This is a genomic window from Citrobacter sp. Res13-Sevr-PEB04-36, from assembly GCF_015672735.1.
GTDB lineage: Bacteria > Pseudomonadota > Gammaproteobacteria > Enterobacterales > Enterobacteriaceae > Citrobacter.
On record NZ_JADABY010000009.1, the window covers coordinates 1 to 47,559 of the forward strand.

41 protein-coding genes are annotated in these 47,559 nt (G+C 52.7%); 26 read left to right on the forward strand and 15 right to left on the reverse strand.

The genetic code is table 11. The annotated features are described in order from the left end of the window. The first annotated feature begins 170 nt into the window (after positions 1 to 170). From IMQ48_RS02870 to opgB, 6 genes are all read left to right on the forward strand, one after another. Positions 171 to 947 carry a threonine/serine exporter ThrE family protein gene (locus IMQ48_RS02870; protein ID WP_196207833.1) on the forward strand — a complete coding sequence of 259 codons (777 nt, stop codon included), beginning with the start codon at positions 171 to 173 and terminating at the stop codon, positions 945 to 947. Then, positions 938 to 1,411, forward strand: coding sequence for a threonine/serine exporter (locus IMQ48_RS02875; RefSeq protein WP_196207834.1), 474 nt, complete (start codon positions 938 to 940; stop codon positions 1,409 to 1,411). The genes IMQ48_RS02870 and IMQ48_RS02875 overlap by 10 nt, the downstream gene beginning before the upstream one ends. A 123-nt stretch (positions 1,412 to 1,534) precedes the next feature. Beyond that, positions 1,535 to 2,074: a primosomal protein DnaT gene (gene dnaT, locus IMQ48_RS02880; RefSeq protein WP_196207835.1), complete on the forward strand. Its 540-nt coding sequence runs from the start codon at positions 1,535 to 1,537 to the stop codon at positions 2,072 to 2,074. A 2-nt stretch (positions 2,075 to 2,076) separates the two neighbouring features. Then, the gene (gene dnaC, locus IMQ48_RS02885) at positions 2,077 to 2,814 is read left to right on the forward strand and encodes a DNA replication protein DnaC (RefSeq protein ID WP_003019133.1); all 738 of its coding nucleotides are present in this window, start codon (positions 2,077 to 2,079) and stop codon (positions 2,812 to 2,814) included. Positions 2,815 to 2,882: 68 nt separating this feature from the next. Next, positions 2,883 to 3,371, forward strand: coding sequence for a DUF2501 domain-containing protein (locus IMQ48_RS02890; protein WP_196207836.1), 489 nt, complete (start codon positions 2,883 to 2,885; stop codon positions 3,369 to 3,371). A 236-nt stretch (positions 3,372 to 3,607) separates the two neighbouring features. Continuing rightward, the gene (gene opgB / locus IMQ48_RS02895; RefSeq protein ID WP_196207837.1) at positions 3,608 to 5,899 is read left to right on the forward strand and encodes a phosphatidylglycerol--membrane-oligosaccharide glycerophosphotransferase; all 2,292 of its coding nucleotides are present in this window, start codon (positions 3,608 to 3,610) and stop codon (positions 5,897 to 5,899) included. A gap of 46 nt (positions 5,900 to 5,945) precedes the next feature. Here opgB and IMQ48_RS02900 read toward each other — a convergent pair whose 3' ends face one another. Beyond that, positions 5,946 to 6,968, reverse strand: coding sequence for a zinc-binding alcohol dehydrogenase family protein (locus IMQ48_RS02900; RefSeq protein ID WP_196207838.1), 1,023 nt, complete (start codon positions 6,966 to 6,968; stop codon positions 5,946 to 5,948). A 138-nt stretch (positions 6,969 to 7,106) separates the two neighbouring features. Here IMQ48_RS02900 and IMQ48_RS02905 point away from each other — a divergent pair, with 138 nt between their 5' ends. Continuing rightward, entirely contained in the window at positions 7,107 to 8,030 is a 924-nt protein-coding gene (locus tag IMQ48_RS02905) for a GntR family transcriptional regulator (protein ID WP_196207839.1), read from the forward strand. A gap of 199 nt (positions 8,031 to 8,229) precedes the next feature. Continuing rightward, complete coding sequence (locus IMQ48_RS02910; RefSeq protein WP_196207840.1) at positions 8,230 to 9,591, forward strand: MFS transporter; 1,362 nt, start codon at positions 8,230 to 8,232, stop codon at positions 9,589 to 9,591. An 82-nt stretch (positions 9,592 to 9,673) separates the two neighbouring features. Here IMQ48_RS02910 and tsr read toward each other — a convergent pair whose 3' ends face one another. After that, positions 9,674 to 11,338 carry a methyl-accepting chemotaxis protein gene (gene tsr / locus IMQ48_RS02915; protein ID WP_196207841.1) on the reverse strand — a complete coding sequence of 555 codons (1,665 nt, stop codon included), beginning with the start codon at positions 11,336 to 11,338 and terminating at the stop codon, positions 9,674 to 9,676. A 189-nt stretch (positions 11,339 to 11,527) separates the two neighbouring features. Between tsr and IMQ48_RS02920 the strand changes: the two genes are divergently transcribed. From IMQ48_RS02920 to symE, 8 genes are all read left to right on the forward strand, one after another. Then, complete coding sequence (locus IMQ48_RS02920; protein ID WP_149281671.1) at positions 11,528 to 12,070, forward strand: hypothetical protein; 543 nt, start codon at positions 11,528 to 11,530, stop codon at positions 12,068 to 12,070. 279 nt (positions 12,071 to 12,349) lie between these two features. Continuing rightward, a complete protein-coding gene (btsT, locus tag IMQ48_RS02925) occupies positions 12,350 to 14,500 on the forward strand; it encodes a pyruvate/proton symporter BtsT (protein WP_117342367.1) in 2,151 nt (716 codons plus the stop codon). A 202-nt stretch (positions 14,501 to 14,702) separates the two neighbouring features. Then, complete coding sequence (locus IMQ48_RS02930; protein WP_003830038.1) at positions 14,703 to 14,897, forward strand: YbdD/YjiX family protein; 195 nt, start codon at positions 14,703 to 14,705, stop codon at positions 14,895 to 14,897. 12 nt (positions 14,898 to 14,909) lie between these two features. Then, positions 14,910 to 15,866 (forward strand): GTPase, encoded by a 957-nt coding sequence (yjiA, locus tag IMQ48_RS02935; protein ID WP_196207842.1) that lies wholly within the window; start codon positions 14,910 to 14,912, stop codon positions 15,864 to 15,866. A gap of 312 nt (positions 15,867 to 16,178) precedes the next feature. Further along, positions 16,179 to 19,700: a type I restriction-modification system endonuclease gene (hsdR, locus tag IMQ48_RS02940; RefSeq protein ID WP_196207843.1), complete on the forward strand. Its 3,522-nt coding sequence runs from the start codon at positions 16,179 to 16,181 to the stop codon at positions 19,698 to 19,700. 66 nt (positions 19,701 to 19,766) lie between these two features. After that, complete coding sequence (locus tag IMQ48_RS02945; RefSeq protein WP_196207844.1) at positions 19,767 to 21,386, forward strand: N-6 DNA methylase; 1,620 nt, start codon at positions 19,767 to 19,769, stop codon at positions 21,384 to 21,386. Beyond that, positions 21,383 to 22,798 (forward strand): restriction endonuclease subunit S, encoded by a 1,416-nt coding sequence (locus tag IMQ48_RS02950; protein WP_196207845.1) that lies wholly within the window; start codon positions 21,383 to 21,385, stop codon positions 22,796 to 22,798. Before IMQ48_RS02945 ends, IMQ48_RS02950 begins: the two co-directional genes overlap by 4 nt. 350 nt (positions 22,799 to 23,148) lie before the next feature. Continuing rightward, positions 23,149 to 23,493: an endoribonuclease SymE gene (symE, locus tag IMQ48_RS02955; protein ID WP_196207846.1), complete on the forward strand. Its 345-nt coding sequence runs from the start codon at positions 23,149 to 23,151 to the stop codon at positions 23,491 to 23,493. 117 nt (positions 23,494 to 23,610) lie between these two features. Here symE and IMQ48_RS02960 read toward each other — a convergent pair whose 3' ends face one another. Beyond that, the gene (locus tag IMQ48_RS02960) at positions 23,611 to 23,775 is read right to left on the reverse strand and encodes a DUF1127 domain-containing protein (RefSeq protein ID WP_196207847.1); all 165 of its coding nucleotides are present in this window, start codon (positions 23,773 to 23,775) and stop codon (positions 23,611 to 23,613) included. Between the two features lie 175 nt (positions 23,776 to 23,950). Between IMQ48_RS02960 and IMQ48_RS02965 the strand changes: the two genes are divergently transcribed. Beyond that, positions 23,951 to 25,363: a PLP-dependent aminotransferase family protein gene (locus IMQ48_RS02965; protein WP_196207848.1), complete on the forward strand. Its 1,413-nt coding sequence runs from the start codon at positions 23,951 to 23,953 to the stop codon at positions 25,361 to 25,363. A gap of 413 nt (positions 25,364 to 25,776) precedes the next feature. After that, positions 25,777 to 27,018, forward strand: a complete 1,242-nt coding sequence (mdtM, locus tag IMQ48_RS02970; protein WP_196207849.1) for a multidrug efflux MFS transporter MdtM — start codon at positions 25,777 to 25,779, stop codon at positions 27,016 to 27,018. 81 nt (positions 27,019 to 27,099) lie between these two features. Here the strand turns inward: mdtM and metC are convergent, their stop codons facing one another. After that, a complete protein-coding gene (gene metC / locus IMQ48_RS02975) occupies positions 27,100 to 28,290 on the reverse strand; it encodes a cystathionine beta-lyase (protein ID WP_196207850.1) in 1,191 nt (396 codons plus the stop codon). 32 nt (positions 28,291 to 28,322) lie between these two features. After that, positions 28,323 to 29,555 (reverse strand): dicarboxylate/amino acid:cation symporter, encoded by a 1,233-nt coding sequence (locus IMQ48_RS02980; RefSeq protein WP_115259547.1) that lies wholly within the window; start codon positions 29,553 to 29,555, stop codon positions 28,323 to 28,325. A 224-nt stretch (positions 29,556 to 29,779) separates the two neighbouring features. Here IMQ48_RS02980 and IMQ48_RS02985 point away from each other — a divergent pair, with 224 nt between their 5' ends. The 7 genes from IMQ48_RS02985 to IMQ48_RS03015 all read left to right on the forward strand — a co-directional run bounded on the left by IMQ48_RS02985 (position 29,780) and on the right by IMQ48_RS03015 (position 35,433). Next, on the forward strand, positions 29,780 to 30,706 hold the full coding sequence (locus IMQ48_RS02985; protein ID WP_115259548.1) for a LysR family transcriptional regulator: 927 nt from the start codon (positions 29,780 to 29,782) through the stop codon (positions 30,704 to 30,706). Between the two features lie 75 nt (positions 30,707 to 30,781). Further along, the gene (locus tag IMQ48_RS02990) at positions 30,782 to 32,062 is read left to right on the forward strand and encodes a DUF445 domain-containing protein (protein ID WP_196207851.1); all 1,281 of its coding nucleotides are present in this window, start codon (positions 30,782 to 30,784) and stop codon (positions 32,060 to 32,062) included. Between the two features lie 9 nt (positions 32,063 to 32,071). Then, complete coding sequence (locus tag IMQ48_RS02995; protein WP_196207852.1) at positions 32,072 to 32,311, forward strand: DUF2164 domain-containing protein; 240 nt, start codon at positions 32,072 to 32,074, stop codon at positions 32,309 to 32,311. A gap of 118 nt (positions 32,312 to 32,429) precedes the next feature. Then, on the forward strand, positions 32,430 to 33,581 hold the full coding sequence (locus IMQ48_RS03000) for a double-cubane-cluster-containing anaerobic reductase (RefSeq protein WP_196207853.1): 1,152 nt from the start codon (positions 32,430 to 32,432) through the stop codon (positions 33,579 to 33,581). Positions 33,582 to 33,590: 9 nt separating this feature from the next. Continuing rightward, positions 33,591 to 34,358, forward strand: a complete 768-nt coding sequence (gene yjiL / locus IMQ48_RS03005; protein ID WP_196207854.1) for a putative 2-hydroxyacyl-CoA dehydratase activator YjiL — start codon at positions 33,591 to 33,593, stop codon at positions 34,356 to 34,358. Further along, positions 34,355 to 34,606, forward strand: coding sequence for a DUF3343 domain-containing protein (locus IMQ48_RS03010; RefSeq protein ID WP_196207855.1), 252 nt, complete (start codon positions 34,355 to 34,357; stop codon positions 34,604 to 34,606). Before yjiL ends, IMQ48_RS03010 begins: the two co-directional genes overlap by 4 nt. Before the next feature lie 425 nt (positions 34,607 to 35,031). After that, complete coding sequence (locus tag IMQ48_RS03015; RefSeq protein ID WP_196207856.1) at positions 35,032 to 35,433, forward strand: hypothetical protein; 402 nt, start codon at positions 35,032 to 35,034, stop codon at positions 35,431 to 35,433. Positions 35,434 to 35,481: 48 nt separating this feature from the next. Here the strand turns inward: IMQ48_RS03015 and IMQ48_RS22965 are convergent, their stop codons facing one another. The 6 genes from IMQ48_RS22965 to uxuA form a co-directional block, all read right to left on the reverse strand. Continuing rightward, the gene (locus IMQ48_RS22965) at positions 35,482 to 35,700 is read right to left on the reverse strand and encodes a porin (protein ID WP_370551826.1); all 219 of its coding nucleotides are present in this window, start codon (positions 35,698 to 35,700) and stop codon (positions 35,482 to 35,484) included. Next, positions 35,652 to 36,287: a porin gene (locus IMQ48_RS22970; protein WP_370551827.1), complete on the reverse strand. Its 636-nt coding sequence runs from the start codon at positions 36,285 to 36,287 to the stop codon at positions 35,652 to 35,654. The genes IMQ48_RS22965 and IMQ48_RS22970 overlap by 49 nt, the downstream gene beginning before the upstream one ends. A 185-nt stretch (positions 36,288 to 36,472) precedes the next feature. Beyond that, positions 36,473 to 36,676, reverse strand: a complete 204-nt coding sequence (locus tag IMQ48_RS03025) for a hypothetical protein (protein WP_196207857.1) — start codon at positions 36,674 to 36,676, stop codon at positions 36,473 to 36,475. A gap of 646 nt (positions 36,677 to 37,322) precedes the next feature. Continuing rightward, complete coding sequence (gene uxuR / locus IMQ48_RS03030) at positions 37,323 to 38,096, reverse strand: Uxu operon transcriptional regulator (protein WP_196207858.1); 774 nt, start codon at positions 38,094 to 38,096, stop codon at positions 37,323 to 37,325. A 131-nt stretch (positions 38,097 to 38,227) separates the two neighbouring features. Next, entirely contained in the window at positions 38,228 to 39,703 is a 1,476-nt protein-coding gene (locus IMQ48_RS03035) for a fructuronate reductase (protein ID WP_196207859.1), read from the reverse strand. Positions 39,704 to 39,783: 80 nt separating this feature from the next. Then, a complete protein-coding gene (uxuA, locus tag IMQ48_RS03040) occupies positions 39,784 to 40,968 on the reverse strand; it encodes a mannonate dehydratase (RefSeq protein WP_196207860.1) in 1,185 nt (394 codons plus the stop codon). Between the two features lie 262 nt (positions 40,969 to 41,230). Here uxuA and gntP point away from each other — a divergent pair, with 262 nt between their 5' ends. Next, positions 41,231 to 42,574: a gluconate permease GntP gene (gntP, locus tag IMQ48_RS03045; RefSeq protein ID WP_196207861.1), complete on the forward strand. Its 1,344-nt coding sequence runs from the start codon at positions 41,231 to 41,233 to the stop codon at positions 42,572 to 42,574. A gap of 59 nt (positions 42,575 to 42,633) precedes the next feature. On the opposite strand, the gene IMQ48_RS03050 is transcribed toward gntP, so the two are convergent. The 4 genes from IMQ48_RS03050 to dld all read right to left on the reverse strand — a co-directional run bounded on the left by IMQ48_RS03050 (position 42,634) and on the right by dld (position 47,308). Further along, complete coding sequence (locus IMQ48_RS03050) at positions 42,634 to 43,329, reverse strand: lactate utilization protein C (protein WP_196207862.1); 696 nt, start codon at positions 43,327 to 43,329, stop codon at positions 42,634 to 42,636. Next, positions 43,322 to 44,749 carry a LutB/LldF family L-lactate oxidation iron-sulfur protein gene (locus tag IMQ48_RS03055; protein ID WP_196207863.1) on the reverse strand — a complete coding sequence of 476 codons (1,428 nt, stop codon included), beginning with the start codon at positions 44,747 to 44,749 and terminating at the stop codon, positions 43,322 to 43,324. Before IMQ48_RS03055 ends, IMQ48_RS03050 begins: the two co-directional genes overlap by 8 nt. Positions 44,750 to 44,759: 10 nt before the next feature. Next, positions 44,760 to 45,479, reverse strand: a complete 720-nt coding sequence (locus tag IMQ48_RS03060; RefSeq protein WP_196207864.1) for a (Fe-S)-binding protein — start codon at positions 45,477 to 45,479, stop codon at positions 44,760 to 44,762. 131 nt (positions 45,480 to 45,610) lie between these two features. Beyond that, complete coding sequence (gene dld, locus IMQ48_RS03065; RefSeq protein WP_196207865.1) at positions 45,611 to 47,308, reverse strand: D-lactate dehydrogenase; 1,698 nt, start codon at positions 47,306 to 47,308, stop codon at positions 45,611 to 45,613. Positions 47,309 to 47,559: the final 251 nt, after the last annotated feature.

The following is a 47,559-nucleotide window of genomic DNA, read 5'->3' on the forward strand; positions in this document are numbered from 1 at the left end:
AAGTTGTTACCCTCTTAACGTAGAAAACGAGCCGTACATCGGAAAAACTCGCCGCTCTGTCTTTTTTTTCAACACAAAGATTGATCTTAGCCAGCGCCAGCGGGATCATGCTTCATGATAAAAAGAGAACAGTCGTCATTCAGATAGCATCTTTTCAGTCAGAGCGAGCCATGCAAACAGAGCAGTCGTCACAGCGAACGGTTACACGGTTATGTATACAATGCGGACTTTTTTTACTGCAACACGGGGCGGAAAGCGCGCTGGTTGACGAACTCTCCACCCGCCTCGGCCTGGCTCTTGGCATGGACAGTGTAGAAAGCGCCATCTCCTCAAATGCTATCGTCCTGACCACCATTAAAGATGGACAATGCCTGACGTCAACTCGAAAAAACCAGGATCGCGGCATCAATATGCACGTCGTGACCGAAGTGCAGCATATCGTTATTTTGGCCGAACATAAGCTGCTGGATGATAAGGGCGTGGAGAAACGTTTTAGCCAGATTAAACCACTGCGCTACCCTCGATGGCTGGTGGCGTTGATGGTCGGCCTGTCCTGCGCCTGTTTTTGTAAGCTAAATAATGGCGGATGGGATGGGGCTGTTATCACCTTTTTTGCCAGCATGGTCGCCATGTATATTCGCCAGATTCTGGCCTCCCGGCATTTGCATCCGCAAATCAACTTTTGTGTCACCGCCTTTGTCGCCACCACCATTTCCGGCCTGCTGCTGACGCTACCTACGTTTAATCACACGCCGACCATCGCCATGGCAGCCAGCGTGCTGCTGCTGGTTCCGGGTTTTCCATTGATTAATGCTGTCGCGGATATGTTTAAGGGGCACATTAATACGGGGCTGGCGCGCTGGGCCATTGCCAGTTTGCTCACGCTGGCGACCTGCATTGGCGTGGTCATGTCGATGACCCTATGGGGGCTGCGCGGATGGGTATGATCGATTTCATTTTTGCCCTACTACAGGACATGATCCTGTCGGCAATCCCGGCAGTCGGGTTTGCGATGGTCTTTAACGTACCACATCGGGCACTCCCCTGGTGTGCCCTGCTCGGCGCGCTCGGGCACGGTTCACGCATGGTGATGATGACCGCGGGGCTCAACATCGAATGGTCAACCTTTATGGCGTCATTGCTGGTTGGCTGCATCGGGATTCAATGGTCACGCTGGTATCTGGCACACCCGAAAGTCTTTACCGTCGCGGCAGTGATCCCCATGTTCCCCGGCATTTCTGCGTACACTGCGATGATCTCGGCGGTAAAAATCGGCCATTTCGGTTACAGCGAAGAGCTGATGATTACCCTGCTGACCAACTTCCTGAAAGCCTCATCTATCGTGGGTGCCCTGTCTATCGGCCTATCCGTACCGGGATTATGGCTGTATCGCAAACGCCCGCGCGTGTAACGGTTCACCGGTTTAATACCATAGCGGATGGGGGAATCTTCCTCATCCTGCTGCTCTCCTTCTTCTCTGTGTTACTATAAAAGCAGTCCCCTTCTCGGTTGTTGTTCAGTATTGAGAAACATTATGCCCTGCAAAATTTTGACTCCGGACGTCATCGGTATTGACGTCTTATTACACGATCACCAGGCAGTACTGGCAAAGTCAGCGGGTGGTGCGGTGGCCGTTTTCGCCAATAATGCGCCCGCATTTTATGCCGTGACGCCTGCGCGCCTGGCTGAGCTACTGGCGCTCGAAGAAAAACTGTCACGCCCGGGAAGCGATGTAACGTTGGATGCGCAATTTTACGAAGAGCCGCAAGCGGTACCCGTTGCCGTACCGATGGGGAAATTTCCAATGTACGCTGAGTGGCAGCCCGATACCGACTTTCAGCGCCAGGCCGCCTTATGGGGCGTCGCGCTCAGAGAGCCCGTCACCCCCGAAGAGCTGGCCTCGTTTGTGGCCTACTGGCAGGCAGAAGGCAAAATCTTTCACCATGTGCAGTGGCAACAAAAACTCGCACGTAGCGTACAAATTGGCCGGGCCAGCAATGGCGGGATGCCAAAGCGTGATGTTAACAGTGTCAGCGAACCTGACAGTCATATTCCACCGGGTTTTAGAGGATAACGATGAAAAACGTTGGCGACCTGATGAAACGTCTGCAAAAAATGATGCCGCCCAATGTCGAGCCCGCATTCAAAACGGGCGAGGAACTGCTGGCGTGGCAAAAAGAACAAGGTGAAATTCGTGCTGCAGCGCTGGCACGTGAGAACCGGGCAATGAAAATGCAGCGCACGTTCAACCGCTCCGGTATCCGTCCACTACACCAGAACTGCTCGTTTGAGAACTATCGGGTCGAGTGCGAAGGACAAATGAACGCCCTGAGCAAAGCCCGTCAATACGTCGAAGAGTTTGATGGCAACATCGCCAGCTTTATCTTTTCCGGCAAGCCCGGCACCGGAAAAAACCATCTGGCCGCCGCCATTTGCAACGAACTGCTGCTGCGCGGCAAGTCGGTGCTGATCATTACCGTGGCTGACATTATGTCGGCAATGAAAGAGACGTTCAGCAATCGTGAAACCAGCGAAGAACAGCTGCTCAACGACCTAAGCAACGTGGATCTGCTGGTGATCGACGAGATCGGTATGCAGACAGAATCCCGCTATGAAAAAGTGATCATCAACCAGATCGTCGATCGTCGTTCTTCCTCCAAGCGTCCGACCGGCATGCTGACAAACAGCAATATGGATGAAATGAACAAACTGCTGGGTGAGCGCGTGATGGATCGTATGCGACTCGGCAATAGCCTGTGGGTGATTTTTAACTGGGAAAGTTATCGCAGCCGGGTGACTGGCAAAGAGTATTGAGACCATTCCTAACATCAGCGGCGCTATACTGCGCTGAAAAGGCATAATACGAGTTACCTGGAATAATAATGATGAAAGCAACAAAACGTTTTCTGTGCTGTGCGGTTGCCGCCAGCACGCTGATCGCCACCAGCGTTTTCGCCGCCTCCTGGCAGGATTCACTCTCCAGCGCAGCTGGCGAACTGAGTAAGCAAACCTCGGGTTCACAGGGCAGCACCTCACTTTCCTCCCTGACCAGCCTGCTAAGCAGTAATCAGTCGCTCACCTCAAACAGCATGAACAACGCGGCCGGGATTCTGGAATATTGTGCGAAACAGAAGCTGGCTTCAGTCACCGATACTGAAAACGTCAAAAACCAGGTGCTGGATAAACTCGGCCTGGGCGCCACGGAGCAGAAAAAAGACACCAACTATCTGGACGGCATTCAGGGCCTGCTCAATGCCAAAGATGGTCAACAGCTTAACCTGGACACGATTGGTAACAGCTCGCTGGCAAAGCAAGTTAAAACCAAGGCCTGCGATCTGGTGTTAAAACAGGGTATGAACTTCATTTCCTGATGTGACAAATGCCGCGCGCGGTTTTCACTACCTGCGCGGTATCAATATCTTTCGCATATACATTCCTCAAAATAATCAGAAATGCCCTTCAACACCCCCGCATATCTAAACCAATTCTGAATAACAACGTAATTAAATGTCACTACAATTGCAGCAGTATAACAACGCTATTACATTGTACTGTCCAGAAATGATTAGCCAGCCAGGCATTTGCCCGGTTTACTGAGGATCGACCGTTGTCAGAATTAATCTCCATCACTCTGTTTCTCGCGTCGGTGCTGATTTACGCCTGGAAAGCGGGTCGCAACACCTGGTGGTTTGCCGCCACGTTAACGGTGCTGGGGATTTTTATTGTCCTAAATATTACCCTGTATGCCAGCGACTATTTCACCGGTGATGGCATCAACGATGCGGTGCTATACACCCTGACCAACAGCCTGACCGGCGCAGGCCTTGGCAAATATATTCTGCCAGGCGTCGGGATTGCACTGGCGCTGGCTGCTGTCTTTGGCGCACTGGGTTGGGTACTTCGTCGTCGTCGCCACCACCCTCATCACGTTGGCTACAGCCTGCTGGCACTGCTCCTGGCACTGGCTTCGGTGGATGCCAGCCCGGCATTTCACCAGATAACCGAACTGGTGAAATCCCAGTCACGCGATGGCGATCCGGACTTCGCGGCATATTACAAAGAGCCGTCAAAAACCATTCCCAACCCGAAGCTAAACCTGGTGTATATCTACGGAGAAAGCCTGGAGCGCACCTATTTTAACAATGATGCGTTCCCGGATCTGACCCCAGAACTCGGGGAATTAAAAAGCGAAGGGATGGATTTCAGCAATACTATGCAGTTACCGGGCACGGATTACACCATCGCTGGTATGGTCGCCTCGCAGTGCGGTATTCCACTGTTTGCCCCGTTTGAAGGCAATGCCTCGGCATCGGTCTCCAGCTTCTTTCCACAAAATATCTGCCTCGGCGATATTCTGAAAAACTCCGGCTATCAAAACTACTTTGTGCAGGGCGCAAATCTGCGCTTTGCCGGGAAAGACGTGTTCCTGAAATCTCACGGTTTTGATCATCTGTACGGCGCAGAAGAGTTAAAAAGTGTCGTGGCAGACCCGGCATATCGTAACGATTGGGGCTTTTATGACGACACCGTCCTTGATGAAGCGTGGAAAAAATTCGAGGAACTTTCGCGTACTGGCCAACGTTTTTCACTGTTTACCCTGACGGTAGACACCCATCATCCGGATGGATTTATCTCGCGCAGCTGTAACCGCAAACGTTATGACGTCGATGGCAAAGCCAACCAGTCGTTTAGCGCCGTCAGCTGCAGCCAGGAAAACATTGCGGCGTTTATTAATAAGATCAAAGCGTCACCGTGGTTTAAAGATACCGTTATCGTGGTGTCTTCCGATCATCTGGCGATGAACAACACCGCCTGGAAGTACCTGAACAAGCAGGATCGCAACAACCTGTTCTTCGTTCTGCGCGGTGACCAGCCGCAACAGGATACGCTGGCAGTGAAACGCAACACCATGGATAACGGCGCGACCGTCCTGGACATTCTCGGCGGCGATAACTTTATCGGTCTCGGACGCAGTAGCTTGTCGAGCGAGTCTGTGTCAGAAGTATTCCTGAACATCAAAGAAAAAACGCTGGCCTGGAAGCCCGATATTATTCGCCTGTGGAATTTCCCCAAAGAGATGAAAGCGTTCACCGTCGACAGGGACAAAAACATGATCGCGTTCTCCGGCAGCCATTTCCGCCTGCCGCTGCTGCTACGTGTGTCGGATAAACGCGTTGAACCGCTGCCGGAAAGTGAATACTCTGCCCCGCTGCGCTTCCAGCTGGCTGATTTCGCCCCGCGCGATAACTTTGTCTGGATAGACCGCTGTTACAAAATGGCCCAACTGTGGGCGCCAGAGTTGGCGCTCTCCACCGACTGGTGCGTATCTCAGGGGCAACTGGGCGGGCAGCAAATTGTACAACACGTCGATAAAGCCAAATGGCAAGGTAAAACCGCGTTTAAAGACACGGTGATCGACATGGAGCGTTACAAAGGTAACGTTAATACGCTGAAAATTGTTGATAACGATATTCGCTACAAGGCCGACAGCTTCGTCTTTAACGTAGCCGGTGCACCGGAAGAGGTAAAACAGTTTAGCGGGATTTCACGCCCCGAATCCTGGGGTCGCTGGTCTAATGCGCAACTGAGTGACGAGGTAAAGATCGAATACAACGCACCATTGCCGAAGAAATTTGATCTGGTGATCACCGCCAAAGCGTTCGGTGACAACGCCAATCGCCCCATCCCGGTACGCGTTGGCAACGAGGAACAGACGCTGGTGTTAAGCCATGACGTCAGCACCACCACGCTGCATTTTGATAACCCGACAGACGCCGACACGCTGGTCATTATTCCACCCGATCCCGTCGCTACCAACGAGGGCAACATTCTGGGCCATTCGCCGCGTAAGCTGGGGATCGGCATGGTTGAAATCAAAATCGTGAACCTGCAAGGGTAAAAAAAACAGCGCCCAACACATCTCCGGGCGCTGCATGGCAACTTTATCAGAACGTGATCACGCCTTTAATCAGTTCTCGGTTGTTAATCACATCCCGCTCGTAGATTTCTGCAAGCGTGGCAAACGCGTAACGGTGGGTCAGCATCATGTCCGCCGTCAGCTTGCCTTCCGACATCAGGCGACCGACTTTGGCGAAGTCTTCCGGGGTAGCATTGCGACTGCCCATCATGGTGGTTTCTTTCTTGTGGAACTCGGGGTCAGAGAACTGCAAATCACCTTTAAACAGCCCAACAAACACAATGCTGCCGCCGTGACGAATCAAATTCACCGTGTTGTTCATCGCATGCTGATTCCCCGTAGCATCAATCACTTTTTGCGCCAGCGAGCCGTCAAACTGCGCGCGTAGCTGCGCGTCAAAATCTTCAGCGGAAGGATCGATAACCGGCAGTCCCAGGCGGGAGGCTACATGTTCCCGCCTGGCAGGACTGGTATCCGCCACCACCACCTGCGCACCATCAGCTTTGGCAATCGCCGCCGCACCAAGACCAATCGGCCCAGCTCCCACCACCAGCACCTGCTCACCAGGCGCCACGGCTGCCCGACGCACCGCATGTGCGCTGATGGCATACGGTTCAATCAGCGCCGCCGCCTGCGGGTCAATACCCTGCGCATCCAGCAGATTAGTCTCCGGCACAGAGAGATATTCACTGAAGCCGCCATCCTGATGCACGCCAATCACCGAGATCTTCTCACAGCAGTTGGTGCGTCCACTCTGACACGCCGGGCACTGCTGGCATGCGACGTAAGGAATAACCGCAACCTGCTGACCCATTTTCAGATGTTGTATATTATTCCCCAGCCCAACAATTTCTCCGCATATTTCATGACCTAATACACGTGGATAGCTGAAAAACGGTTGATTGCCACCCCAGGCATGAATATCGGTCCCACAAATCCCGACAGACTTAATTTTTATTAATGCTTCGCCTTCACCCGCAATAGGTATATCGCGTTCTTTCCAGACTAATTTCTTGGGTTCCTGGCAAATTAGCGTATTCATCGTAGACATGATTCTGCACTCCCGTTTTCGTCGTTGCCCCAGATATCGATGAAAATACAAATACCGGAGTAAGCCGAAACATAATCTGTGAAATTCAACGCATAAAAATGTTTTAAATCGGGTTTTAATAGGTAAAAAGGAGACACCATGAGCCGTTCACAGAACCTACGTCACAATGTCATTAACCAGATAATTGATGATATGGAGCGGGGCCATATCCCTTCCCCACTGCCGTCACAAAGCGCGCTGGCAGAGATGTATAACATCAGTCGCACCACCGTGCGTCATATGCTGGGCCATTTAGGCGAATGCGGTGTGCTGACGCAGGTGGGTAGCCACTACGTTATCGTGCGCAAACCGGATCATAACGACGGTTTTGATTGCACCACGGCCTCCATGGCTGAACAAAGTCGCATTTTTGAGCAGGCCTTTTTCACCATGATTAACCAGCGCCAGCTGCGCGCAGGCGAAACGTTCTCTGAGCTACAGCTTGCCAGAGCTGCTGGCGTCAGCCCGGTTGTTGTGCGGGAATACCTTTTAAAATTCGAACGTTACAATCTGATTAAAAACGAAAAACGCGGTCAGTGGGGCATGAAGCAGTTCGATCAAGCCTACGCCGAACAACTGTTCGAGCTACGAGAAATGCTGGAAACACATGCTCTGCAGCATTTCCTGAATCTGCCTGACGGCGACCCGCGCTGGCTGCAGGCCAAAATGCTGCTCGAGCGACATCGGACGCTACGCGACAGCATTGGCAGTAGCTTTCGTATGTTCTCGCAGTTAGACCGCGAGTTCCACGCCCTGCTACTTTCTGCTGCTGATAATATCTTTTTTAATCAGTCTCTTGAGATTATTTCGGTTATCTTCCACTTCCACTATCAGTGGGACGAAAGCGACCTCAAGCAACGCAACATCATTGCCATTGATGAGCATATGACTATTCTCAGCGCGCTGATCTGCCGCAGCGACCTGGATGCCACCCTGGCACTCTGTAACCATTTGAATTCAGCTAAACAATCGATGATTCGCTCCATTCACCAAACCAGTGACAGCCCCATTAAGAACAGATAAAAAACAGCAAACCACTACCGGGAGCACGGTTTTATACAAATAAAAACGCCAGAAAAAACCTCTTGCCTATGCTCACGCTAAGTCGACTGCATTAAAACTTTGTGAGCGGTGATGAATAACGTGATTTATCACTGGTATTTTTAATACAGCACGGACTGGTACCGTGTAAAAATAAATTATTGAGGTTCAGGAGTCTGGCGTGGAAAAAAATAATATTACCCTCGACCCGAGTTCTTCGTTTGGCACTTCGTCATCTGCGGATATAAATATCCCGCCAGACGGCATGGTACAACGCAGCAGTCGAATAAAACGAATTCAGACCACAGCAATGATTTTATTATTTTTTGCTGCGGTTATTAATTATCTCGACCGCAGTTCACTGTCGGTAGCGAACTTAACGATTCGTGAAGAACTGGGGCTCAGTGCCACTCAAATCGGCATCCTGCTGTCCGTATTTTCTCTCGCTTACGGTATTGCGCAGTTGCCCTGCGGCCCGCTGCTGGATCGTAAAGGTCCGCGTATTATGCTGGGACTGGGTATGTTCTTCTGGTCGCTGTTTCAGGCAATGTCCGGCATGGTACACACCTTCACTCAATTTGTGCTGGTGCGTATCGGGATGGGGATTGGTGAAGCGCCAATGAACCCGTGTGGCGTGAAGGTGATCAACGACTGGTTTAACATCAAAGAACGTGGCCGTCCGATGGGGTTATTCAACGCTGCTTCGACCATCGGTGTTGCCATTAGCCCACCGATTCTGGCCGCGATGATGCTGGTGATGGGCTGGCGTTGGATGTTTATTACCATTGGTGTGCTGGGTATTTTCCTCGCCATCGGCTGGTACATGCTGTATCGCAACCGCGAGCAGATTGAACTGAGCGCCACCGAACAGGCGTATCTGAATGCCGGTAGCGTCAATGCCCGCCGCGATCCGCTGAGCTTTGCCGAATGGCGTAGTCTTTTTCGCAACCGTACCATGTGGGGCATGATGCTGGGCTTTAGCGGCATTAACTATACGGCATGGCTGTATCTGGCCTGGCTGCCGGGTTACCTGCAAACCTCCTACAACCTGGATTTAAAGAGCACCGGACTCATGGCCGCGATCCCGTTCCTTTTTGGTGCTGCCGGGATGTTGATTAACGGTTTTGTCACCGACTGGCTGGTGAAAGGCGGCATGGCACCGATTAAGAGTCGTAAGATTTGTATCATTGCCGGGATGTTCTGCTCTGCTGCATTCACCTTCGTGGTACCGCAGGCGACAACGTCGATGGCCGCCGTGTTACTGATTGGGATGGCGCTGTTCTGCATCCATTTTGCCGGAACGTCCTGCTGGGGCCTGATCCACGTCGCAGTGGCTTCACGTATGACCGCCTCCGTAGGCAGCATCCAGAACTTTGCCAGCTTTATCTGTGCGTCGTTCGCGCCGATCGTCACCGGATTTATTGTGGATACCACCAACTCTTTCCGTCTGGCGTTGCTTATCTGTGGCTGCGTGACGATGGTAGGGGCGTTTGCTTACATCTTCCTGGTTCGCCAGCCAATCAGCGACCCGCGTCAGGAGTAATTACGTGTAGACCGACGGTATCGGGCTACACATATCTTCCCGGTAAGCCGGATGAGCAACAGCACCATCCGGCATCACAGGCTTAGAACGTTTCCCAGTTTTCACCGGCATCCGTCGCCACGGCTTTACGCGGTTGGGTGGTTGTCGATACCGGTTTTGCGGCAGCAACATCACGCGCGCGTTTTTGCTCGTGCTGAATACGGAACACGGCAACGGCCTGGGTCAGACGGCTGGCCTGTTCTTCCAGCGCCGCCGCGGCAGCAGCAGACTCTTCCACCAGCGAGGCGTTCTGCTGGGTTACACGATCCATCTCAGCAACGGCCAGACCGACCTGATCAATACCCCGACTTTGTTCGTCGGATGCTGAGGCGATCTCCCCCATGATATCGGTCACGCGGGTCACCGCATTCACGATCTCATCCATGGTTTCACCAGCGCTTTCAACCAGCGTTGAACCTACATCCACACGGCTGACCGAGTCTTCAATCAGGCTCTTGATCTCGCGCGCAGCCTGGGCACTGCGCTGGGCCAGGTTACGCACTTCACCGGCGACAACCGCAAATCCACGGCCCTGCTCACCCGCACGTGCTGCTTCTACTGCGGCGTTCAACGCCAGAATGTTGGTCTGGAAGGCAATGCCGTCGATCACGCTGATAATGTCGGCAATTTTCTGCGAACTGGAGGCGATGTCACGCATGGTTTGCACCACGTTATCCACCACTTTGCCACCTTTCTGCGCCGTTTCAGAGGCACTCAGTGCCAGATGGCTAGCCTGACGGGCGTTTTCGGCGTTCTGTTTCACGGTTGCCGTCAACTGTTCCATGCTGGCCGCAGTTTCTTCCAGCGAAGCTGCCTGCTGCTCGGTACGTGAAGAGAGATCGTTGTTGCCCATCGCGATCTCGCTGGCACCGCTGTAAATGGCGTTAGCACCGTTACGCACATCGCCCACGGTGCTCATCAGCTCACCCTGCATGTGGCGCAGGCTCTCGGCCAGTTGCCCAATCTCGTTGGAGCCTTCCACGTCGATGCGCTTCACCAGGTCGCCGCTGGCAATATGACGAATGCTGTCAATCAGGCGGTTCATCGGGGCGATCAGCGAAAACTTAATGCCAAACCAAACGGCGATAATGGCCGCCAATACGGTAATCAGCACGCAGACCAACACCCACATCGCCTGGCTGTAAGAACTGTTGTTATCTTCAACCGCAATGTCATACAGACGATCGTTCTGCTGCATGTAGTTCATATACTGCTTCTCAAAGCCATCCTGATAGCTTTGCGTCGGTTGATCGAAGAACGCATTGATCTTTCCGTCACCCAGTAGCTGGATCAGTTCCGCCAGCGCGCCATGGTAGATGTCATAGGTGCGGCTGATCTCCTGAAATGCGGCTTCGCTTTGACGTGGATCGCGTGGCAGCGATTCATAAGTCGCCCAGTTTTTCTCGGTCATTTTCAGCGCGGAGCTCGCCACCTGCATCAGTTCCGCCACGGTTGCACCGCTGCCGATATTGCTCTGATCCATCATGTAGCGAATACCCGCCCGGTTCAGGGTATTTCGCGTTTGCAGCAGTTCAACCCAGGTCGCATTCAGCGCAGACTGCTGCTGGCGAATGGTTTGCAGAACGGTAAAGTTCTCTTTGTCATTCTTCAGTGAATTAAAGAACAACCCGCCCGAGGCCAGCTGTAAAAGACCAAACAGCGCCAATACCAGCAGTAAGCTGGTAACAATTTTCATTCTTTTTAACATGGTTTCTCTTTCCGCTAGACAGATACTCTGGTTGTCGGCCTGAAAAGAGAAAACTTTATGGTATAGGCAGTTACCACAGAATTATCGTTTACGCATTCCACGACACCTCCCATGAGAAACCCCATAAAAAACCGTCATTAAATGATGCCAGAGGTGTACGATTCAGGCTTTTAGAGAAAGGATGCTTCGATGCTAAACCGCGATTTTGATCACTTGTCGACTCTGACACACCTCTTTTTTGAACGAGAAGATATTCGTCAAAAGCTCAACATTATCGACCAGTACAATATCTCGGGTTGGGAGATCTGGATGCAGATAGAATTTGCCAATCTGTTGGCTTCGACGGGCCATGAATGGTGGCGCGAACAAACCCTTGCTTGCGATCTGCGGAAAAATCCGCAGCGGTCATCAGTACGTGCGGATTTCTTGCTGCGTAAAAAAGGTTGGACACAATATAGTTACATTGCGCTTGAGCTAAAACAGAACCAGGACCCAACAAGCTGCGTCCGAAATATGATTGCTGATTTGGTGAAAAGCGCAAAAATCAAACGCTCAGAATTAGATCTGCGCAGCTACTGGACGCTTGGGGTTACTCCCAAGATAGATAAAGAACGCCTTGATGCGCTGATTGATTACTATCTGGATGAAAAGTACTACCTGACGAAATCTCGTCAAAAACATGTGTTACTCAAAGATATCGAACAGACGCCTTACTGTTACATCGTGATTTGAGTATCTCAGAGAGAGGCTGTGGCATCTGAACAACACGGCATACAGAAGCGTGATCGCTATTATGCCGTGATCTCAATCACATAAACCCACCCACTAAGCCACGCTATTTACCGCTCACTGACACTTGGGACCGCTTAGGCTGACATATAACCACTCACTTATTTACCTTACTTTACGCGCGTAATTCTCTGGCAAGATCCTCCCAACATAGCAGTCAACTTATCTCCTCAAACACACGATCAACCTCCCAGCGGCTTCGGCCAATTATTAGGTTTTACTATGGATACGAAAAAGATATTCAAGCACATACCTTGGGTGATTCTCGGAATCATCGGTGCATTCTGCCTCTCGGTAGTAGCATTACGTCGGGGTGAACACATCAGCGCCCTGTGGATCGTGGTCGCCTCTGTCTCTGTTTATCTGGTGGCCTATCGTTACTACAGTTTGTACATCGCCCAGAAAGTGATGAAACTTGACCCGACGCGTGCCACGCCTGCGGTCATCAACAACGACGGTCTGAACTACGTCCCAACCAACCGTAACGTCCTGTTTGGTCACCACTTTGCCGCTATCGCTGGGGCAGGTCCGCTGGTTGGACCGGTACTGGCCGCGCAGATGGGCTACCTGCCCGGTACGCTGTGGCTGCTGGCAGGCGTAGTGCTGGCCGGTGCAGTGCAGGACTTCATGGTGCTGTTTATCTCTTCTCGTCGTAACGGCGCGTCTCTCGGTGAGATGATCAAAGAAGAGATGGGCCCGGTACCGGGAACCATCGCGCTGTTTGGCTGCTTCTTAATCATGATCATCATCCTGGCAGTGCTGGCGCTGATCGTGGTGAAAGCGCTGGCTGAAAGCCCGTGGGGTGTGTTCACCGTCTGCTCAACCGTACCGATCGCGCTGTTCATGGGGATCTACATGCGCTTCCTGCGCCCGGGACGTGTGGGCGAAGTGTCGGTGATTGGTATTGTGTTGTTGGTTGCCTCCATTTACTTCGGCGGCGTGATTGCTCACGACCCGTACTGGGGCCCGGCACTGACCTTTAAAGACACCACCATTACCTTCACGCTTATTGGCTACGCGTTTATCTCTGCGCTGCTGCCAGTATGGCTGATCCTCGCCCCGCGCGACTATCTGGCCACCTTCCTGAAAATCGGCGTTATCGTTGGTCTGGCTGTCGGTATCGTTATCCTTAACCCAGAGCTGAAAATGCCGGCGATGACCCAGTACGTTGACGGTACCGGTCCGCTGTGGAAAGGGGCGCTGTTCCCATTCCTGTTCATCACCATCGCCTGTGGCGCGGTGTCTGGCTTCCACGCGCTGATCGCCTCCGGTACCACACCGAAGCTGCTGGCCTGTGAAACCGACGCGCGTTTCATTGGTTATGGCGCAATGCTGATGGAATCCTTTGTAGCGATTATGGCGCTGGTTGCCGCCTCCATCATCGAACCAGGTCTGTACTTTGCGATGAACACCCCGCCTGCGGGCCTTGGCATCACCATGCCGAACCTGCATGAAATGGGTGGTGAGAACGCACCACTGATTATGGCGCAGCTGAAAGACGTGACCGCACACGCAGCGGCAACTGTCAGCTCCTGGGGCTTCGTGATTTCGCCTGAGCAGATCCTGCAGACCGCGAAAGACATCGGTGAACCGTCCGTTCTGAACCGCGCCGGTGGCGCACCGACGCTGGCTGTCGGTATCGCTCACGTGTTCCACAAAGTGCTGCCGATGGCTGACATGGGCTTCTGGTACCACTTCGGTATTCTGTTTGAAGCGCTGTTCATCCTGACCGCACTGGACGCCGGTACCCGTTCTGGCCGCTTTATGCTGCAAGATTTGCTGGGTAACTTCGTGCCGTTCCTGAAGAAAACCGACTCCCTGGTTGCAGGCGTTGTAGGTACTGCGGGCTGCGTCGGCCTGTGGGGCTACCTGCTGTATCAAGGCGTGGTTGACCCGCTGGGCGGCGTGAAGAGCCTGTGGCCGCTGTTCGGTATCTCTAACCAGATGCTGGCCGCCGTGGCGCTGGTTCTCGGCACCGTGGTACTGGTTAAAATGCAGCGCACCAAATACATCTGGGTCACCGTGGTTCCGGCCGTATGGCTGCTGATCTGCACCACCTGGGCGCTGGGTCTGAAACTGTTCAGCACCAACCCGCAGATGGAAGGCTTCTTCTTCATGGCAAGTCAGTACAAAGAGAAGATTGCTAACGGCGGTGAACTGACCGCGCAGCAGATTGCCAACATGAACCATATCGTCATCAACAACTACACCAACGCAGGCCTGAGTATTCTGTTCCTGGTGGTGGTGTACAGCATCATTTTCTACGGGTTCCGTACCTGGCAGAAAGCCCGCGCCATCAACGGCCGCTCTGATAAAGAGACGCCATATGTACCGGTGCCGGAAGGCGGCGTGAAGACCTCTTCACACCACTAACCTGAAGCCGGGTGGCAAGCGCTTACCCGGCCTCGATCACTTAGTGCCGCAGGCGTAATTGGCAGCAGTCAGTTTGGCTGCGGACAGCGCGCAGCAACCGGAGCGTACACGCAGTACGTGAGGATTGCGAGCACTGCCCGCGGTCAAAATGACAAGTGAAATAGCCTGCATCTACGAGCTCAACATATATCCGGGGCGTTTTATGTTTGGTACTTTAGGTCAGGCAAAAAAGTATCTCGGTCAGGCGGCAAAAATGCTGATTGGTATTCCGGACTACGACAACTACGTCGAGCATATGAAGACCAACCATCCCGATAAGCCGTACATGACCTACGAAGAATTCTTCCGCGAGCGCCAGGAAGCCCGCTACGGTAGCGGCGGAAGCAGTTGCTGTTAGAAGGAGAAATGAATGACCCCGATTGCAGTCACCCTACTCACAGGTTTTCTCGGCGCGGGTAAAACCACCCTGCTGCGCCATATTCTCAACGAGCAGCACGGTTACAAAATTGCCGTTATCGAAAACGAATTCGGCGAAGTCTCAGTGGACGATCAGCTGATTGGCGACCGCGCCACGCAGATCAAAACCCTGACCAACGGCTGCATCTGCTGCACCCGTTCCAGTGAACTGGAAGACGCCTTGTTAGACCTGCTCGACAACCTTGATAAGGGTACGATCGATTTTGACCGTCTGGTGATTGAGTGCACCGGCATGGCCGATCCCGGCCCGATTATCCAGACCTTTTTCTCCCATGAAGTGATTTGCGAACGCTACCTGCTGGACGGCGTGATCGCCCTGGTTGACGCGGTGCACGCCGACGAACAGATGAACCAATTCACCATCGCCCAGTCGCAGGTTGGCTACGCCGACCGCATCCTGCTGACCAAAACCGACGTAGCAGGTGAAAGCGAGAAACTGCGTGAGCGCCTGGCGCGCATCAACGCCCGCGCCCCGGTGTATACCGTCACCCATGGCGACATCGACCTCGCGCAGCTGTTCGACACCAATGGTTTTATGCTGGAAGAGAACGTGGTCAGCGCCAAACCGCGCTTTCACTTTATCGCCGACAAACAAAACGATATCTCATCGATCGTTGTCGAACTGGATTACCCGGTGAATATCAGCGACGTTTCACGGGTGATGGAAAACCTGCTGCTGGAATCCGCCGAAAAACTGCTGCGTTACAAAGGCATGTTGTGGATTGAAGGCGAACCCAACCGCCTGCTGTTCCAGGGCGTCCAGCGTCTGTACAGCGCCGACTGGGACCGCCCGTGGGGCGACGAACAGCCGCACAGCACGCTTGTGTTTATCGGTATTAATTTACCGGAAGACGAGATTCGAGCAGCGTTTGCGGGCTTGAAGAAGTAATCCCTCCTGAATTGCCCGGTAGCGCTACGTTTATCGGGCCTACACATTCCGCTTCCCGTAGGCCGGAAATTTGCGGCCCGTAATGTCGCGCCTCTTCTTCCCATCACTCAGACATCATCACTATCTACAAATTACCCATCACTCCCATTCTTTAGCCTTTTTAAAGTGTTACACACAACATCCTGCCCTTATAACGCTTGATAAAAAAACGTGCAGCGTTATGATTTTGGAAGACGTCTCGCAAAACGAACCTTTTCACCCTTTGCAGTTTCAGTAATACGCTGCGGGTGATCGCTGCAAGGAGCTCAATCTTTGACAACCGCTAGCCCAACTCAGCCAACAAACTTTGATTTCCTGGCAGAATACGATCCGCTATTGGTTCAAATTACCGCCACTGCAGAACGGCTATTCTCCAGCGATCCTAATACCACGCTAATGAAGCTGCGCCAGTTTGGTGAAGCGCTGGCACAAAATATTGCTGCCCGGCTGAATATTAGTCGGGAAGATAATCCAAACCAGCAAGAATTGCTCTACCGACTGGACAGGGAATTACAGTTTGATCCTGCCATCCGTCAGTTATTTCATACGCTGAGAATTGAAGGTAACAAAGCGACGCATCAGTTCCAGACCCGGCACCGTGAAGCGATGGATGCGCTAAAAGTCGCCCGTGCGCTGGCAATCTGGTTCCACCAGACATTTGGTGATGCGGGTAGTCAGTTTAATCCGGGCCCTTTTGTTCCGCCGCATGACCCGAGTGAACAGCTCAATAAATCTCAATCTGCCATCGAACAACTCAAACAAACCTTATTGGCAGCGAACCAAAAGCTGGAATCCAGCGAGCAGCTTCAGACTTTACTTAAACAGCAAAAAGAAGAATATGAACAGCTGGCTCATGCGATGGATATTGAGGCCAGAGAACAGCAGCAATTGCTGGAAATAAGTCAGCAGGATCTACAAACGCTCCAGCAAAATTATGAAGCGAAGCTCACCGCCTTGCAGGCACAGCTTGCCCAGCAAACACAGCAAGCCATTACGGCCCAGCGCAAAGAATTTGGCCGCAAGTCCAGCTATGCCCGCAAGTACATCATTACCGAAGAGCTGACCCGGATCCTGATTGACCAGCAGCTCAATGAATGGGGCTGGCTGGCGGATACCCAGGAAATCACCTGGAAAAAGGGCTCCCGCCCCGAAAAAGGGGTCAACAAAGCCATTGCAGAATGGCCTACCTTTGCCGATGACGAACATGGCCGAGCGGATTACGTCCTTTTCTGCGGGCTCACTCCCGTCGCAACCGTTGAAGCGAAAAGAAAAAACGAAAACGTTGCTGGTAAAATTCCCCAGGCCGAGCGCTACAGCAAAGGGTTTCAGTTCGACGCGTCCATGACTCCCGCCTGGTCTGAAGAAGGGCGCGTTAAAGGCTGGGAAGATGGCGTGAATAGCGTGTATCAAATTCCTTTCGTCTTCTCCTGCAACGGTCGGCCTTATATCAAACAGTCCGCCGAACATTCCGGCACGTGGTTCCGCGATGTTCGCTCGCCTGACAATACCCGCTATCCGCTGGAAAGCTTCATCACGCCAGAAGGCCTGATGGACCGCCTGCATCGTAGCCGGGCGCAAGCAGAAGCCAGACTGCATCAGGAACCGTTTAGCTATCTTGGCTTGCGTGATTACCAGGTCAACGCGGTTAAGGCCGTCGAGTCCGCGCTGGAACAGGGCTCGCGTGAAGCGTTGCTGGCCATGGCGACCGGGACGGGGAAGACACGTACTATTATTGGCTTAATTTACCGCTTCCTGAAGGCCGAACGCTTTAAACGGATCCTCTTTCTCGTCGACCGCTCTGCGCTGGGCGAACAGGCGCAGGATGCCTTTAAAGAAGCTTCGCTGGAACAGAACCAGACGCTTTCACAAATCTATAATGTCGCCGAACTGGGCGATATGGCGGCAGAAGCGGAAACCCGCGTACAGGTTGCGACGGTACAATCCATGGTTAGCCGCATCTATCGTTCCGGCACGCCGCCTGCGGTCGATACCTACGACTGCATCATCATCGACGAAGCGCACCGTGGTTACACGCTGGATCAAGAGATGACCGAGGGCGAGCTTTCCATTCGCGATAACGCCCAATATCTCTCCAGCTATCGTCGGGTGCTGGACTATTTTGACGCGGTGAAAATCGGGCTAACCGCCACCCCAGCTAAACATACCAGCGAGATTTTTGGTCATCCCGTGTATATCTACTCCTACCGGGAAGCGGTGGCGGAAGACTGGCTGATTGACCACGAACCGCCGGTTCGCTATGAAACCCAGCTCAGCAAATACGGTATTCATTTTGAGGCTGGAGACACCGTCAGCGCCGTGGATGCAGAAACAGGGGAAGTCGATACCAGCGAGCTGGAAGACGAGCTGAATTTCGACGTCGATGCCTTCAACCGTAAAGTCATCACCGAAGATTTTAACCGGGTAATCTGCGAAGAGCTGGCGAAAGAGATAGACCCTTCCGGCGATGAAAAAACGCTGATTTTCTGCGCCACGGACGCCCACGCCGATATGGTGAAGCGCCTGCTCGATGATGCCATGGGCGCGGTCAACCCCGACTTTAATCAGGCCGCGATTGAGAAGATCACCGGCAAGAGCGATCAGGTCAGCAAGCTTATCAAACGCTTTAAAAACGAACGCTATCCCAGCATTGGCATCACCGTGGATCTGTTAACCACCGGCATTGACGTTCCGGCAATCACCCACCTGGTGTTCCTGCGTCGGGTGAAATCGCGCATTCTGTACGAGCAGATGATCGGCCGCGCCACCCGTCGCTGCGACGATATCGGCAAAACCGTCTTCTGGATCCACGATCCGGTGGATATCTACGCCACGCTTCAGGATGTGAACACCATGAAGCCGCTGGTGAAAAACGCGGGCGTCAGCATCGAGCAACTGGTTGAAGAGCTGTCGAATGACGATGTGCTGGAAACGGCGCTTAACAATCCAGGCGATAGCCCAACGGAAACCCAGGCGGATAGCTTACTCAATCAGCTCAGCCAGAAAATTATGCGCGTCCTGCGTAAAGCGGAGAAAAAGGCCGAAAAACGCCCGGAAGTCCGCCAAAAACTCAATGAACTGGAAGAACTCTGGGGCGTGGAGCCAAAACAGTTGCACCAGCACCTGCATAAGCTTGGCCCGCAGCAAGCCTCGGCGTTTCTCAAGCAGCATCGCAATCTGATCCGTCAGTTAAGCGACGTCGGCACCTTGCTGGGCAGCGAGTACCGTCCGGTAATTTCAGACCATGATGATGAGCTCATCAGCAAAGAGCAGACCTATGGGCGCTACCAGAAACCCGCCGACTACCTGCAAAGCTTTAATGAGTTTATCTCCACGCAAATCAACCAGTCCGCCGCTCTATCGGTGGTGATTAACCGTCCGCGTGACCTGACGCGTGAGCAGTTAAAAGAGATCCGCCTTTTGCTGGATGAAGCGGGCTACAGCGAGGCCAGCCTGCGTTCGGCGGTACGCACCCAGAGCTGCCAGGATATCGCCGCCACCATCATCGGGCATATTCGCCAGGCCGCGCTCGGTGAACCGCTTATTCCGTTCGAAGAGCGCGTTAAGCTAGCGCTGGACAAAATCTATGCCCAGCATAGCTGGAGTAAAGTGCAGAAACGCTGGCTGGAGCGGCTGGCAAAACAGCTGGTGCATGAAGTGGTGCTGGATAAAAACTTCGTTAACCACCTGTTCTCCGCCGACGGCGGGACGAAGAAACTCAACAGCCTGCTGGACAACCAACTGGACACCATTCTCGACCAGATGAGCGATGCATTGTGGGCACCCAAATCCGCCTGATCGTGATACCCTTCCCCATCATTTTTTGACAGACAGGCCGGGTAACCGGCCTTAACCGGAATAGCTATGAGTAACAACGAAATCGTTCAGAAACTCTGGAATCTTTGTGACGTCCTGCGTGACGATGGCATCAACTACAGCGATTACGTCACCGAGCTGGTTTTACTATTGTTTATCAAGATGGTGCACGAGAACACCGAAGCGGAAACGCTGGATAAACACATCCTGCCAGAAGGGTGCCGCTGGAGCGATTTAAACAGCAAATCCGGTCTTAACCTGCTGAACGACTACAAACAAATTCTGCTGAAACTCTCTACCGGGAAAGACGCCGAAGGCAAACTGGTCCACGCCGACCCGCTGATCACCGCAATTTATGCCGACGCGCAAACGCGCCTGCGCGAGCCGCGCCACCTGGAGCAGCTGATCCGCTCGCTGGATCAGATCGACTGGTTTAGCGCGCAGAAAGACGGTCTGGGTGATCTGTATGAAGGGCTGCTGGAAAAGAACGCCGGTGAAACCAAGTCCGGTGCCGGGCAGTATTTTACCCCGCGGGCGCTGATCAACAGCATGGTGCGCTGCATTAAACCGCAGCCAGGCGAAGTGATTCAGGATCCTGCCGCCGGTACCGCGGGCTTCTTGATTGCCGCCGATCAGTACATCAAGGCCAACACCGACGATCTGTACGATCTGTCGGACAAAGAGCGCGTGTTCCAGAAGAACAAAGCCTTTATCGGCGTTGAGCTGGTGCCATCTACCCGGCGTCTGGCGCTGATGAACTGCCTGCTTCACGGCATGGAAGGCGATGAAAAAGGCGTGGTGCATCAGGGCAACGCGCTGGGTATGGCCGGGCAGTCGCTGACAAAAGCCGATATCATTTTAGCCAACCCACCGTTTGGTACCTCTAAAGGCGGGGAAGCCAGTATTACCCGCGACGACCTGACCTACAGCACCAGCAATAAACAGCTGGCCTTTTTGCAGCATATTTACCGCAACCTGAAGCCGGGCGGTCGTGCCGCCGTTGTGCTGCCTGATAACGTGCTGTTTGAAGCAGGCGTAGGTGCCGACGTTCGCCGCGACCTGATGAATAAATGCAATCTGCACACCATTCTGCGTTTGCCGACCGGGATCTTCTACGCGCAGGGCGTGAAAACCAACGTGCTGTTTTTCACCAAAGGCACCAACGCCGATAAATACCAGGAAGAGAACTGCACCGAAAACGTCTGGGTGTATGACCTGCGTACCAATATGCCGAGCTTCGGCAAGCGCACACCGTTTACCGAGCAGCATCTCAAGCCGTTTGAAGAGGTATTTGGCGACGATCCGCACGGCAACAGCCCACGCACTGAAGGCGAGTGGAGCTTTAACGCCAGCAAGATTGACGTGGCCGACAGTGCAGAGAACCAGAACACCGAGCAGCACCTGACCACCAGCCGCTGGCGCTGCTTCAGCCGCGAGTGGATCCGCAGCGCCAAATCCGATTCGCTGGATATTTCCTGGCTGAAGGATAAAGACAGCATCGACGCCGACAGCCTGCCGGAGCCGGATGTGCTGGCGGCAGAAGCGATGGGCGAGCTGGTTCAGGCTCTGGGCGAGCTGGACTCGCTGATGCGTGAGCTTGGCGCGGGCGAAGAGGCGGATGCACAGCGGACGTTGCTGAGTGAAGCGTTTGGTGAGGTGAAGGCATGAGTGGGGGCAAATTGCCGGAGGGGTGGGTAAAAACCACAATCGGGGTAATATGTGAAGTAAAAGGTGGAAAAAGGCTTCCAAAAGGTAAAGCTTTACTTAATACCGAAACAGAACATCCATATATTAGAGTTACTGACTTCGAAAATGGAAGTGTAAATCTTTCCACGATTAAGTATTTAGATTCCGATACTTATTCTGCTATCAGCAATTACACCATAAGTAAAAACGATCTATATATTAGTATTGCAGGCACAATTGGACTCATAGGTGAAATCCCGGAACAACTTGACAATGCTAATTTAACTGAAAATGCAGCAAAACTGTGCTCTATTTTAGGCACCGATAAAAAATATTTAAAATACGTTCTATCATCTAATAAAATTATAGAACAATTTGATGATAAAACAACATCTAGTGGTCAACCAAAGCTTGCTTTATTTAGAATTAGAGATTGTGAGTTCCCTTATGCTTCCATTAATGAACAAAAAATCATCGCCGAAAAACTCGATACGCTGCTGGCGCAGGTAGACAACACCAAAGCACGTCTTGAGCAAATCCCACAAATCCTGAAACGTTTTCGTCAGGCGGTACTTGCTGCGGCAGTTACTGGCCGATTGACTAAAGAAAATAACGATTACACAAAAAAGACAATTGAATTAGATAACTATAAAATCTCTATTCCAAAAAAATGGACCGAAACAATTCTAAATAATGTCATCAATACACAAAGACCGTTGTGTTATGGAGTAGTACAGCCTGGAGATGACATTAATGACGGTATCGAATTAATTCGTGTATGTGATATCAATGATGGTGAGGTGGATCTAAATCATCTTCGTAAGATTTCAAAAGAAATAGACATACAATATAAGCGTTCAAAAGTACAAAAGAATGATATTCTTGTAACAATTGTTGGAGCTATCGGTAGAATAGGCATTGTCAGAGAAGATATAAATGTCAATATCGCTCGTGCTGTTGCCAGAGTATCTCCTGAATGTAAGCTGATTAAACCTATGTTTCTCCATATATGGTTAAGTTCACCGGTTATGCAAACATGGTTAGTTCAATCCTCCAAGGAGGTTGCCAGAAAGACATTAAATTTAAAAGATCTTAAAGAAGCATTTGTCCCCTTACCTTCTATAGAAGAACAAGCCGAAATCGTCCGCCGCGTCGAACAACTCTTCGCCTACACCGATACCATTGAAAAACAGGTTAACAGCGCCCTGACCCGCGTCAATAACCTCACCCAGTCGATCCTGGCGAAGGCGTTTCGCGGCGAGCTTACCGCCCAGTGGCGTGCTGAAAACCCAAGTCTTATCAGCGGTGAAAACAGCGCTGCCGCCCTGCTGGAAAAAATCAAGGCCGAACGCGCCGCCAGCGGGGGTAACAAAACCTCGCGTAAAAAATCCTGATCGTTATTTTCAAGCGCACCTGAACCGTGCGCTTTCTTATACTTCATCCTTCAAGTTGCCTCGGCGTTGGCTGCGTTCGCTCACCCCAGCCACGTATTTATATACGCTCCTGGAGACTCGTTATCTTGCCGCCTTGATGCAACTCGAATGATTTTGTGTATATTATTTTTCGTAACCATAACCATCAAAAATATATCCAGTTTCTTCCTGAACATTCCCATTACAGTCTATTTTCAGCTGGACTTTCCTTCTATTCCCTGATGATATGCACAGGTATTTTTCGCAAGACGCCCGTGCTGCAACACGAGCGCCCCGCTAATCACAATCACTATTTAACGAGAATAGCCATTATGACTACCCCGCATTCTATTGCAGAATTCACCGATCCAGAAGTCCCCCCGGCAAATAACCGTCTGGGTACCGTCAGCTATGCGAGCCGTTACCCGGATTACACGCATGTCCCGGCGATTATAATGAAAGGCCAGTGGCTGGAAACCGCCGGTTTTACCACCGGCACCCCATTTGATATCAAAGTGATGCCCGGCTGCATTGTATTAACGGCAAAGCTGCCGGAGCCGGAAGAACCGGCGTTATTGCAGTCGTTGCGTCGGGTGTGCAAGCTGTCCGCGCGTAAGCAGCGTCAGGTGCAGGAGTTTATCGACGTGATTTCGGCAAAACCTCTCAGGCAAAAATAATCTCCCTGATGCCCGGTGGCGCTGCGCTTACCGGGCCTACAAAGCTCTCTCCCGTAGGCCGGATAAGGCGGTTACGCCGCCATCCGGCACTGACAGCCTCTGTCGATGAAAGAACAATTACTCCACCTGATCGCGCCGCAACCCGACATCCTTTAGCCGCTCATCGCTCATCTGTCGCAATACACGCCGCGTTTGCGCCCGCAGATACCCGCGTTTAATCGCCCTCCACACCTGCACCAAACCAATAAATGGCTGCTTTGCTCTGTTCTCATGAAATTCCATACCCGCCTCCCGTCTTATCAGAGACGTTATCTTCGCGGATTCAGGGATATACATTACAGACTCACAAAGTACTTTTATTTAACATACAGATTGGTTAAAAATGATTCTGCATTCCATTTATTCCACCATTCTGTACTGGTTTTTTAATCTGTATGGCACCCATGAGGGATACAGCATGACGCGTTACCAACATCTGGCCAATCTGCTGGCCGAACGCATTGAGCAGGGACTGTATCGCCATGGCGAAAAGCTGCCGTCGGTGCGCAGCCTGAGTCAGGAACATGGGGTCAGCATCAGCACCGTGCAACAGGCGTATCAGACGCTGGAACAGCGGCAGCTGATCACCCCACAGCCGCGATCCGGCTATTTTGTTGCGCCGCAAAAAGCGCAGCCGCCGGTGCCGCCAATGTCGCGCCCGGTACAGCGTCCGGTGGAGATAACCCAGTGGGATCAGGTGCTGGATATGCTGGCAGGCCACGCAGACACATCAATCGTCCCTTTCAGCAGCGGCGTTCCCGATATCAATCAACCCAGCCTGAAACCGCTGTGGCGCGAGCTAAGTCGCGTGGCGCAGCATAATCTGCGCGCGGTACTGGGTTACGACGAGCTGCCCGGCTGTCGGGAACTGCGCCAACAGATAGCCCGGCTGATGCTGGACGGCGGTTCGGTGGTCAGTGCGGACGATATAGTAATCACCAACGGCAGCCAGAGCGGAATGTCGCTGGCGCTGCTGACGGTCTGCCAGCGCGGCGATATCGTCGCCGTGGAATCCCCCGCCTATTACGGCACAATGCAGCTGCTACGAGGTCTCGGTATCAAAGTCATTGAGATCCCAACCGATCCGGATACCGGGATCAGTATTGAAGCTCTGGAACTGGCACTGGATCAGTGGCCGATTAAAGGGGTGATCCTGGTCCCCAACTGCAATAATCCCCTCGGATTTATTATGCCGGATGCGCGCAAGCGGGCGGTACTCACCCTCGCCCAGCGTCACGACATTGTGATTTTCGAAGATGATGTGTATGGCGAACTGGCTACAGAGTATCCACGCCCGCGCACGATCCACTCCTGGGATATCGACGGTCGGGTGTTGCTATGCAGTTCGTTTACCAAATCCGTGGCACCGGGTCTGCGCGTGGGTTGGGTCATTCCTGGCCGCTACCATGACAAACTGCTGCACATGAAATACGCCGTCATCGGCACCAACGTTCCCGCTACGCAGCTGGCGGCGGCAACCTTTGTACGCGAGGGTCATTATCATCGCCATGTCCGTCGTATGCGCCAGATCTATCAGCGAAATATGGAGATCTACACCTGCTGGGTACGGGAATACTTCCCCTGTGAGATCTGCGTCACCCGACCAAAAGGCGGCTTTATGCTGTGGGTTGAATTGCCGCCGCAGGTCGACATGGTCTGCGTCGCCAAACAGCTTTGCCGCCTGAAAATCCAGGTTGCACCAGGTTCGCTGTTCTCGGCGTCAGGAAAGTATCGCAACTGCGTACGCATCAACTGCGCACTGCCACCAGACGAAAAGCACCGGGAAGTGATGCAGAAACTCGGAGAGGCGGTGATGATCGCGATAGAGTAAATCGGCACACCCGGCTTCGCCTCTTTCTAATGGCTTAAACCCTGGATATCCTCAGCGGACAGTCGGGTAATTTTTTGTACCGTACTAATATCAATACCGTCTGTCTGCGTATTAACTCGCTAAACTCGTTTAATTAATATCCAATCCGCATTACACTGCGGATGGTTATTCCCCGTTCAACTTACTCTTCCTGAGGTGCGATGTGCTGATTGTTACCTGTAATCGTTACGTTTTCTGACCTGAGTCAGAGAGGCGTATTTCCTGTTTGCGTTTCACGCAGGCAGCGTTTTTGATTACATGAAATTCAGTACATCTGCAGTCTGTTTTTTTCTGGCTCCAGCCTGACGTCTGTAAGCCGGTATTGAATTTCGCTTTTCCCGTTGAGGGTTTTCTCCCGACAAGGAGCGGTTTTTATGCAACGGATTTTCGCGTTTTTCTCGCAACGTGCCACCACGCTGTTTTTCCCCATCGCGCTGATTCTGTACGACTTCGCAGCCTATCTGTCGACGGATCTGATCCAACCCGGCATCATTAATGTGGTGCGAGATTTCAACGCCGATGTCAGCCTGGCACCGGCTGCGGTCAGCCTGTATCTGGCGGGTGGGATGGCGTTACAGTGGTTATTAGGGCCACTTTCTGACCGAATTGGTCGCCGACCGGTGCTGATTACCGGCGCGCTTATCTTCACCCTTGCCTGCGCAGCCACGCTGTTTACCACCTCGATGACGCAGTTTCTCATTGCGCGTGTTGTGCAGGGCACCAGCATCTGCTTTATCGCCACCGTCGGCTACGTCACGGTGCAGGAGGCATTTGGCCAGACAAAGGCCATCAAGCTGATGGCCATCATCACCTCCATTGTGCTGGTTGCACCAGTCATTGGCCCGCTCTCAGGGGCGGCGCTAATGCACTTTGTCCACTGGAAGGTTCTGTTTGCCATTATTGCCGCCATGGGCCTGCTCGCCTTTATTGGCCTGCTGCTGGCGATGCCGGAAACGGTGCAGCGCGGCACGGTGCCGTTCAGCGCACGCGGCGTACTGCGGGATTTTCGCGATGTTTTCCGCAACCGTGTGTTCTTATTCGGGGCCGCCACGCTGTCGCTGAGCTACATCCCGATGATGAGTTGGGTAGCGGTATCGCCGGTGATCCTCATTGATGCAGGCGGCATGACCACCTCGCAGTTTGCCTGGGCGCAGGCTCCGGTATTTAGCGCCGTGATCGTCGCCAATATGGTGGTGGTGCGATTTGTGAAGGACCCGACAAGGCCGCGCTTTATCTGGCGGGCGGCACCTGTCCAATTGAGCGGGCTGGCGATACTGATTGGCGGCAATTTACTCTGGCCGCACGTCTGGCTGTGGTCGGTGCTGGGCACCAGTCTGTATGCATTTGGTATCGGGATGATTTTCCCGACGCTGTTCCGTTTTACGCTGTTTTCCAACAACCTGCCGAAGGGCACGGTCTCCGCGTCACTGAATATGGTGATCCTGACGGTAATGGCGGTTTCTGTCGAAATTGGGCGCTGGCTGTGGTTTAACGGCGGCAGGATTTCGTTTCACCTGTTGGCGGTTGTCGCAGGTATTGTCGTGGTATTCACGCTCGCCGGATTGTTGAAGCGGGTACGTCAGCACGAGGCCACGACGTTAGCCACGGAAAACTAACCTGCCATGCTTATTCGGCTTACGACATCGTGGTAGGCCGGATAAGGTGCTGGCACCGCATCCGGCATTTATCACATCACATTACGCGATACGCGCGAACCCGGCGTCCAGATCGGCAATCAAATCACCGACATCTTCCAGGCCAATATGCACCCTGACCAACGTGCCGCTGAAGTCGACATCCCCGGCCGGGCGAATGCTGTTCAGCTCCTCCGGCTGATTAGCCAGAATCAGCGACTCGAATCCGCCCCACGAATAGGCCATATGGAACAGCGAGAAGTTATCGAGGAAATTCGCCATCTGTTCATCAGTCAGGCGCTTTTTCAGGATAAACGAGAACAGGCCCGAGCTACCGGCAAAGTCGCGCTGAAAATACTCATGGCCCGGACACTCCGGTAACGCCGGATGGTTCACCCGCGCCACCTCCGGTCTTGCCGACAGCCAGCGGGCAATATGGATACTGCTTTCCTGATGCTGTTTCAGACGTACCGCCAGCGTGCGCAGTCCGCGGCTGCCGTTATACGCCGTGTCGGCATCCAGCGTTTGCCCCATCAGATACGAGTTCTCACGCAGACGATCCCAGCAGCGGGCGTTGGACACCGCCGTGCCCAGCATGCCGTCCGAGTGGCCAATGGTGTATTTCGTCCCCGCCTGAATGGAAATATCCACGCCGAAATCCAGCGCCTTAAACAGTACGCCCGCCGCCCAGGTGTTGTCGATCATGATGACGATGTCCGGGTTCACTGCGCGGATCGCCTTCACCATTCCCGGCACATCCTGTACTTCCATGGTGATTGAACTGGGCGATTCTAGAAACACCACTTTCGTCTCAGGGCGCAGAAAATCGACGATACCTGCGCCAATCAACGGATCGTAATAGGTAGTTTCCACGTTGAATTTACTCAGGATCTTATTACAGAAATCCTGGGTTGGCTCATAGGCCGCGCCGGTCATCAGGATATGATCGCCGCTTTGTACAAACGCCATAATCGCATTAGTAACCGCCGCGGCCCCGCACGGGTACAGCGCACAGCCCGCACCGCCTTCCAGCTCGCTCATCGCCTTCTGAAAAGCGAAGTGGGTATACGTACCGCGACGACCATAAAACAGTTCCCCGTTAGCGCGATTGGCGGTAGCGAATTTTTTATCCTTCACGGTATCAAACACCAGCGAAGAAGCGCGTTGGATAACCGGATTCACCGCCCCCTGGGTGTAACGTTTGTCACGTCCGGCGACGACCAGTTGGGTTTCAATCTTCATTGCGTCTTTCATAACATCTCCTGTTTCTTAATCCGTGTGCAAACCTATACCGCAGCGGCGGTCGCGTTGATTTCAGCGTCGTTCTGCTTTTTTCCAGCAAACCGCTCAACAATTTGTGCCGCATTCAAATCATGGATCACGTTGATAAGCGTGGCGGGCGCATCGGTAATCGTACCCAACACCACCAGCATCGGGATCGCTTCCATCGGCAACCCGAGCGTGGTGACAATAAAGATCTCACCCAGAAACGCGCCGCCCGGTACGCCGCCGACGATAATGGCCGAGAGCACAGCAATCAGCATGGTCAGGAAGAAGGTCTCAGTGGTGAACGGCATGCCGAGCACGGAATAGATAAAGACAATTTTCAGCGCGGCAATCATCGCCACGCCGCCTTTGTTTAGGTTAACCAATAACGGAATAGAGACATCGACGATTTCCGGGTTAATCCCCATCGCCTTACCAGCACGCAACGTGACAGGTAATGTGCCCAGTGAAGAACAGGTTCCCAGCGCGGTGGCGGAAGGTTCAATCGCATTACGCCAGAAGGCTCTGACCGCCGGAACACCGCCGCCAATATACGAATAGAGAATTGAGCCGAAAACAAAGTAGACCAGCGTGGCGACCATAAACAGGCCAATGGCGCGGGCAAAGGTTAACAGCAGCGCGGAATCCTGGCTGGCCATGGTCGCAGCGAAATAGCAACCAAGACCAATCGGCGCCACTTTCATAATGATAGAGACGATCTTCATGATCACGGTATTGGCATCTTCCAGCAGTGACGCAATGCGTTTCCCCGCCTGATCTGATTGCCCAATCGCCACACCGGCAATGATCGCCATGACGATCAGCGCCAGAATATTGGACTTCGAAAACAGTCCGATAAAATCATTGGTGGTGATCATGCTGACAAAATCCATCTTGCCACTGCCCGCCTGCACGGACTGCGAGAGATCGATAGTGACGCCCTGCGCCGGGTTGTACCATAGCGCCAGCGCCACAATCCCGGCAGCCGGAATAAAGGCCATCGCGATCGAAACAATAAAGATAATCGCCATAATGCGTCCCAGCCTTTTCAGGTCGGTCATACTGGCGATAGAAGACATGACGCTGATCCCCACCAGCGGCACGATGATCATAAATAACAGGTTTAAGAATATCTGACCGACTGGCTGGAGTGTGCTGGCAAACGTCGGGGCATAAATACCTAATAAGCCGCCAATAACCAGAGCAAATAATAAAATAATCGACGATCTGTAGGGTTCGAGTCGTGACCACATAATGGGTACCTTTTAAATTATATAATTTTTAATGAGACTACATTCACAACTTGATGCGTTTCAGGCCTGCCTCCTTATATTTTGTGATGCAACTCACTTAACCTGTTATTTTTTCATTTTGCCAGCGAGTTGTTTCCTGTGATTCAATAGTTGCATGTTTAAAATGCGAATGTAACGGCCTATTCGTACCGTTTTTGCAAATCACTTGTGAATTAAAGGAAATTATGGGTACGCCAATTTCACTCAAGCATTTGGAATTTTTCGTCAAAATCGTTGACTGCGGAGGGTTATCGGAGGCCGCCGCACAGCTCAACGTCTCGCCTTCCGCGGTAAGCAAAAGCCTGACGGCAATGGAAGACACGCTGGGGACAACGTTAATTAAACGCACCACCCGCAGTATTACCCTGACCGATGCCGGGCAATATTTATTTAACCGCGCCAATAAGCTACTGACAGAGTTTGATGAAACGCTGAATACTACCTCCGGTTATTACCACAGCCCGCAGGGCGAATTACGCATCACCTGTTCCATTGCCTTTGGTTATTCGCGACTGGTAAACCTGGTGGATAAATATCGCACCCAGTTCCCGGATGTGAATCTGTACATCGATCTCAACGATAACTTCGTCAATCTGAACGAAACCGATTTCGACATTGCCCTGCGCATCTCCACCGCGCCGCCGCAGAATTACGCCATGCGTAAACTGGTCCCCATCCGCTGGGCGTACTGCGCGTCGCCGGGATACCTCGCAAAAAAAGGGATGCCCCAGCGTCGCAGCGACTTGGTGAATCATGATTGCCTGGTTTACCCCGGCCTCACGCCAGTGCTTAAAGTGGCAGACGAGCAGGATCGTTTGCACCAATTGAAGCTGCATATGCCGATCCAGGCCAACAGCAGCCTGGTGCTATTGAAGTCGGTGTTAGAAGATCAGGGCGTGGCGTATTTACCCACCTATCTGATTGGCGATCATATTCAAAAAGAAGAGGTCACGCCGCTGATGCTCGACGGCACCATCACCTGTGAAACCCACGCCCTGTATGCGCTGTATTTTCCCAGCAAGTACAGTAATCCGAAGGTACGATCGTTTATCGATTTTCTGGTGGCGGAACTCGGTCCGTTACCCGCGTGGGACAACTGGATCCCAGGATAAGATCATTCAGTCTAAAAATGGGATATACACCACAATTTTTGCACGATCCCCCGGTCTGGCTCTATCCTTAAGCCTATGAATAAAATTGCTGAACTCAAACGCGCCAAGCGACTGGCGCTCTCTCTGCTGCTGATCGCTGCCGCCACCTTCGTCATCACGCTGTTTCTACCGCCCAATTTCTGGGTGCTCGGGATCAAAGCGATTGCCGAAGCGGCGATGGTGGGCGCGCTGGCGGACTGGTTCGCCGTGGTCGCGCTTTTTCGCCGGGTACCCATCCCCTTTATCTCACGCCATACGGCGATTATCCCGCGTAATAAAGACCGAATCGGCGAAAATCTTGGTCAATTTGTGCAGGAAAAGTTCCTCGATACCCAGTCACTGGTGGCACTTATTCGCCGTCATGAACCAGCGCTGCTGATTGGCAACTGGTTCAGTCAGCCGGAGAATGCCCAGCGCATCGGCCAGCATTTGCTACAAATCATGAGCGGCTTTCTGGAACTGACCGACGACGCCCGCATCCAGCGGCTGATCAAACGCGCGGTGCATAAGGCCATCGACAAGGTAGATCTCTCCAGCACCAGCGCGTTAATGCTGGAAAGCATGACCAAAAACAATCGCCATCAGGTGCTGCTCGACACGCTGATTACGCAGCTAATCGCCCTGCTACAACGCGACAGTTCGCGGGCGTTTATCGCCCAGCAGATCGTGCGCTGGCTGGAGACCGAGCATCCGCTCAAAGCGAAGATCCTGCCAACCGAATGGCTGGGCGAACACAGCGCCGAACTGGTCTCTGATGCCGTCAACTCCCTGCTGGATGATATCAGTCACGATCGGGCGCATCAGATCCGTCACGCCTTCGATCGCGCCACGTTGAACTTGATAGACAAGCTCAAACACGATCCGGAGATGACCGTCCGTGCAGAAAGCCTCAAAAGCTACCTGAAAGAGGACGAGGCCTTTAACCGTTATCTCGGGGAACTGTGGGCCGACCTGCGTCAGTGGGTAAAAACCGACATTAACGCCGATGATTCTCGCGTGAAACAACGCATTGCCAGCGCCGGGCAATGGTTTGGCGAAACGCTGGTTGCCGATAGCGCCCTGCGCACATCGCTGAATGAGCACCTGGAGCAAGCTGCGCAAAAGGTTGCACCGGAGTTCGCCACCTTCCTGACGCGCCATATCAGCGACACGGTCAAAAGCTGGGATGCACGGGAGATGTCGCAGCAAATTGAGCTCAACATCGGCAAAGATTTGCAGTTTATTCGCGTCAACGGCACGCTGGTTGGCGGTTCTATCGGGCTGGTGTTATATCTGTTGTCACAAATTCCATCCCTGCTCACACTGCCGAATTTTTAAGGAGAAAAAATGGCTGAAATCACCCTGTCCTCCTCGGAGCGCGATCGCCTGCGCAACGAACTGGAAACCTATTGCAGCGACCACTTTGATCTCGAGCTTGAGCAGTTCGATGCCGAGTTTTTTATTGATTTTATTATCGAAAAACTGGGGCCTGCGTTTTACAACGCCGGTATTGAAGAAGCGATCCGCACCCATCTCGCCTACAGCGAACGGATCCAGGAAGAGATGGATCTGAAGAAAATCTTATGACTCTTGCGGCCAGTGAACAAATGTGGACATCGCGAGGGAGATCAATAAACACACAGCAATGACAGGGTTATAATGCGCCGTCTTTTCACTTTCGCCCGTGTTACGGGGAAGGAAAACCATGTCGCTTATCACCGATTTGCCCTCCATTTTCAACCAGTTCTCTGATGCCCGTCAGAAAGGCTTCCTCACCGTAATGGATCTTAAAGAGCAGGGTATTCCGCTCGTGGGAACCTATTGCACCTTTATGCCACAGGAGATAGCGATGGCGGCAGGTGCCGTTGTTGTCTCGCTGTGTTCCACATCTGACGAAACTATTGAAGAAGCCGAAAAGGATCTACCGCGGAACCTGTGTCCGCTTATCAAAAGCAGCTACGGCTTTGGCAAAACCGATAAATGCCCCTACTTCTACTTTTCCGATCTGGTAGTGGGTGAAACCACCTGCGACGGCAAGAAAAAAATGTACGAATACATGGCCGAATTTAAAGCGGTACATGTTATGCAACTGCCTAACAGCGCCAACGATGCTGCCTCCCGCGCGCTATGGAAAGCAGAAATCCTGCGTCTGCAACAGGCTGTCGAAGCCCGTTTTGGTACCCCAATTACCGAAGCCGCGCTGCGTGAAGCGATCGTCCTCAAAAACCGTGAGCGCCGCGCGCTGGCGAATTTCTACCGCGTTGGGCAGCTTAATCCTCCCGCACTTAGCGGCAGTGACATCCTGAAAGTGGTCTACGGCGCAACTTTCCGCTTTGATAAAGAAGCGCTTATCGACGAGCTTGAAAGTATGGCCGAGCGCGTACGCCAGGAATGGCAAGATGGTAAACGTTTGTCGTCACGGCCTCGCATCTTGATAACCGGCTGTCCTATTGGCGGGGCGGCGGAAAAAGTGGTCCGTGCCATTGAAGAAAATGGCGGCTGGGTTGTGGGCTATGAAAACTGTACCGGTGCGAAAGCTACCGAACAATGCGTGGCAGAAACCGGCGACGTCTACGACGCGCTGACTGATAAATATCTCGCCATCGGCTGCTCGTGTATTTCCCCTAACGACCAGCGCCTGAAGATGCTCAGTCAGATGGTTGAAGAGTATCAGGCCGACGGCGTCGTTGATGTTATTCTCCAGGCCTGTCATACCTATGCCGTTGAATCACTGGCGATTAAACGTCATGTTCGCCAGCAGCACAACATTCCTTATATTGCGATCGAAACCGACTACTCCACGGCGGATATCGGCCAGCTAAGCACCCGCGTCGCGGCTTTTATTGAAATGCTGTAAGGAGTACGGGTGACATATTCAATAGGGATTGATTCCGGCTCAACGGCGACCAAAGGTATTCTGCTGGAGGAGGGCGTCATCAGACGCCGTTTCCTGTGCCCTACGCCGTTTCGCCCCGCCGAGGCCATCGAGCAGGCGTGGGAAACGCTACGGGCTGGGCTGGATGTGCGCCCGTATTTAACCCTCACCGGTTACGGGCGACAGCTCGTGGATTATGCCGACAAGCAGGTGACGGAAATCTCCTGTCATGGCCTGGGCGCGCGCTTGCTGGTGCCAGACACGCGCACCGTTATTGATATCGGTGGCCAGGACAGTAAGGTCATTCAACTGGACGACAACGGCAACCTCACCGATTTTTTAATGAATGACAAATGTGCGGCAGGAACCGGACGTTTTCTGGACGTTATCTCGCGCACGCTCGGCGCCAGTGTCGAACAGCTCGATACCATTACCGCAGGCGTTCCGCCGCATGCTATTACCAGCATGTGTACGGTATTTGCCGAGTCAGAAGTGATTAGCCTGCGTTCGGCGGGGATAGCGCCGGAAGCAATTCTGGCAGGCGTGATCAACGCCATGGCAAGACGCAGCGCTAACTTTATCGGACGGCTTTCTGCACAGAGCCCCTTGCTGTTTACCGGTGGTGTTAGCCACTGTAACGCCTTCGCCCGCATGCTCGAAAACCACGTTGGCATACCCGTTTACACTCATCCCGATGCGCAGTTTGCGGGTGCCGTCGGCGCGGCGCTGATAGGCCTGCGTCAGGGAAAACGCCAGTGACGCAAGCACTGTTCTTATTTCATTCCACCGTCGGCGTCATCAAAACGCGCAAGGCGTTGCAGGCCGCAGGTGTCAGCTTTCGAGTGGCGGATATCCCCCGCCAGCTCCGCGGCGGCTGCGGCCTGTGCATCTATGTGGACTGCACTGAAGAGGAGGACGCCCGGTGGGTAATCCCCGGCCATACCGAATCCATCTATCGCTACCAGGACGACAACTGGCGCTGTATTGCAACATTTTCCGCTCCGTGATCGTATCCGCGTCGCGCTGTTTGGCCTGCCAGGAAGCGGTACTATCGCCATTGATTAGCGCCGCAGAGTGCAATATACAACGCCTCACTGCTCCCAAAGGAGTATATACCCGTCATACTTCAAGTTGCTTATGTGTTGGCTACGCTCGCTCACCCCAGTCACATAGTTATCTATGCTCTTGGGGACTCACTCCCTTGCCGCCTTTAAGCAACTCGAATTATTTAGGGTATAAACAGATCACTCTAAAAACAGCTGAAATTCGGATTCCTCCGCAATTAAATGTCAACATTTCATAATCCGCAAATAACCAATAATTCATTCTCCAGACACTTTATAATCCGTACCGACTCATTTATAGAATAATCATAAAATGAGTAAAAATGGACATATCCATTCAACATCAACAGCATATTCAGGAACAGTACATGTCGTGGTTTAAAAAAATCATACTTGGATTAATTATTACTATCAGTTTATTTAGCACCATGAAGGATTATAGAGATTTTGGTGTTTTCGGCGCGACAGGTCTGTTTATTATATTTATCTTAACCACAATATTCCTCTGGCAATGGGCTGCCGGAAAACTGCCAGAGATAGGTACAATCCAGGCGATTCTTATTTTGCTGGCCAGCACCATTGCCTCTATATTTGTGATTAATATGGCCATCGCCGGAAATTTACATGTAGACCTGATGGAAGTGATGCGTGTTTCGATTTCGCATAAGCCACTTTTTTATATCATCTTCTGCGTGATCGCATGGATAAAAGTGGTGCTCTGGAAATGGTTATTTAGCGACGTTCACAGGAACATGCTGCAATCAGCCTGACGGGAAACCGAATGTAAAAAAGGCGTCTGACTAAAGACGCCTTTTTCATTACATCACAAAAACGTAGAAGTAGTGGCTCAAGTCAGTATTGCCGTTGTCACACGTATGGACGTAAGCCATGTTAGGACGCAGGCCAAAATCAAACAAATAAGCCACCATCGCTTCAAAATGCTGCGCTTTGTTTGCATTCTGGATCAGGTCGTGGGATTCACCGTACATCATCGCCGCATTAACCGCGCTGGTTGAGTAAGCGGCAATTGCAGACACGCCGGAATCTGCGATGTTGTCATAACCCAGAGAGAAACCGTAGCCGTTGCCGTGCTGACTGACTGGGTCCCCTGCCCCTGGTATTGCGCCGCCAGGTTCACACCATCAACGGCACCAAATAGATTTTTGGTACGGAGTGTTGCAGCGCCAAAAGTGCGTGTAGTAAGGAAACAGTCAGTATCTTCACAGGAGTCACCGCCGAACTCTGAAAGAACGTCAGTGTAAAATCCCACGTCGTAAGCGACACCGTAGTTACGACCGTAGTCAAAGCTAACGTCGTGACCGTAATCGAGGCCAGCAAACGCCAGACGTGTTTTAATACCATCCTGAGAACCTTCTGATCCAGCGGCATCAAACTGACTTTCAAAATGGCCATAACCGGTCAGTTGATCGTTAATTTGTTTCTCACCACCGAAACCCAAGCGAACACAGGTTCCGTCGGCGTCGGTGCCGTCAGTCCAGGAATGTACCGCGTTGACTTTGCCATACAGACCCGGTTTATTGCCATCTTTGTTATAAATTTCCGCTGCATGAACGGATGTGACCCCTAATGCCAGCGTTGCTAATGCAACTGCTGTCTTTTTTATTTTTTACTCACTTTTAATTGTGAGTTTTGCTATCAACTTTGTTATGCGGACAACACGCCTACATAAAAAAGCCCCCTGACAAACGAGGGAAAAGATCAATAACACACCATTAAAATAAAAATAAAGTGGCAAAGTATATTTCATTGTTAAGGTTTAAATAAAACCCAGGCCGAGCGAAATAAAATTTATTCCTGCTGTTCACTCTCATTAATCGAGCGATGTAGCATTAATGCTTCAGCAATAATGTCTTGTTTGCTTTTTCGTGTTTCAAACGCCAGTGTGCGAACGTATTCCCACAAAGTGGTATCGACACGCGCACTTAACAGAACCATATCTTTCGATCGGGTTCCTCTGGCTTTTCGAATATCGGGATAATCTCGAGAGGGCATTGTCATCTCCTGAACGCAATTACACGCTTATGACGATGAAATATGCAGTCAGTGTAAAAACATGTCAACGGCAAAAAAAACACGCAATAGTAATGAAACTGTTAATAAATCACTTAAAAATGGAACATCGTTTCAAATGAAAGGTAGATTGATTATGGAATAATGTGTAATTTTAACTTTACGCATTTTCATTGTTATTCATTTGATTAAAAAACAGACACCACCATGGTCATGATAACAACCATTCAAAACATCATTCTGACCAATAGGTTACATAACGTTATTAATGTCTACTTTTAACTAAAACCCCTGTTTTTATATGCCTTTATACCTGAATTTCCGATGCTAAGCGCTACGTAAATCGCGTTGATTCTCACTTAGCATTGCCCTGCAGTGTCGAATAATCAGCACGAAAAGGTAAAATTTTGGTAAATGCCGCATTCTTTCGCTTTTCAAAATAAGTCGATTTAAATTGATCTAAATCAATTTACACCTTGCCCATTGCGCCGAAAAAATCGCTATATCTGGTGATGGAAACATTGTTTTACGCCGATTTTATCAGCAGAAAAATACGGGTTCAGAGATGCCATACAGATGGGGAAAGGAAAGTGCGGGCCGGAACAGCCCGCATTAAAGAGCGTGGTACTCAGGCGTTCACGTTATCCAGCGGCCAGGACTCAAACAGGTAGCCATCAAAGTCGAGATCATCAACATTAGAAAACTCCAGCAGACGCTGTTTGACGTTTTCCAGATGCTGCCACATCGCCAGCTTGGCCGCGCGGGCATCCTTTTTGATTAACGCTGCCAGGATCTGTTTGTGATCGCCCATCCATTCTTTGCGGTAATGGGTATCGTCCAGGTGGCTGTGGAGCTGGATCCACATCGGGTTATTTTCGCGCCACTGCCATGACTGGCGAAACAGTTCCACCAGCATGCTGTTATGCGTCGCTTCGGCAATCGCGAGATGGAACTGCATATCGCCACTTTCTGAGCCATTCGGTTCGCTGGAGGCCAACTCCCGCTCTTCCAGCTGCAGCGCCTGGCGCATTTTGACGATGTCTTCACGGGTAGCCTGCAGGGCGGCAAACTCGGCAATATTACTTTCCAGCAACTGGCGGGCCTGGAGTAGCTCAAAAGGACCGGCGTCATTACAGTGATTCACATCCGGGCCGTCGATGGCCTGGGCATCCGCACTGTCGAGCACGTAGATCCCGGCGCCGCGTCGAACATCCACCAGCCCTTTAATCTCCAGCATGATCAACGCTTCGCGTACCACCGTACGGGTAACGTTGAGCATTTCGGCAATCTCGCGCTCCGGGGGCAAACGCTCGCCGGGATGGTACGGTGTCTGAATAATCAGATCGCGGATCATGGCGCCCACTTCCTGGTAGGGTCTTTGCTGAGAAGTGTTCGATTTCATTATGTTATGCCCGTCAGATACGTTGAGTCGGATACGGTTATTGAGTATCGAACTATAGCATTTGCGGCGCACCAAAAACAGAAAACGGGTCAACCAAATAGATATTTGATTGACCCGTCAACCTGTAGCGATTATGCGTCAGCGCTTAACGCCGCGACGCACGCACGCGCCCCCCGGTCACACAGCTGTTGATACGCTGCGCTGACCGTCGCCACAAAGTCGGCGTTTTCCGCTAAATCATGACCAAAAATACCGCTCAGTCCCAGCAATGCCCTGACCCGCTCAGCCCCTTGAAACTGCTGGTTAATGCGCTGGTATTCTGCCAACAGCGGATCAACCACCTCTATGGCTTGCCCTTGCTCATCCACCCCGTGGGTATAGCGCATCCAGCCCGCCACGCCAAGCGCCAGATGACGCCAGTCGCTGCCGTTTTGCAGATGCAGACGCACCGGATCCAGCAGGCGTTGCGGCAGTTTCTGGCTACCGTCCATCGCAATCTGCCAGGTACGGTGGCGCAAGGACGGATTACTGAAGCGTTCGATCAGCAGCGTCGCATAGGCGTTTAGATCGGTACCTTCCGGCATCGAAAGCGTCGGTGCCTGCTCCTGCATCATCAGCGCAAACGCCGCTTTGCGGTACGCCGGGTTGGTCATGGTATCGGCAATGGTTTCGTAACCGCCGAGATAGCCCAGATAGGCGAGGAAAGAGTGGCTGCCATTGAGCATCCGCAGCTTCATCATTTCAAACGGCACCACGTCGGCCACAAACTGCGCGCCAACGCTGTCCCAGTCAGGACGCCCGTTGACAAAATTATCTTCGATCACCCACTGGCGGAATGGCTCACAGGCGATGGCGCACGGATCGTAAACGCCCAGTTGGTCGGCAATTTCCTGCAGCGTTTCGGGCGTCGCCGCTGGAACAATGCGATCCACCATGGTGCACGGGAAAGTGGCGTGGGTTTCAATCCACTGCGCCAGTTGCGGGTCGCGCGCCTGCGCCAGGCCCAGCACCGCAACCTTCGCCACGTGCCCGTTTTCACGCACGTTATCGCAGGACATCACGGTAAAGGCCGGCAACCCCTGCTCGCGGCGTAAATGCAGGGCTTGAACGATGTAACCAATGGCCGATTTCGGCGTCGTCGGATTGGCCAGGTCGTACTGGATCAGCGGGTTATTGAGATCTAACTGACCGCTGGCAGCATCCGTACAGTAGCCCTTTTCCGTGACCGTCAGTGAGACAATCGCTGTTTGCGGGCGCGCCATGGCACGTAAAATACCGTCACAGCCATCAAGATCCGGGTGCAACGCTTCTTTCATCGAGCCAATCACTTTCAGCACGGTGCTGTCCGCACCTTTTTCCGCCACGGTGTACAACAGTTGCTGTTTTTTCAGATTCTCAATCAGCACGCAGTCGTTACCCGGCATCAGGTTCACTTCACAGATGCCCCAGTCGCTGTCCGTGGTCTCCAGCAGATGATGGGTGTATAGCGCCTGATGCGCACGGTGAAAAGCGCCGCATCCCAGGTGAACAATGCGGGATTGCAGGCGAGAACCGTCCCATACAGGGCGCGCAACCGGCAGGTTGCTATTGGCAATTGTCGTTGTCATCGTGAACTCCAGAACCCGTTGAAAGACCAACGGAAGAGAAAAGAATAAAGCCGGCCAGACAGGTGACCGGCAAGTCTGCTTTAGCGGCTAAAGAAAGCGCGCTGGATAGCCATCTCCACGCCGCGCACTTCCGCCAGCCCTTTCAGGCGGCCAATTGCGGAATAGCCCGGATTGGTTTTCTTTTTCAGATCGTCAAGCATCTGGTGGCCGTGGTCCGGTCGCATCGGGATCAAATCCTCTTTGCCTGCGGCTTTACGGCGGTGCTCTTCTTCGACGATGGCTTTCACCACTTCGTACATGTCGACGTCGCCGTTAAGATGCGCCGCTTCATGGAAGGTTTTCGGGTTGTCTTCACGCAGTGTGGAGCGTAAGTGGGTGAAGTAAATACGTGGGCCAAACTGTTTGATCATATCGACCAGGTCATTGTCCGCACGCACGCCGTAGGAGCCAGTGCACATAGTGAAACCGTTAGCCATGCTGTTAACCGTCTCCACCATCCACTGCATATCTTCCACGGTGGATACAATACGCGGCAAGCCGAGGATTGGGCGCGGCGGATCGTCCGGGTGCACTGCCATACGTACACCAACCTCTTCGGCAACCGGAATAATTGCCTTCAGGAAGACGGCAAAATTCTCGCGCAGCGCGGCTTTATCAATATCTTTGTAACGCGCAAGATGCTGGCGGAACTGGTCAAGGGTGTACCCTTCTTCAGCCCCCGGCAAACCGGCAATGATGTTGCGGGTCAGACGCGCTTTGTCTTCTTCGCTCATGGTGGCGAAACGGTGATTCGCCTGGGCGACCTCATCCGCGGTGTAGTCGGCTTCTGCACCCGGGCGTTTGAGGATGTGTAACTCAAAGGCTGCGAATTCAATTTGATCAAAACGCAGTGCTTTGGAACCGTCCGGCAGAACGTATTCCAGATCGGTACGCGTCCAGTCGAGGACCGGCATGAAGTTGTAGCACACGGTGCGGATCCCGCACTGCGCCAGATTACGCAGAGACTGCTGGTAGTTGGCAATCCACTGCAGATAGTTACCGGAACGGGTTTTAATGTCTTCGTGGATCGGCACACTTTCGACAACCGACCACACCAGACCCGCCTGTTCGACGATGGCTTTACGCTTTTGGATCTCGTCCACTGACCACACTTCCCCATTCGGGATATGGTGCAATGCGGTGACAACCCCCGTCGCTCCCGCCTGACGGACATCTGCTAACGTGACCGGATCGTTCGGGCCGTACCAACGCCATGTCTGTTCCATGCTTTATTCCTCATTTACGTTATGGACTCGACAATATGGCGCATAAATTCCTCTTTTTGGTATGACATGTCAACCTTAACAACTAAATTGGTTAACCAAATCACGATAAATACGAATGATGATCAAAGACTCACAACTCACCAACCACATCAACTGTGTAAATCTGTAACGAGTGTGATATTCATCGCATCAATGGTTGACCAATACATATAACATCTCAACCAAAATCATAATAGTTCAACCAAAGAAAGGGTGACGTTGTATGCACGTTCTCAATATTCTGTGGGTCGTATTCGGCATCGGTCTGATGCTGGTACTCAATTTACGCTTCAAAATCAATTCGATGATCGCCCTGCTGTTGGCGGCGCTCTCCGTCGGCATGCTGGCGGGGATGGATTTAATGGCGCTGCTGCACACCATGAAATCCGGCTTTGGCAGTACGCTGGGTGAGCTGGCAATTATCGTGGTGTTTGGTGCGGTGATCGGCAAGCTGATGGTCGATTCCGGGGCGGCACACCAAATTGCCCACACGCTGCTGGCGCGCCTCGGTCTGCGCTACGTACAGCTGTCGGTGATCATAATTGGTCTGATCTTCGGCCTGGCGATGTTCTATGAAGTGGCCTTTATTATGCTGGCACCGCTGGTGATCGTCATTGCCGCAGAAGCGAAGATCCCGTTCCTTAAGTTGGCTATCCCCGCCGTCGCTGCCGCCACCACCGCTCACTCGCTGTTCCCGCCGCAGCCAGGTCCGGTGGCGCTGGTCAACGCCTACGGTGCCGACATGGGCATGGTATATATCTACGGTATTCTGGTGACGATCCCGAGCGTGATCTGCGCCGGTTTGATCTTGCCGAAGTTTCTCGGCAACCTTGATCGCCCAACCCCCTCGTTTATGAAAGCCGACGTACCGGTTGACCAGAACAATCTGCCGTCATTCGGCGTGTCGATTCTGGTACCGCTGATCCCGGCGATTATTATGATTTCCACCACCATTGCTAACATCTGGCTGGTTAAGGGAACGCAGGCGTGGGAAGTGGTCAACTTCTTAGGTTCTTCACCCATCGCGATGTTTATCGCCATGATCGTCGCCTTCGTGCTGTTTGGTACCGCACGCGGGCACGACATGCAGTGGGTGATGAACGCCTTTGAAAACGCGGTGAAAAGCATCGCCATGGTAATTCTGATCATCGGCGCGGGCGGCGTGTTGAAGCAGACCATCATCGATACCGGCATCGGCGATACCATCGGCATGCTGATGTCGCACGGCAATATTTCGCCATACATCATGGCGTGGCTGATCACCGTGCTTATCCGTCTGGCAACCGGCCAGGGTGTGGTGTCGGCAATGACGGCAGCAGGGATTATCAGCGCGGCAATCCTCGACCCGGCAACCGGTCAGCTGGTTGGCGTTGACCCGGCGTTACTGGTACTGGCTACGGCGGCGGGCTCCAACACCCTGACCCATATCAACGATGCCTCATTCTGGCTGTTCAAAGGTTACTTTGACCTGTCGGTGAAGGACACGCTGAAAACCTGGGGTCTGCTGGAGCTGGTGAACTCGGTGGTTGGCCTGACAATAGTGCTGATTATCAGCATGATTGCCTGATGTTGTAACCTTTTGTACCGCTCTGGCCTGCTGCGCCAGAGCGGACTTCTTCGCAACTCTCAACAATCTTCAATAATCAGATACACCGCTTTGATTGGGCCATGCACCCCAACGACTTTGATCAGCTCAATATCCGCCGTCGAACTGGGCCCGCTGATGATGTTAATGCACGACGGCATACGCTCACCGGCCAGCGCTTTCTGATGCAGAATCTCCGCCAGCTGTGCCACGCGCGGCAGGATGCTGCTTTTACGCAGCACAAAGATAGAGGACTCGGGCAGCAGGCTAATTGAGCGCCCGCGAGCCGGGGCAGAAAACAGCACCACGCCTCCGGACTCCGTCAAACCATACTCGGCGTACACCACGCCGACTTTCGCCTGTTCGGCCTGAACAATATTCTCGGCTCCACGCGCCGGCTCCCAGACCACGGCATTGCACGCCTGCTGCAAACGCTCGGTTATCCCCAGCTCTGCCAACCGGCTGTCGCCGCTGACCACCACCGGCTGCTGCCCCAGCTGTTGGCACAGACGTAACGCCGCCTCTGGGGCCTGCGCCTCATGGGTCAGTTCGCACTGCGCCAGCATCACCTCGCTGGCAAACTGAACAAACGCGTCGCAGCGCTGCTGCGGGCTGAGTTCGGTCAGCCGCTCGTTGGCATAGTTGTTCACCGGCGCGGCTTCGGCCTGCGGTTCCTGTCGCAGCGGACGGCCCAGCGCCTGGGCAACTGTATTTAAAAACGCGGTACGGTTATCCATTCTTTTTCTCCTGCGCCTGATGTTTCTTAAACCAGCTACGGAAGCTCTCTCCGTCAGCATCAGGAAGATCGCGGGCTTCCATCCAGTCGCCGATGGCGCCAACCTTGAGCGGCGTTTTGCCGCCATTGATAAACCAGCTCGCCGCATGGGCACCGGCCATCATGCCGACTTTCCACAGCCCTGGATGGCTGTTGGCATAGGCAAACATTTTGATCGCCCGACGTTCCGCTTTCGGGGTAATACCCTTTTCCGCCATCACCCGCCGATGGCGCAAGATCAGCTTCGACAGCGGGATCTGCACCGGACAAACGCTGTCGCAGGCCGTGCACAGTGAACAAGCGTAAGGCAGGTCTTTAAAATCTTTATAGCCGCCGAGCAGCGGAGAGATCACCGCCCCGATAGGACCGGGATAGATGGAACCGTAGCCGTGCCCGCCAATGTGGCGGTAGGCCGGGCAGGTATTCATACAGGCCCCGCAGCGAATGCAGCGCAACACATCGCGAAACTCAGAACCCAACACCTGCGAGCGACCGTTATCCACAATCACCAGGTGAAACTCTTCCGGCCCGTCGACGTTATCCGCCTCGCGAGGTCCGGTAAGCCAGGTGTTGTAACCCGTCAGACGAGCGCCCACCGCACTGCGCGCCAACATGGTGATCAGCACGTCCACGTCTGCAAACGTCGGCGCGATACGTTCCATGCCCATCACTGCAATGTGCGTTTTCGGCAACGTGGTACACATCCGCGCGTTACCTTCGTTGGTGACCAGGCAAACCGAGCCGGTCTCCGCCACCGCGAAGTTACAGCCAGTAATGCCAATTTCAGCGCTGAGGAAATCCTCGCGGATCTTCTGGCGGATGAACAAGGTCATCGCTTCCGGTGTTTCCGGACCGTCATAACCCATCTGCTCATGCAGCACACGACGGATCTGATAGCGATCTTTATGGATAGCCGGGACCACCACATGCGAAGGCGGATCCTGATCCAACTGGAGAATGTACTCACCCAGATCGGTTTCGATCACCTGAATACCGGCATCCTGCAGCACGTGGTTAACGCCGATCTCTTCGGTCACCATCGACTTGGACTTCACCACCTTCTTAGCATTTTTCGCTTTCGCGACCTGCAAAATGTAGCGGGTGGCCTCTTCTTTGGTCTTCGCAAAATACACGTGACCGCCGTTTTCCGTCACTTTCTCAGAGAGTTGATACAGGTAGGCGTCGAGGTTACTCAGAACGTGGTCGCGGATCTGGCTGGCACGGTCGCGCCATTCTTCCCAGTGCCCTAACTCATCGACCATTTTTTGCCGGTTCGCACCGATGCGCCCCTGCGCGTTAGCCACGGCTTTGCGCATGATCGGATCGTCAATTTGCTGGCGAATGCGCGTTTTAAACTCTACATCGCTGGTTTTTATCGACATCTCTTTCCCCTCAGCGGCTCATCAGCACTTCAGCAATATGCATTACTTTGACCGGCTGGCCTTCCCGCTGCAGTCGGCCGCCAATGTTCAGCAGGCAGCTGACGTCGGCCCCAATCAAATATTCCGGTTTCGCATCCATGAGATTCAGGACTTTCTCTTTCACCATCTCACCGGATATTTCGGCCATTTTGACCGAGAACGTCCCACCAAATCCGCAGCAGGTGTCCTGATCGGCAAAGGTTAACAGCTCCAGACCGCGCACGTTTTTCAACAGCGTGAGCGGCTCTTCCTTCACGCCCAGCTTGCGGGTCAGACTGCACGAAGGGTGGTAAACCGCTCTGCCCTGCAGGCTGGCACCGACATCCACTATGCCCAGTTTGTTGACAATAAAAGAAGTGAGATCCTGCATGCGCGCGGCAACCTTCTCGGCACGCAATGCCCATGCGGGTTCATCGGCCAGATACGTCGGGTAGCTTTTCACCGCATAGGTACACGAGCCAGCCGGGGAGATAATCGGGTCGTCATTATCCTCCAGTGCGGCAATCAGGTTTTTCATCCCAGGGATGGCTTCTTTGATATAACCACTGTTAATGGCGGGCTGACCGCAGCACCCCTGCTTCTCGGGGAAATTAACGCGGCAGCCGAGCTTTTCCAGCAACAATACGGAATCGCGTGCCATCCGTGATTTCAGCGCATCACCAATACAGGTGACAAAGAAATTTACATTCACAATAAATACCCCATTGCTTCATTGCCTTTTAAAACCGGCGGCACATTACCGCCCGGTAATAATTCAATAATAAAAATCTGCTCATTGATAAAACGGTGAAACCTGACATTTCCGCTTTTTATTTTTGTCCATCAGGCCCAATTTTTACGTTTACTGGTTTTACCAATTCCCGGATTCATACTGTTGGTCGGGTCATTTTCCTGATAAAACCGCACCAGATTTTCAGGCGCTTTGTAAAGGTGACCGACATTATGTTCGGCTGGATATTGCGCCCCGCGCTGACGCAACAGATCCAGCATCTGTTCTTTTAACGCATGCGCATCGACACCTTTTTTAACGATATAATCCTGATGGAACACATGGCACATAAAGTGGCCATAATAGAGTTTATGTACCAACTGATTATCAATTTCAGTCGGCAGATGTTCATACCACTCGGTATCATTCCGGCGTAGCGCAATATCCAGCGCAAGAATATCCTCAACCTCATCAGAATGAACGGCCTGATAGCGGATGGCGGCCCCCGCCGCCGCAAAGCGGTGCAGGAACGCTTTGCTTCCCTCTTCCGGGGTACAGGCGAAGAAATCCCCGTCCGCCGTTTTAAAGAACTCCGTTAACCACGCCTGCGCCTCGCCAATACCGTCCCCTGCCATTTTCAACATCAGATGATGTTCATAGTTGTCACGCCAGGTTTTCATGCGCGGCGGGAGATGACTCGGGAAAAGATGACTGAACGTCTGCATCGCGCGGTCGGTAAAGTGCGGGCGGAAAATCTTCACCTTTTCCAGCATGGCTTCGGTACGCCCCTTCAGATTGAAGAAAAACGGCATTTTGTCGGTGCCGAGTTTGTCGATCATCAGGAAGGTGTCTTTGCTGTATTTCTCTGCAATATCATAGATATCGCGATGTATATACTCACCGGCGACCGGTAAGTGTGTAAACGTCGCCAGCATATGGCGGCGAATGTCCGTCAACACCGAGGTCTGATTGGTACCAATGTAGAACACCTGCTGATTCTTCTCGGCTTCAAAGGTGTCCAGACGCACGGCAAACACCGCCAGTTTCCCCGCGCAGCCTGAGGATTCGAACAGGCGGTCCGGGTCGGCGTTGTAGCGTGCCGGGGTATCGGCATCAACGTCTCTGACGCGGGTTACATAGTCATGGTCGTGCGCGTGACGCCCGTCATGACTGACGTCAGCACGCGCAATCGCGTTGTTATCCAGCCGGGTGAGGATCTGCTCCGGCGTCTCGCCCAGTTCGATGCCCAGATGATTGACAAGTTGCAAACGCCCCTGCTCATCCACCTGAGCAAACAAAGACATCTCGGTATATGCCGGACCACGCTGAACCAGCGAACCGCCGGAGTTATTACAGATGCCGCCGATTACCGACGCGCCAATACAGGAAGAACCAATCACCGAATGCGGCTCACGACCAAACGGCTTCAGCGCTTTTTCCAGTGAATACAGTGTGGTGCCCGGGTACGCCAGCACCTGTTTACCCTCATCCAGCACATGCAGACTGTCCAGACGCAGCGTGCTGATGATAACGATTTCACGGTCGTAGCCCTTGCCGTTCGGCGTGGAACCTTCCGTCAAGCCTGTATTTGAGGCCTGCATCAAAATGATTTTATCGGCCTCCACGCAGGCGCTGAGCACCTGCCACAGTTCAAGCAGAGAGCCGGGGATCACCACCGCCAGCGCCTCGCCCTGACCTGAACGGAAGCCCTTGCGGTAACGCGCTGTTTTGGACGGTTCGGTGAGGACATGAGCGGGGCCAACCCGTTGGATAAGTGCAGTCAAAAAGGTTTTATTATCAGTGTTTTTCATGGAGGGCGGCTCTCCGCTCCTTATATCAGGGCAATCGAAAATGGCGACACATTCATTTGTATGACAAAATCAAATAATCCCCCAATCAATACCCACATGCAATACCCCGTTTTATTTCTTTCGGCCTCGCTCACATTTTTATATTGAATCCTGATCTCATGAAAATTCATCCCACAACCGTTAAGCCATCACTAAACATCTTATTTCCTTTATTCCAAAAATCAATTCATACCTATTTAGAGCTAACCCTA

What these genes read in the sequence shown, in the direction of transcription:
- dnaC (WP_003019133.1), top strand. Translation starts at nt 2,077, where the DNA reads ATGAAAAACGTTGGCGACCTGATGAAACGTCTGCAAAAAATGATGCCG.
- IMQ48_RS03015 (WP_196207856.1), top strand. Translation starts at nt 35,032, where the DNA reads ATGTCGTGGTTTAAAAAAATCATACTTGGATTAATTATTACTATCAGT.
- IMQ48_RS02960 (WP_196207847.1), bottom strand. Translation starts at nt 23,775, where the DNA reads ATGGAATTTCATGAGAACAGAGCAAAGCAGCCATTTATTGGTTTGGTG.
- dnaT (WP_196207835.1), top strand. Translation starts at nt 1,535, where the DNA reads ATGCCCTGCAAAATTTTGACTCCGGACGTCATCGGTATTGACGTCTTA.
- dld (WP_196207865.1), bottom strand. Translation starts at nt 47,308, where the DNA reads ATGAAAAACACTGATAATAAAACCTTTTTGACTGCACTTATCCAACGG.
- IMQ48_RS02900 (WP_196207838.1), bottom strand. Translation starts at nt 6,968, where the DNA reads ATGTCTACGATGAATACGCTAATTTGCCAGGAACCCAAGAAATTAGTC.
- yjiA (WP_196207842.1), top strand. Translation starts at nt 14,910, where the DNA reads ATGACCCCGATTGCAGTCACCCTACTCACAGGTTTTCTCGGCGCGGGT.
- btsT (WP_117342367.1), top strand. Translation starts at nt 12,350, where the DNA reads ATGGATACGAAAAAGATATTCAAGCACATACCTTGGGTGATTCTCGGA.
- tsr (WP_196207841.1), bottom strand. Translation starts at nt 11,338, where the DNA reads ATGTTAAAAAGAATGAAAATTGTTACCAGCTTACTGCTGGTATTGGCG.
- IMQ48_RS02945 (WP_196207844.1), top strand. Translation starts at nt 19,767, where the DNA reads ATGAGTAACAACGAAATCGTTCAGAAACTCTGGAATCTTTGTGACGTC.
- IMQ48_RS02890 (WP_196207836.1), top strand. Translation starts at nt 2,883, where the DNA reads ATGATGAAAGCAACAAAACGTTTTCTGTGCTGTGCGGTTGCCGCCAGC.
- IMQ48_RS02875 (WP_196207834.1), top strand. Translation starts at nt 938, where the DNA reads ATGGGTATGATCGATTTCATTTTTGCCCTACTACAGGACATGATCCTG.
- IMQ48_RS03025 (WP_196207857.1), bottom strand. Translation starts at nt 36,676, where the DNA reads ATGCCCTCTCGAGATTATCCCGATATTCGAAAAGCCAGAGGAACCCGA.
- IMQ48_RS02980 (WP_115259547.1), bottom strand. Translation starts at nt 29,555, where the DNA reads ATGTGGTCACGACTCGAACCCTACAGATCGTCGATTATTTTATTATTT.
- IMQ48_RS02985 (WP_115259548.1), top strand. Translation starts at nt 29,780, where the DNA reads ATGGGTACGCCAATTTCACTCAAGCATTTGGAATTTTTCGTCAAAATC.
- IMQ48_RS03050 (WP_196207862.1), bottom strand. Translation starts at nt 43,329, where the DNA reads ATGGATAACCGTACCGCGTTTTTAAATACAGTTGCCCAGGCGCTGGGC.
- IMQ48_RS02920 (WP_149281671.1), top strand. Translation starts at nt 11,528, where the DNA reads ATGCTAAACCGCGATTTTGATCACTTGTCGACTCTGACACACCTCTTT.
- IMQ48_RS02965 (WP_196207848.1), top strand. Translation starts at nt 23,951, where the DNA reads ATGACGCGTTACCAACATCTGGCCAATCTGCTGGCCGAACGCATTGAG.
- IMQ48_RS03035 (WP_196207859.1), bottom strand. Translation starts at nt 39,703, where the DNA reads ATGACAACGACAATTGCCAATAGCAACCTGCCGGTTGCGCGCCCTGTA.
- mdtM (WP_196207849.1), top strand. Translation starts at nt 25,777, where the DNA reads ATGCAACGGATTTTCGCGTTTTTCTCGCAACGTGCCACCACGCTGTTT.
- IMQ48_RS03000 (WP_196207853.1), top strand. Translation starts at nt 32,430, where the DNA reads ATGTCGCTTATCACCGATTTGCCCTCCATTTTCAACCAGTTCTCTGAT.
- metC (WP_196207850.1), bottom strand. Translation starts at nt 28,290, where the DNA reads ATGAAAGACGCAATGAAGATTGAAACCCAACTGGTCGTCGCCGGACGT.
- IMQ48_RS02950 (WP_196207845.1), top strand. Translation starts at nt 21,383, where the DNA reads ATGAGTGGGGGCAAATTGCCGGAGGGGTGGGTAAAAACCACAATCGGG.
- IMQ48_RS02930 (WP_003830038.1), top strand. Translation starts at nt 14,703, where the DNA reads ATGTTTGGTACTTTAGGTCAGGCAAAAAAGTATCTCGGTCAGGCGGCA.
- uxuA (WP_196207860.1), bottom strand. Translation starts at nt 40,968, where the DNA reads ATGGAACAGACATGGCGTTGGTACGGCCCGAACGATCCGGTCACGTTA.
- IMQ48_RS02905 (WP_196207839.1), top strand. Translation starts at nt 7,107, where the DNA reads ATGAGCCGTTCACAGAACCTACGTCACAATGTCATTAACCAGATAATT.
- IMQ48_RS02870 (WP_196207833.1), top strand. Translation starts at nt 171, where the DNA reads ATGCAAACAGAGCAGTCGTCACAGCGAACGGTTACACGGTTATGTATA.
- IMQ48_RS02990 (WP_196207851.1), top strand. Translation starts at nt 30,782, where the DNA reads ATGAATAAAATTGCTGAACTCAAACGCGCCAAGCGACTGGCGCTCTCT.
- IMQ48_RS02995 (WP_196207852.1), top strand. Translation starts at nt 32,072, where the DNA reads ATGGCTGAAATCACCCTGTCCTCCTCGGAGCGCGATCGCCTGCGCAAC.
- IMQ48_RS03055 (WP_196207863.1), bottom strand. Translation starts at nt 44,749, where the DNA reads ATGTCGATAAAAACCAGCGATGTAGAGTTTAAAACGCGCATTCGCCAG.
- symE (WP_196207846.1), top strand. Translation starts at nt 23,149, where the DNA reads ATGACTACCCCGCATTCTATTGCAGAATTCACCGATCCAGAAGTCCCC.
- gntP (WP_196207861.1), top strand. Translation starts at nt 41,231, where the DNA reads ATGCACGTTCTCAATATTCTGTGGGTCGTATTCGGCATCGGTCTGATG.
- uxuR (WP_196207858.1), bottom strand. Translation starts at nt 38,096, where the DNA reads ATGAAATCGAACACTTCTCAGCAAAGACCCTACCAGGAAGTGGGCGCC.